A 51138-nucleotide genomic window follows, 5' to 3' on the forward strand; every position below is an offset into this window, starting at 1 on the left:
GGCGTCATACCAGTTTTTGCAAATATCTGTAACTCGACTAATTTACCGTATTTTCTAACCATATTAAATCACATCATACAAAATTACGAAACTTCTGAACTTGGGTTTTTAGAAGACCGATAATACAGCACCCTGATACTTTTGATTGATAAAGTCCTTGACTTTGGAGTCAGTAAGCAGTTTATTCAACTTTTGAATCCTGGGGTCGTTTTGTTTATCCTGCAAAGTGACAAGCCCCACAGCATAGCGCTTTTGGGCTATTGACTCCTGTTCTAAAGGTTGCAGCTGCAGTCCAGCTTGCAGACGCAGCCCTGCGGAGAACACAGCTAAGTCCACATCATCAAGCGATCGCACAATCGCTGGTCCTTCTAACTCTTTGATTTGGAGATTTTTTGGGTTAGCAGCAATGTCTTGGACAGTTGCGAGTTCCGCCACGTTTTCCTTAACTCACATCTTGCACCAATAAAAGTTGATGGAAAATAATCACTCAGTATTAACCCATAAGTCTTTATTTAACGAGAAAAGCCAATAAAAATTATGTAGCTTTATTGCACCTCTTTTTAGAGTGTACGGTATTCTACGGAGAGGTGCAAGATATGAGTTAAGCTTGATTAAACCTTTGTCTGCTAACAACTGGACTTTAGACTAAAAGAGAGCGATCACTAAATAATGGGACTGCAAAAAATAAAGGGATGCCTGTAAGAACAAGCAGCCGAGTAACGGAAGATGAAAGAAGTACTACCAACCTTCATCTGCCGTTATGGATGTTTTTGCACAATTGAGGGAATTCCGTCAAGTAGCATACGAGTGTTTATGTCGGGCAAAGGATGCAACATTTGAACTAATGGATGCAATATTACTGACACGCAATGCCTACAGCTTAGGGGATTTATCAATGTGTCCAGTGTTCCGTCGTCAATGGTCAAGTATTTATGAGACAATACAGGATACTAGACCAAAGCGCAACAAATTGATGACGCTGTACAGCGAAAAAATACCCAATTTTGGACGTATAATTTTGGCAGGAGACCATACAGTATGGTCAAGACCGGATGCACCCACGCTCAAGGAAAGAACCTACGAGCATTATACTGCTGGAGGCAGAGGGGGTCGTCCTGTTACTCTGGGATACGGATACAGTACCATCGCTTGGATACCGGAAACTGAAGGTAGTTGGGCATTACCACTTAGACATGAACGAATTACAAGTTGGGAAAATCCGATAGATAAAGCGACTTGGCAGCTAAAACAAGTATGTCAGCATTTACCATCACGACCAATCACATTATGGGACAACGAATACGGTTGTGCGCCATTTGTAATAAAAACTGCGGACATTAACGCCGATAAACTGATGCGGCTACGTTCCAACTTGTGTTTATGGGGAGAACCACCAGCATACTCAGGACGCGGCAAACCACGAGTACACGCAGACAAGTTTAAACTCAATGATGCCAGTACCTGGTCTAACCCAGAACAAACCATTGAACAACAAGATGCCAAACTGGGTAGAGTCAGAATTCGGCTTTGGACAAGAAAGCATTTTCGTCTTTCTCCACAGCATCCTATGTCCATTATACTGGTTGAAAGGCTGCAAGAAGACGGCTCCCCACGAGTCAGCAAACCGATGTGGTTGGCATTTGTGGGTCAAGAAATGCCACCTTTGTCTGAACTGTGGAAACTTTATTTACGACGCTTTGCTGTTGACCACTGGTATCGGTTTATTAAACAACGCTTGCATTGGACACTCCCTAAACTTGCTACTCCCCAACAATGTGACCGATGGAGTGACCTCATGCCACTCATGACTTGGGAATTATGGCTGGCTCGTGATCTTGTCACTGATAATCCGCTCCCTTGGCAAAAACAGATGACTCTATTTACACCAGGACGAGTTGCACAAGCGATGCCTGGGATTTTGGTCAGAGTTTCTACTCCTGCTAAACCGCCTAAACCACGAGGTAAATCCCCTGGTTGGAAGACTCGACAACCACGGGCTAGTAGGATTCGCTATCCTATAGTTAAAAAGCGTACTTCATCTTCACGTAAAGCCGACCAAAAAACCGCTTGATTTCTAATTTTTTGAATTTTCCTTTTTGCTTCTTCCAAACTCAGCTTCCCTGAGTCATTTTGTGCTTTTTAGTCTAAAGTCCAGTTTTTAACATTCATATTATATTTTAGTGAATGCTTTGGGTGCGCCTGCTCGGGCTAACATATCCAAAATGCTTTCTCCTGTTTCCTTCGCATCAAGAGTACATTTTACCTCCATCGGTAAATTCTTTCCTAGAAATCACCTAAGGCGATCGCATACAACTACCTTTGCGCCAAAATCAGCCAATAAAAGAGCCAAAACTTTTCCTAAGCCTCATGACTTACTCAATGGAGTTGCTAAACCATCAATGCTGACCAGATTTTTTTGCTGATGATATTCTTTAAGTCCAGCTTCACCTTTTTTCAAAGCCCATTTGGCTAAAGTCTCCCTCTGTCCTTTATATTGATAAACTGGTACGCCAAAACCACAGGAGGTTTGCACTCTTGAGATATCCGCTACAATAATTTGACGCGCTCCGGGAATCTCTGGAAACAAGGGATACAGAGTTTCCCATTCTGGCGAACTGGGAATAACTGTGTATCCTTTACCGTAGAGACGGAGAATACTTGGGGGTTCAGCAAAAGCGCAAAACATAAAAGTAATTCGCCCATTTTCTTGCAGATGGGCTGAGGTTTCGTTACCACTACCTGTCACGTCCAAGTAACCTACACGACGGGGAGAAAGAACGCGAAAACCTCCTAGACCTTTAGGAGAAAGGTTAACATGACCAGTGGGACTTAAGGGTGCAGAACCTACAAAGAAAAGGTGTTGAGCTTCAATAAATTCTTGTAGTTCTTCAGTGATGCATTCAAAAAGTTTAGCCATAGATTGAATAGAAAAAATCAGAATTTATGTGTTCAAATTACACAGATAAATAAATTAAATTTTATAATAACTACAGAGACGTTGAGTAGACAGAGACAGAGTAAAAATAAAATTTACTACTATATATGAGTCATTTTGATTTATCGTCTTCTGATTTGTCGCGCTAGTAAATCACCTAAAAACTGTATCAGTTGTACGAGAATAATAAGAATAATAATTGTGGCAAACATGACTCCAACATCAAATCGCTGATAGCCATATTGAATTGCTAAATTACCTAATCCACCACCACCAACTGCTCCAGCCATTGCAGATGAATTGAGCAAGCTGACGATGAGAATTGTGACGCCTAAAACTAACGATGGCAGAGCTTCAGGAATGAGTACTTTCAATACAATTTGCCAGTAGTTACAACCCATTGCTTCTGCTGCTTCTACCAAACCTTTATCTACTTCCAAAATGCTGGTTTCGGCGATGCGGGCAAAGAAAGGGATAGCAGCCAGAGTTAGGGGAACCAGCGCCGCCGTACTACCAATAGATGTGCCGACTATCAGACGGGTAAGGGGTGTTAAAACAACCAGGAGAATGATAAAGGGGAATGAGCGTCCAGTGTTAACGATCGCACTCAAAACTTGGTTAACTTTGGGTGCATCCAGAATATTACCAGGATTTGTCATCACCAGCAGTAAACCCAGAGGTAAACCCAAAAAGACAGCCACCAAAGCTGATATTCCAACCATGTAAAAAGTTTCAACTGTAGCTTGCCATAAGCTGTTAACTAATTCCCACCCTTGCATCAATGTACCTCTATTGCGTATTCTGACTTGTGTAAGTATTCCAGCGCTTGCGTCACCTTAGCTCCTTCCAGTTCGACTTGAAACTGACCAATATGTTGAGAGCCGACAGTTTCGACGCTACCGTTGAGGATATTGACATCGACATCGAAACGACGTGCCAAGGTAGAGAATATAGAATTTCGGGCGACTTCTCCGGCAAATGCTAAAGTAGCTACTACTGTTCCGGGACGAGGTGTATACCCCTTGCAACGAGGAAAGAACTCGCGTGCGAGTAAAGAGTCTGGTTGGGCAGCTAAATCACTGACTCGTCCTTGTTCAACAATCTTACCCGCATGGAGTATGGCTACACTATCACAAATTTGCTTGACTACACTCATTTCATGAGTGATGAGCAAAATAGTCAAATCCATACGCTTGTTGAGGTCACGCAGAAGTTCTAAAATTGAGCGGGTTGTCTGTGGATCGAGAGCTGAAGTCGCCTCGTCTGACAGCAAAACTTTTGGTTCTGCTGCTAAAGCTCTTGCAATACCGACGCGTTGCTTTTGCCCGCCAGATAACTGGGCTGGATAGGCATTTGCTTTCCCTTCTAATCCAACGAGTGTCAGCAATTCCTCTACCTTCGCCTTTCGCTTGAGTTTGGTGTAACCCATCACTTCCAACGGAAAAGCGATATTTTCAGCAACTGTTCTGGAACTCAGCAAATTGAAGTGTTGAAAAATCATCCCAATTTGCTGGCGTGCTTGACGCAACGCTGCACCAGAAAGCGCAGTCATTTCCTGATTATTTACCCAAACAGAACCGGAGGTGGGCTTTTCTAACTGATTGACGCAGCGAATAAGTGTGCTTTTCCCTGCACCACTTTGTCCTAAAACGCCGAATATTTCACCTGCTTTAATATGAAGACTAACATCATCTAGTGCTACTACTTTTTGATCACCTTGAGTGAAAATTTTTCGGACATTAATTAACTCAATCATGTAGTCATTTCTCCATTATGTATTTCAAGGAATCGGAAGGACGGCTCCTTGATACTTCTGTTGAATAAACTGCTTCACTCTTTCATCACGCAGTAATTTGTAGAGTTTTTGAACTTTTGGCTCGTTTTCTTTTCCTTGTAAAGTAACTAGCGTTACAGCGTAGAGAGGATCTCGCGCTGATTCTAGTGCCAAAGCATCTTTATCAGTTCGCATCCCTGATTGTACAACCCAGTTTCCTGTAATTCCAGCTAAGTCTACATCCGGTAAACTAGGAATTGCCTGCGCTCCTGGTATTTCTTTGATTTGCAAATTCTTGGGATTTTCAATGATGTCTTTGGGGCTTGCTTGTTTGACATTAGATTTGAGCTTGATTAATCCAGCTTCTTCCATCACCTTCAGCGAGCGATGAGCATTACTCACATCATCAGGAATTGTGACTAAAGCTTTGGTGGGAATTTCTGCAATCGACTTATGTTTTTTAGAAAAAAGTCCAACAGGGTTCAAATGAATTTGCGGAGTAAATGCGTACATTTGTAGATTTTTCTGCTTACTATAATCCTGCATGAAAGGGACGTGTTGAAAGTAATTGGCATCAATTTGTCCATCCCTTAAAGCTGAGTTATTCTGCACATAATCGTTGAAAGTAACAATCTCAATGTCTAATCCTGCATCAGTTGCCAAATTATCCTTGACAAATTTTAAAATCTCTCCTGCTGGTACAGGTGTAACTCCAACTTTAATTTTCTCTTTCGTACTTGTCGTTACGTTAGCGGCTGTGGTAGCAGTAGGACTAGAAGCTGTACCATTATTCTGAGGTGCAGTACAACTAGCAAATACCGTTGATGCGGTGAAGGACACAGCCGCCATCACAAAAAAGCGACGGTGAATTTTTCTGGTCATGCGATCCCTCCTTGAGCGGGTCCCCTTGGAACCATCGCCTCTGTTAATCTATTATTTTGCTGAAGTCCCAAATTTTCTCGTTATTAGGACTTACGCATTGACAAAGTACCCTAGATGTGAAATAGCGAAAAGCCATACTCTTCAATTAGGCGATCGCCAATCACCAGTGGCTTGGGAACATGGATAATATCTACTATGTTGCTCAATTTGGGGTTCAAACTATCAGAGCTACTACCAAGCCATCTACTGCCAAGTGTGACCTGAACACTTACAAAGCATCTTCAATTCTCCTACGTCTTATCATCCCATTAAATTTGGAACGCTTTTACATAACTAGACGGAACCATTTGCATATCGTTTTGCCAATGCTCGATACATTGCTCAGCAAAAGTTTTACCAGAAGAAACAACGTCTTCAACTGGTGTTAAGTAATTGAGGACAGAAGAAGGCTCCAGACCTGCTTTAACTCTGGCCATCAAACCAAGCTTTGCTAGTTTGACAAGCTCTATGGCTAGCTCATGTATTGAGTCTTGACCATGTTTTGCCTTTAGGCCATTGATAGCAACGTCCTGTCGAGCCTTTTTATGATCTGTCAAGATCCGTCCTTTCATTAAATCCCAGGCAGACTTACATGAAGGGGGGTGATACGTAAGCCCAACCCAAAATGCGAGGACTGCAGGTATATTCAGAAAAGATTGACCATCCATAATCCGCAATTCAATGGTGTTTCTCAGACGTACATCCGTCCAGATTTGAGAAAGATGAGCTACCCAATCAGAATAATTTGGAAAGGTTCCATCACCAAATCCATCATTCAAAAATGTTGAAAATGATTTTCGAGGAGCTAACTTAACCTGACCATTATGATTACGAAATATCATGGGTTTTTCAATCGCCCAATCCACAAAGTCAGTAATCTCCATCCTCGGATTCAAGGTGACCGGAATAAAACCACATCTTTCTGGATCAAATTTATCCCAATACTGCATTCGACGTGATAATACACCAGACACTTTACCTCCTTGTAAGGGAGAGTTAACAAAGAGAGCGGCTGCAACAGGAGAAATTGTCGTCAGCATTTTTAGTTTTCGGACGAGATCTTCTTCATCTAAATAATCAAGTGTCACTTGAGTAGATAGGGCAAACCCCATTACAGACTGACCCAAGGCCCCCATTTCACCGAGATTCATCAGATAATTTCGCATAATTGGCCCTCGAAGTAATGGCATCCAATTGACATCTTTGAAGGTACTAAATGGGAAATTACCGCCTGTAAGCAAAGCAATATCAAGACTTTTAGCAACATCAGCACATTGCTGAAGAATATATAGGGTTGTAATGACAGCTTCAGTAATACTAGTGAATGGTCGGGAGCTATATTCTAATGCTCCGTGATGTTCAAGACCAAGCTGTCCTCCATCACTTAAGGAGACACCCACAATATTACCGCCTTCTAGAATTGGCTCTCCATCAAATTCTTTTCTTAAAGCTTGGAGTAGCAGATTCACGCCATTTTCATAAGGAATGGAGAGCCCAGTGAATGGCCTAACTGTTCCAACCTCTACCTCAACCCCTATTTTTTCTTGGGGATTGTCATGCTTAGCAAAAACCGAAAATAAATCACGATATTGTAGTGGACTGACATCAAAATTATCCATAATCTAGAAACCAATCACATTATGACTGTATAGTTCAACTAATCAGGACAAGGGGCAGTTAAAACATTTATGACTGCTGACAAGCCTGTTTGAATAGCACCTTGCATCCAGGCATGTGCAATAGCTAGATGTTCACCTGCAAAGAAGAGACGAGGTCTTTCTACTGGATAAGGTCTACATAATACCTTCTGATATCTTTGATGTTCTCCGGGACTAAAGAAAGCAAATGCTCCACATCCTGGGCTAGAAAGTTGATCCCAAGATAAAGAAACTGTTTCATCCAAGTAATCTTCAATATTTGGATGAATATGCTTCACATTATGCAGAACAGAAGTAATTCGTTCAGACTCTGATAAGGCTGTAAAACGACGGGCATTTGCTTCCCAGAGATACGCTGCAGTGAGAACGCCAGGCCCGTGTGAAATATCTGGACTACGAACTTTCCAGTTCTTAGGAGCTTCAGAATTAGGGCGCGATTCATCACCCGTGAAACAGTTTACCTTAGCCCCCTCGACAGGTACACTATTATCTGAAGGATACCAACATTGCTGAATCGACAAATCGGTGAATGAGCCACCGCCAAAAATCTTATCGTCAATTTCCCAAGGGCGCTTGGTAGTATGAAAAAGCATTTTAGCGGAACTAGCATAAGAAACCCCACGCAATGCCTCCTTTTTATCTGGTAATAATTCCGGATAAAATTTTATTTTTAGTAAGGCAGGTAAAGGGACAGTACAAATAACGTAATCATATTTAGATGATTCTGGTAAATTATTATTTCTCTTCCAACTCAGATAGATACCATCTATTTTTGATTCAATTTCATGCACTGGTGAATTGTAATTGATAGAATCTTTAAGTTGACTCACAAAAGCATTTGAAATTTGACTCATTCCACCAATTATTTCATATTGGTCAACTCGAAACAAGCCAAAAAAGTCAATTAAAGTCTCCAAGAAAGAAGCTCGCTTATACTGTAGAATACTCGTTGTATGACCAACATATTCTATAGCTTCTTCAGAAAGGTTTTCACGAAGATATTGCCAAAGTGTTTTTTCCTCATAGTTTCGTAAGACTTCACTATGAAATTTTGAAGTAAAAATACACCATTTTTCTTCTTGAGAAAGCCTAGAAATTGCTTTTTGCATCATCTGCTCATAAAGTTTGCTTGGATTCTGACGTTCGTGCAATAATAAAGCAATTTTTTGGCTTAGATCTTTCCAGTTGTTTATACGAGATTTGAAATTACGAATGTAATAATAAGCAGAAGAATTATAGTTTACAAAAGGTCTGATCTTCAATCCAAATTTATCGATATAGTGTAAAACACAATGGTGATTTGCTGGTATACGCATGGCCCCAAGTTCGCCATAAGTGCCATCTTTGAAGTGATGTGTGTAAACACGTCCCCCACTTCGATTAGATGCCTCAAAGACTGTCACGTCATGTCCTATCTGTTTTAGCTCATAGGCAGCCGTTAAGCCAGCAAGCCCTGCCCCAATAATTCCAACTTTTTTTCTTTGTCCAGCTTCATCAAACTTTGAAAGATTACCAGGATAAGCAAACAAGCTATCGAATGAAAATGGCTCCCATTGCATAGTTGAAAAATAGTTCAATTGTGTTTACACCTTACTGTAATTTGGTTTGACGGAACTGCTGCATCACCTTTAGACGACGCTCATTTAAATAGCTCTTTAGAAAAGGATGATTGCGATTCCCCCCAAAGAATGGCGTGTTTTTCACAACATGACCTTCATCGAATTATCGCAAATTCTCAAACATCTGGCAGGTCTTGCCAAGCTGAGAGCTTTTCGTCGTCATGCGCGAGACCCAAAAAAACCTCAGCCAAAGAGGACTTACCTCAAGAATCGACCTCATGTCTCAACTTATAAGATTCTAAACCAGAAAAACAGGAGAATAACACACCTTGAAAGGGCTAGAGCTTAGAACTTGTGCATTGACAGGAAATACCAAATATGGAGTATAGGTTTCAGGCGTTCAAACCTGATTTTTCGATAATCTTTTAGCGATCGCCACCCATCTGGCGGTAGTCCTCAAAAATCTGGAACGACCAAATTACGTTAAGCACATGATACCCCTTTTGTACAGTGTGTAAGTCCTAGTTATTTCTACGCTACGAGTCAAGTCTCCTTGAATTTTCAAAAAGCCCCCCTAGAAAAGGGGGGAAGAAGAGGAGAACACGTTTTCTAAATTTTTCTACTCGCTAACGCTCACCAACTTGGGAAGTTCAGAAACCGGGATGTCCAAAAAGTAAGCAAGCACCTCTCGCCGCCATGCATCGTAAATCACTGGTAATCCTTCAATTTCTGCACCTGTGGCGCGGTGAATAATTCCCCAATACTCGTTGAGGTAACCATTGCGTCGCCGCTGTCCTTCTTCGTCCACCTCAAGGAGTTGTGCTGCGATTTCCTGCTTCTGTGTAGGTGATGCTTGCTCATACTTACCTTGCCACCAAGCTAAGACCCCCAAACGGTGGTATGCTTCATCAGGGAGAATTTTCTCAACACCAAATTTCCCTGTTTCTGGGTCATTGATTTTTGTTGTGCGGCTATTCAAAATCAACTGAGCAACGATATGCAGTTCATAGTGCAACTCAAACGCCATGAACCCTAACCAGTTACGATGAGGCAAGTCTCCCATAAAGTCCCAGTGCTTTTGCACCCTCTGCTGTATCTCGGCGATGGGATCGTGTCCTGTTAATTCCCACACTCGCTGACGGGTATGTTGAGCGTGTGCGCCATCATCGCCAATTTGGCGGCTCAAAAATAGTTGCAGTTCTGGATCAGGAATTTGGTCTATGACTTTACCACAAACTTGCACTATATACAAGTCGTGAGCTGCACCGCCAATACGGAAGTGGCAAAAATTCTCTATTTCTTCTTGGGTGATAGGTTGTCGCGGTGTTGCAGCCCGAGTTGTGGGAAAGTGAGGAGCATACCGAGCAATCAGTTTGTCGATAATTTCAATTTCCAACTCAGGTGTCCAAGTCGGACGAGTCAAGGTTGCAGTCATATAAACCTTCAGTAATGAGAATCAAAAATGCTACTGTTATTGGGTGTCAAGTTACAAGTTCTAGTGAGCGCACTCGCGGCATCACCTCTTGAGAGAAGCGTTTCATCTCCGTAGGAAAAGGTTGAAATTGCAGCATAAAAGTATCAATGCCTACTTCTCTAAAATTAGCTATCCGTGCAGCTACGGTGTCATAGCTACCAACAAAGCCTGCAGCTGTACCGCCGTTACTCCCCACACCAGGATATTTCGCCATGTTTTTGAACATCACCACTTCCGGTTCAACACCTTTTAAGAGTTCGCTTCTGTCGTCTTGTTTGGTGAGTTCTAGCAAATATTCATATTCTGCCTGTGCCTGCGCGTCAGTTGATCGGGCAATCACAAAAGCTGACAGCGCAAAGCGTAGCGGTTTGGGTTGTGTGCGTGTCCGGTTTCTCAGGGAGGCGATCGCTTCGCGCACGACATCCAAAGGACGACCATTCAGGAAAAATACATCTGCTTCGAGTGCTGCTAACTCTTTGGCTGCTTCTGACTCACCACCCAGATACACGCGGGGATGCGGTTGTGCTACTGAACGCGGACGCAAACACAAATCATTGATCGCAAAGTATTTTCCTTGAAAATTGACGCGTTCTCCACTCCACAACGCTTTTACCACCTTAATCCACTCTTGAGAATAGCGGTAGCGCTCATCGTGGGGTAGGAAAGGTATGCCGGACTTTTGTAGTTCCGGCATAAACCACGCGCTAACGACGTTAACGGCAAAACGCCCGCCGCTGATGGCATCAATACCTAATGCCATCTTGGCTAGGACGGCTGGATGAAACAGCAAAGGCTTTACAGCAGCGATGATTTCAATCGATTTAGTTGCTTCAGCCAGGGCTGCTGCTGTTGTCCAAGTCTCTAACTGCTCAAATTCTTGATTCCTTGGATTGATGATGTGTTCAGCGATGAGAGTAGTCGTAAACCCGCACTCTTCTGCTAGCTGGATGAGTGTCTTTGCTCTTAAGTAGCTTGCGTCACGAGGTTCAAGTGGATGGTTCATCGCGCCACAATTGCCGTAAACGGGAATCCAAATCCCGTAACGTGGTTGAGACATAACTTCTATGCTTGCTTGAAAACAAAGTTTTCCCAAGTCTGGGCGCTTAAACTACTGAATTTAATTTACTGTTATTTTATTAATTTACCGTAGTATTAGTATATAATTATTTCACAAATGAAGAGAAAAAGCAAGAGAATAGTTTCGCTTGTTCCCAGTCTCTGACTGAAAATTGCCTCGTTCCCAGCCTCAGGCTGGGAATGCCTACTGGGAGGCAGAGCCTCCCCTAAAGAGCGGCAGAGCCGCCCCAACCGCATTTCCTGCTTAGACCTGGAAACGAGATTTTAGAGGGGTGCTGTCTCCTAACGACTATATATTAACCTTTTCCACAGAGTGCAGCGGTCCTAGTCGGCGTAGTTCTGGTAACAGCAAGGCAATAACTAACACAACTAGAATCGTGCCAATTCCGCCGCCTACCACAGCAAGAGTAGGTCCAAATAATGCTGCTGCTAAACCAGATTCAAAGCTGCCTAACTCGTTTGATGTACCAATAAATACGCTGTTGACAGCAGAAACGCGACCGCGCAGTTCATCTGGAGTACGCACTTGCACCAGTGTATGACGGATGACGACGCTGATGTTGTCAAAAGCTCCACTTAATGCCAACATAACTAGGGATAACTCGAAGGAACGCGATAAGCCAAAAATAATCGTCACTGCACCAAAACCGATGACTGACCATATTAGCGCAATCCCTGCTCTTTTCATCGGTGGCAGATGCGCTAAGGTAACAGCCATCATTAATGCACCAATTGCTGGTGCAGCGCGTAACCATCCCAACCCGGTAGGACCGACTTGCAAAATGTCTTTAGCAAAGATGGGTAATAATGCCGTAGCACCACCTAACAACACCGCAAACATATCGAGAGCGATCGCAGCAAAAATGACTTTGTTGTGCCAAACAAAATTCATCCCTGCAACTAAGGTTTTTAAAGAAGGTGTTTGGGTTGACAAACGTACACTTTTGTTGTTCTGTATAGCGGCAATTAAGCCCGCACAGATCATGATCAGTGCCCCATCAATGATATAAACCCTAGTGGCACTTTTTTGTACCGCAATCATCCACCCACCTAATGCAGGACCAAGTACTGCGGCTAGTTGGAAAACGCTACTATTCCAAGTTGCTGCATTGCTGAATACTTCTAAGGGGATGAGTTGGGGTAGCAAAGCATCGCTGGCTGGGCTGTTAAAAGCTTTGGCAATACCACCTAAAAACAGACAGGTATAGATGAGGAAAATAGAGCCGTGGGTGTAGGATAGTACTGCTAAACCAAACGAACACAAAGCAACCATCAAGTCAGTTAAGAAGACGGTACGCTGGCGATTCCATCTATCAGCCACATGTCCCGCAGGTAATGTCAATAAAATGACTGGAATAACCTGTACCAAACCCACTCCACCTAAGATCAGGGCTGAACTTGTGCGTTCGTAGAGTTCCCATCCAATAGCGACACTTTGCATCTGGGAACCCAACATTAAAAGATTACGGGCAATGGCAAATAAAGTATAATTACGGTAGCGCCATGCAGCATAGGGATCGTGGCGTTGATCAGACATCAAGTTTGGTAAATTTGTAGATTTTAGTAGCCAGTTTAGTAGCCAGTATGTTTATCCACGATATTACGTAAAGGCAAGCCTTTACGATAGCGTGTTAAATTATCAAGAAATAACGCCACGATGCGATCGTAAAGTTGTGGTGTCAGTCCTGAACAGTGAGGGGTTATAAATACGTTAGGTAAAGACCAAAAAGGACTTTCCGGCGGTAGTGGTTCAACAGCAAAAGTGTCTAATCCAGCACCAGCAATCCAACCCTCACGTAGAGCAGTGAGTAAGGCATTTTCATCGACGATCGCACCACGAGCAATATTAATCAAGTAAGCACTCGGACGCATCAACCACAATGCCTCTGCATCAATTAAGCCTCTGGTTTGAGGTGTCAGAGGTGTGGCAATAACTACATAATCAGCCTCTGGAAGAAGCGATCGCCATTCATCCGCACCCACTATTTTGTCAAAATTTGGTAATGGTTCTGGGTGGCGACGACTACCAAAAACATTCATGCCAAAGGCTTGAGCACGAATGGCAATTTCTTGACCAATATTTCCCGTACCAATAATCAGTAAAGTCTTATTGTATAACTCTTCTAGCTCTAACCACTTGATCCAACGGTGATCAGCTTGTAAAGAGTGCAATTTATGGACATTTTTGGCATGATAAAGTAGGAAAGTAATTACAAATTCCGCGATGGGAATGGCATGAACTCCCGATCCGTTAGTCAGAAGTATATCGTGTTCTAAAAAAATGGGTGTGAGAATGTGATTCACACCAGAACTTGGTGTATGCTGCCAACGAATTTTAGGGGAAGCTGCTAATACTTTATGGAGAGTTGTATTTTTTAACTTAAAGCCGTTGAAGTAAACTTCAGCATCCTCTGGATCGCCTTCAAAATTACCTTCACTATCTACACGTACAAATGTAATATCTGGTGGTAAAAGCGGCTCGATTTTCGCAGCCAGTTCTACTGGTAGAATGAGTTTCATACTAGTTATGCAAGATATTTAAATAAAATTTAACAATAAACTTCTTGCAAAAGTCGAAAAAAAAGAATAATTAAATCAGTGAACAGTACCAGCCGCAGTGACGCTTTCTCGGGCTGGTGGGGGATTTAAACCCGCCCTCCGGGTTCTTCGGAGCGTTCGCGAACGCCACTTGCTCTACTTGGGAAACCCCAAGACCGCAGTGGCTCACCACCAACGCTTATGCCTACGGCACGTCTCTTGACGAACGGTGCACAGGAGTGTGGTGTTTCCCCCAGCGATAAAACTGATAACTGGTAACTGGTAACTGATAACTGATAACCACAGATGGAACTCACATTCCGCAAGAGCTTAATAACCAGCATTTATATCGACGACATTTTTTAGAGGCTTGCCATGACGGTAGCTTGTTAGATTGTTGAGAAATAGGGCTAGAGAACGCTCTTTTACCCTTGAGGAATGAGCAGAACAATGAGGTGTAATAAAAATGTTTGGTAACAACCACAATGGACTTTCTGACGGCAGCGGTTCTGTGAAGACTGTGTCTAAAGCAGCACCTGCAATCCAACCTTCTTGCAATGCCTTCACGAGTGCAGATTCATCCACAATTGCACCACGAGCAATATTGATTAGGTAAGCATTGGGACGCATTAGCCGTAGGACTTCTGCATCAATCATTCCCTTAGTTTCCTTTGTCAAAGGTGTGGCAATGACGACATAGTCTACTTCTGGAAGAAGCGATCGCCATTCATTTGCACCTACTACTTTGTCAAAATTTGGTAATGGTTCCGGGTGACGGCGACTTCCATAAATTTCCATTCCAAAGACTTTGGCGCGGGCTGCAATTTCTTGCCCAATACCGCCAGCACCAATAATTAACAGCTTTGCATCCCACAAATCTTGAATTGGAAAACCTCTTTGCCAGTGATGCTGTGCCGCAAAAGTGTACAGTTGACGTAATTTTTTAGCATGAGCCAGCATAAAAGCAATGACAAATTCAGCGATAGGAATACCATGTACTCCCGCGCTATTGGTAAGAATGAGATTACGTTCTAAATAAGTAGGTGTGAAAGTAGGTGTGAGGATATGATTGACCCCAGCATTGGGTGCATGATGCCAACGCAGTTGCGTCGCTGTTGTCAAGATTTTGTCTAAGGTAGTAGGTTTGAGAAAATACCAACTAAAGTACACTTCAGCATCACTAATATCCCCGTCTAGGTTGCCTTCACTATCCATACGTATAACTGTTGTATTACAAGGCAATTGCGGTAGTAGTTCGTCAGCAACTTCTATGGGTAATATAATTTTCATAAAAGCTAACGCCAGATTTATTTTTGTTTTTGCGCCACAATCCAATCAGTTAATTGAAAATCCGACTTTGCTAATTTCTGAGACACCAAAAACTGCTTCGTTCCTTGCAACAGTTGTAATCCTTTCGCCGGAATTGGTTCTTCTGGAAACTGTTGGAGAGGGAAAGAAGCTTTCACCACATTAACAGGATATCCTGACACTTCGGCGTGAAACTTATAATATGCTTCTGGCTTTGCTTTGATATCTTTAACAGCAGCTTGTTTAATCTCATTCCACTTTTGAGGCAAGTCGGGATGTTTTGCTAAGAAAGCTTCTGTGACGACAGTTACACTTGTTCCTGGTAAGTCTGGATGTTTGATAGCTTCATCAATGACAGGAAAACCTTTGGATTGTAAGAGTGGACCGGTACCTGTCGATGCTGCAATCGCTGCCACATCACCCCGTTCTAATGCGGCTTGGGCGTCATTCGGTAGCAGGTGAACTACCGTCACTTGATCCGCAATACCTGACTTTTGCAATAACCCTATCAAGTAGCGGTGCATATATGACCCTTTTGACGTCGCTACCTTTTGTCCTTTAAGTTCCGCTACAGAACGTGGTCCGTTTTTCTTTGCCAATAACCAAGCATTCATTCCTACTTGTTCTTGACTTATTAAGCGGGTGGGAATCCCGTTTGCCCTAGCAACTAGGGCGGGTGTATCCCCATAAATGCCCACATCTAGTTTGCCTGCTACTAAGGCTTCATTCAAGTTGGGACCGTTGCGAAACGAAACCGTTTGCACTTCTTTGATTCCCAGTTTTTGTAGTTCTGGCAGAAATTTGCCTTGATTCATTGCCCAACCAATCGGTCCTGTAGGGATTTTAGTACTTTTGACACTTATAATACCCAAACGCAGGGTGGAGGTGTTTAGTTGTTTTTGAGTGGCCGATCCTGCTTGGGAGACAGTTTGACCATCACTAGAACCAGTGCTGAACAGTAGGAGAAATGCGGTTAGCGTGGAGAAAAGAGGTTTTGAGTGGGTAGAATTAGTCATATGAACCGCATCAGCCAGGGGAGTACGTACCAGAAAGAGAGAACAAAAGGCAATACGGTTCGGTTAACTATGTTCATCTTCAGGAAGATCCCCCCTGCCCCGTTAAAAAGGGGGGGGTTTCGTGCCCCCCGAAGTTCGGGGGGTTGGGGGGATCAAGTCTTATCCGAACCGTATTGAAACAAAAGGGGTGATTGTTCTATTTGAAGTATTTGAGTAGTTGGTAAGTCGAATCTTCTTGGGCTGTGTTAGTTTGTCCACGTCCCCAACCTATATTTCTGCGATAGCTTCCTAAGAGTTTAGCTTCAGTCAGAGACTTTTCGTCTACTTCTGGTAGGGGTTCGACTTGTGGTGCTACGTACATAGCATCTACTGGACAGTACAATTCGCACATAAAGCAGGTTTGACAGTCATTTTGTCTGGAAATGGTGGGCGGTGCGTCTGGTACTTTATCAAAGACGTTTGTCGGGCAAACGTTAACGCAGATATTGCACTGAATACAGCGAGATTCACTGACTAGCTCAATCATATCAAGTTGTTTTGAACTGGGGATTGGGGATTAGGGATTAGCCCTTCGACTTGCGAGAGGGCTAACACCGAGCGAAGTCGAGGTGTTAGGGACTGGGAGGATTATAGACGTTAGATTACTTATCATTCCTGAAGAACCCCACCCCGCACTCATCTGCGCTTAGGCTCCCCTCCTCGCGCGCGGTGAGACCAGTGCTGCAGGAGGGTTTCCCGACAAGGCGGAGGGGATAAAGGGGAGCCTAAGCGCAGGAGGGAAACCCTCCGCAGGCGACTGGCGTGTGGGGTGCAGTCAACCTGGAAATCATAACTAATTAGCCGAACATGATATTAGAGCCTCGGCTTTGCGTGAGCTTTTCATTTTGAGATCATCATGCTGCCACTTCTACTTTGACTCTCGTCTGTTGTACAGGGGCAGTTTTTACCCAGACACGATCCAAACCACCAGTAATTAAATAATGTTGTTGATTAACATCCTCTTGCGGATAGTCCGTATGTTTGTGCATCCCTCGAGTTTCTTTACGTTCCAAGGCGCTGCTGTACATCCATCGAGCTGTGGCTACCATTGCGGCGGCTTCCCGCACACGAAGAATGTTGTTACCATCTGCTTGAGTTGTGCGAATTTCTTGCCAGAGGTGATTTAATCTCTGTAATGATTCGGTTAATCCTGTTTCGTTGCGGAAGTAATTGCGATCGTAGGGGAAAACTTCTGCCTGAGTGGCTTGAATGATTTCTATGGTGTTCCGCCCAGCAACGCTTACGGTTTGTGAACGTTGATGACTGGATGTAAATCCTGCCTCACCTACAGCTTCGACTCGTCGTTGGTTTGCTTGTGTGCCTAAATCACGAGCATAAACAGCCGCAGATTGTCCCGCCCAATAACCTGAAGACAACGCCCAAGCAGCATTGTGACTGCCTCCTCCCGTGAATCCACCACAGATAAGTTCTCGCGTCGCGGCATCGCCTGCAGCGTATAACCCTGGTACCGAAGTAGCACAAGTATCATCGACAATCCCGATGCCACCTGTACCGCGTACAGTTCCCTCTAAGCGGAGGGTGACGGGGAAACGTTGTGTAAAGGGGTCTATACCTGCACGATCAAAAGGTAAGAAGAAGTTGGGTTGTGCTTTTCGCATATGTGTCCGCATTTCTTCCGTAGCTTGATCCAAGATGGCGTAAACAGGCTGCGTTAATAAGGTTTTGGCAATGACAGAACGCCCTCTTTGTGAGCCAGCTCCAGGAATAGGTGTACCATCTTCGTAAGTGAAAGTTGCCCAGTTGTAAAACAGAGTTTTGGTTACAGAAGAAAAGGCGGGAGAGATGCCGTAAGCGTTGGAAAACTCCATCCCCGACATCTCAGCACCCGCTTCGGCTGCCATTAAGTAACCATCCCCTGTGAGGACATTGCAACCAAGTGCGTTGCTTAAGAAAGCACAGCCACCTGTTGCAATGATGACTGCGCCTGCACGCACAAGCCATTTGTTGCCAGTTTGGCGGTTGACTCCCGTCGCACCTGCAACTCTTCGGTCTCTATCCACTAGCAGTTGCAAAGCTGGACTATGGTCTAATATTTTTACCCCCACCCGTTTGACTTGCTTTCGCATCAAGTACATATAATCTGGACCTTGCAGACTACGCTTGTAAGGTTTACCCTCGTCGTCTGTTGGGAAAGGATAACCCCACTGAGCCAACAAATTAACATTGGCATAGGTTTGATTTAGAACCCGTTGCATCCAGTTGCGGTTGGCTAAAAATCCTCCTAAAGTCTCCCGAGAAGCCATTGCCGCTTCCCGCGCTTCCGCATCAGGTGGTACGTACCACACACCGTTACCCGATGCCGCTGCACAGCCACTCGTACCACAATATCCTTTATCAACAAGAACGACATTCGCACCTTTGGAAGCCGCACTCCAAGCCGCCCAAGTGCCTGCTGGTCCACCCCCTATAACCAGAACATCACAGAGCAAGTTTGGTTCAAATTCAGTGGTAGATACTTCCCCTGTCCACAATAGATTCTTACTCATGAGAAGCCCCGCTTCAACAGTTTAGAACTTATGTACAAACAAAGACACAAGATGAGCGACAACACAAAAATGCTAGTCGCTTGTCAAACGAAGTTAAGATAATGAAAAATTACGAGAACTGCGTCAAACTATACCTTGTGACTAAAGTTGTTTGATAAACTCTTATTTTTCAAATCTAAAGTACGGTAAACTGGTAGATTAAAAGTAGTATTGGAATATAGTAACATCGTTGCACAGTTGGTTAAAAAAATCAAGAACAAACTTTATGGGCAGAAAATAATCACCGAACAGAGGCACATTATAATCTTTCTCTGGGTAATCTTTCTTTGGATGCGATCGCTGTAAAGCGGGCGCTTTGCACCATTGCGCCTTGCGCGGCTCCCTATGCCTACGGCAGCCGAACGGGAGCATCGCGAACGCGAGTGCGTGTCCGGAGGACTCAGCGGGTACTCCGTGTCATCGCCCTTCCCTACAGTTCCTAAGTTATTTAGCCTCGATACAATGTTTCATAATTTTTATTATTTACTAAAAACCTATCGCCTTACCGGAGCTAATATTAACTTTACATTATTAGATATTTATTATATTAAGTAGACAATATAGTTAGATTAACAAAAATTATAGCAAAATGTAATCTAAAAGACTTTCTTGGTTACAGTTTTTGTGAAATGCTCCTATCTAGTAGAATCAAAATACTTAAAATTGACAGAATTGCCGTATTTTTTATCAAAATTCATTGTGTTCCTTCCAAATAAGTAGTTTTTGCTGTGAATTGCAGCGAGAAGTCTGTAGATGCGGAGCAGCTTTCCGTAGGGGTGCGGAGGTTTCCTCCTTTGCAGGAGGTAAAGGAGCAACGCTTGCCAGAACTTCCTTTGTTGCAGCCACTACAGTTTGTAGTAGTGATGAGCAGTAGCAACGCGAGTTGAGAATTTTTAGATAACTCACGCAATATTTGGTTAACACTGAAGACTTCCATTTTATCCGGCTGGTTCCTGTGGAGATACAGAGCATGATGTGCCAGACCGACTTAGGTGACAATAGCAAAATGAAAAAAACTTTGTGGGATTTATTACTGACTCTACCGATATTTATGGCGCTAGTTTTATTAGTAGCCAATGCAAAAGCTTTTGGACAAGAAACACCTTCAGAATTCCATCCTGATATTCGTGATCTAGAATTACTTAAGTCATTTGACCCTTCAATAAAAGAGTCAAAAATAGTACGAAAAAATCAGTTAATCTCGCAAAATTTACCACAGATAACACCTACTGCGCCTACACAACCATCATCAAAGCCATCAATCCCATCTGTTTCTGAGCTTTCTGATGTGCAACCCACAGATTGGGCATTTCAAGCACTCCAGTCCTTGGTTGAACGCTATGGTTGTATTGTAGGCTACCCTAACAGCACTTATCGCGGAAATCGTGCCTTAACACGCTATGAATTTGCGGCGGGTTTGAATGCGTGCTTAGACCAAATTAATACACTGATTGCGTCATCGACAGCAGATTTAGCAACTAAGGAAGATTTAGCTACGATACAGCGACTGAGGGAGGAATTTCGTCCAGAACTTTCTAAATTAGCAGGAAGAATAGATAACTTAGAAGCCAAGACAGCACAAGTCGAGGCAAATCAGTTTTCAACGACGACTAAACTGCTAGGTAATGCAATTTTCGTAGTGGCTGATACTTTTGGAGATCGCCCGAATAATACCCCCGCGAATGATACAAATGATCCTAGTAACACCTTATTTGCTTACCTTAGTAGGCTTTCGCTTCAAAGCAGCTTTACTGGTCAAGACCAACTAGTAGCTACATTACGAGCAAGCAATATTCCTAATTTGACATCTAGTACGGGAACCAGTATGACCCGCTTTGCCTTGGATGCATCAAGTTTTGGGGATAGTGACCTGTATGTGGAAAACTTATACTATCGTTTTCCAGTTGGTCAAAAACTCACTTTTTGGATAGGTCCAAGGACACTGAATTTCCCAGTTTATGTCCCGACGTTAAACTCGTTGAATGGTAATCCATATCAGGGTGGTTTTTCCCGGTTTGGACAGTTTAACCCGACTGTGTACCGACCAGGTTTTGATGGTGCGGGTGGAGCTATTGCATATAAATTTAGCGATCAATTACAAGCACACGTAGCTTACATAGCAGATGATCCTCAGGCTAATAGACCTGAGAGTGGGCTTTTCAAAAGTTCCTTTGCGGCGATCGCCCAAGTCACCTTTTCGCCCAGTAAAGAATTAGATATTGGTCTAACCTATACACGCAAATACCTGACTACAAATTCTGGTAATAATCTTACTGGCGGAACAGGTAGCGCTTTTGCGCGAAATCCTTTTGGGCAAAATGCTACTACATCCAATAATTTTGGACTGGAATTTAGCTGGAAAGTTAGCCAGCGCTTTACTTTAGGTGGATGGTTTGGTTACACCCTAGCGCATCAAGAAGTTGGTGGTGACAATGATGCGACTATTATCAATGGTGCGCTAGCTTTGTCCTTTCCAGATTTATTTAAGAAAGGGAATCTGGGTGGCATTAATATTGGTATTCCGCCGAAAGTTACCAGTAATGATTTCAGAGTAGCTGGACAACAACGAGAAGACCCTGACACATCTTTACACATCGAAACTTTCTATACTTTTCGGGTAAATAACAACATCAGAATTACGCCAATTGTTTACCTGATTACCAAGCCAGAACATAATGGCAACAATGATCCAATTTTGGTAGGTGTTCTCCGTACAAGTTTTACTTTCTAAATACCACCAATCACAACAAAGTTATTAAGGAGTCAAATGACATGCAGAATTTAGCAAAGTGGATATCATCACTAAAATCCCGGTTCTTCAACAGCCATAGTCATACAAAGCTCTTCTCTGTCATTCCTGTTTCTATTGCCGGAGCATTTCTTACTGGTGTGTGCCTCAGCTTGTTATTTGCAGCTTGCATTTCACCGATTTTTACAAATACTCATCTAGCCAATGCTTCTATTCCTACTAGTCAACTAATTGCACAAAAAGCCTCTGTTTTGAGATTTGGTTATCAAAAATCAGCAATTCTCATCAAAGCCAAAGGTGTTTTAGAAAAACGTTTAAAGCCAGAGGGAGTGGACGTTAAGTGGATAGAATTTCAAGCAGGACCCCAATTATTAGAAGCTATGAACGTAGGGAGTATTGACTTTGGTCATGCGGGGGAATCCCCACCAATTTTTGCCCAAGCAGCAGGAGCAAATATCACTTACATCGCAGGAATTGCACCTACTCCAGCCGGTTCAGCAGTTCTAGTCCCCAAGAATTCTCCCATCAAATCAGTTACTGACCTAAAAGGTAAAAAAATTGCTTTCCAAAAAGGTTCTAGTGCCCATTATTTACTCCTAAAAATTTTAGAAAAATCTGGATTGAAATACAGTGAGATTCAACCTGTGTATTTACCACCAGCAGACGCACGCGCTGCTTTTGTCAAAGGTAGTTTAGATGCGTGGGTCATTTGGGATCCCTTTTATGCAGCCGCAGAAAAATCTGCGAATGCTCGTGTTTTAATTGATGGGGCAAAAATTACTAACCAAGGAGGATATTATCTAGCTAGTCGGACATTTGCCACTAAGAATCCACAAACGATTAAGTCAGTACTAGAAGAAATTAAAAAGCTAGATGACTGGTCAAACAAGAATAAAGACCAAGTAGCAGCAACTCTAGCCCCAGTTTTAGGAATAGATTTAGATATTATGAAAAGGGCAACTCAGAGGAAAAACTTTGGTGTTATGCCGATTAATGAAAACTTGATTGCGGAACAACAAAAAGTTGCTGATACATTTTATCAGTTGAAACTTATACCCAAACAAATTAACGTGCGGGATGCCATGCTGACACCACAACAATATGCTGCTTTTTCCCCAAAAATATAAATTGTGAGTGGTGGGTTGTTATTTTAAAAAGGTACTTTGATTTCTACTCAATCACTTATGACGAATCCTACTGAGTTATTTAAACAGCGCTACAGAGTTGATGCTTTTGATCCAGAGATTCCTTGGAGTGAGTGTATCAGTACTTTACTCTCCCACCGTTCTGTGCGTGCTTATACAGACAAACCTTTACCTCCAGGAACTCTAGAAACTTTAGTGGCGGCGGCGCAGTCGGCGGCGACTTCTTCTAATTTACAAACTTGGAGTGTAGTAGCTGTTGAAGAACCACAACGCAAGGAAAAACTAGCACAACTGGCGAATAATCAAGTACACATTCGTCAGTGTCCTCTGTTTTTGGTATGGTTAGCTGATTTGGCGCGACTGAGCTATATTGCCGAAAGTCGCGGATTACCCCATGAAGGTTTGGATTATTTGGAAATGTTTTTGATGGCGGTGGTAGATGCAGCCTTAGCAGCACAAAACGCAGTGATTGCAGCTGAGTCTCTTGGTTTAGGAACGGTATATATTGGTGCGATGCGGAATCGTCCAGAGGAAGTAGCACAAGTACTTGGTTTACCTCCTCATGTTTTTGCCGTCTTTGGACTGTGCGTCGGATATCCTGATCCAACAGCAAATATTGTAGTCAAACCACGTTTACCACAATCAGTTGTTTTGCATCGAGAAACCTATCATTTGGCAGAACAAGAGAACGGAATTGCCTTTTATGACCAACTCATGCAAGACTTTTATAATTCACAGCAGATAAATGTTCCTAGTGAGAGTGACTGGTCAGAGCATTCTGTCAAACGAGTTGCTTCTGCGGGGTCCCTATCAGGACGGGATAGATTGCGCGAGGCGTTACAGAACCTTGGCTTTTTACTTCATTGACACTCCCATGGGCTAGGCTAAAAGCCGATGGGATTCTTTCTAAGCCCTATGCCCTTTGGACATAGGGCTTAGGTCATACTCGTGTACAAGTAAGCGGTGCTGTTGGCATAGGGCTACACGAGCTGTTCTTTGTATTTCAAGGGTAGGCGGTATGCCTACTCCACAAGAATTATTCCTTTATTATGCAATGCCAAAATATACAAGTTTATTTACAGTTTTTTGTAGTAAAAAATACGATTAATTTTGCCGTTATAGTAATTTTTGTTTACAAAATGTACTTGCTTTTTCCCTGCAACTATGTAAATATACAAAAGATAATTACTGTAAATCTATTAGTTTACCGTACTTTATTTTCAAGATTAGACAAAAGGAGATTAATCAAGTTTAAATCCTTGTATCTCTAAGTTTTTAAACAATTGATATCCCACTAGGGCGAAGTAGTATCTGTAGGTGCATAAAAAATTTAGTTTTAGAAATGTTGTTGCCCTGAAACCAGCAAGTTGTGTTTACTTAACTTTAACAGAAAATCATTCATATTATATCTGTTTTTTGACTCATAACTCAGTAGTAGTAATACTGACGTGATGATTCTAAACTCTTTGTTTTGGAGGTTTTTGACATGAAATCTGAACAGCGTGGAATGCATTTAAGACTCGAAGGGCTGACGAAGTCCTTCGGAAGAAAAACAGTCTTGGACAGTATTAATTTGGACGTATTGCCAGGAGAATTTGTAGCAGTCGTCGGTCGCAGTGGGTGCGGTAAAAGTACGATGTTACGCCTGATTGCTGGACTAGATGTGCCGAGTGGCGGCGGAGTGTTTTTGGATGGCGAGTCCCATAATCGGATTAATCCGGCGGTACGGATGATGTTTCAAGACGCACGTCTGTTACCTTGGCAGCGAGTCCTGGCAAATGTAGAGTTGGGTTTGGTAGGTTCCAACTCGAAAGTGTACACCAAGCAAACTGCTTTGCAAGTTTTGCGTGAAGTTGGTTTAGAAGACCGATCGCACGAATGGCCCGCCGTCCTTTCTGGCGGACAACGTCAACGCGTGGCGTTGGCAAGAGCCTTAGCGAGTAAGCCTTCTTTGTTGCTTCTAGATGAACCACTTGGAGCCTTGGACGCACTGACTCGAATTGAGATGCAGCAATTAGTTGAGCGTTTATGGCAGGAGCAGGGCTTTACTGCAATATTAATTACCCATGATGTGGAAGAAGCAGTAGTACTTGCAGATCGAGTGGTCTTGATTGAAGACGGTCAAATTGGTATGGATGTTGACATTTCTCTACCACGTCCACGACTGAGAGGAGATGCGGTATTTGCTCGGATTGTGGAAAGGATTTTACAAAGGGTAATGGGTAAACAGCAAAACAATCATGAATTGGTAGAGACTGTTCATCAGTTCTCTAGTTAGTAACTACTAACTTACAGAAAACATTATCACAGAAAGCGGAGCCTGAGCGCACGTGGAGACTAATGTATATACCCAGGAATTTCCCCCGTCTTCTTGGATAATCTAGACTCATTAGGTGCGACTGAGATTGTTGATCGCTTTCATTAGCAGGAAACCTTCTGTTCTTTCTTGGTCTGTGTTCTGGTGCACCTCTGGGCTTCGTTAATTTAAATAATCTGACAATTCCCTAGCATAAGTAAACATGGCAATAAATAGGCCAATTTATGCAAACTTTAAAAGCAAGATTTGAAATCTGGAAAAACCCACGCATCACTCGTCGTTACTTATTATTTGCTATTGGTTACAGCATTGTACTATTTACCTTGTTTGGTTGTAACAAACCAGCAAGTGAAATTCAGCAGCAAGAGCAAGCAGGCGCATCGAATACGAACCAAACGCAACCTGTCAAAAAAGTAGTACGAATTGTGCGTTCTAAACAATTAACTGCACTTGCAGTTTTAGAAAAGCAAGGTACTCTCGAAAAAAGATTAGAATCCCTTGGATATAGGCTAGAATGGCCCGAATTTGCGGCTGGACCACAACAGCTAGAAGCTCTAAATGCAGGTGGACTTGATATTGCATCTACAGCCGAATCACCTCCTATTTTTTCACAAGCAGCTGGATCACCCTTAGTTTATTTAGCAACGACTTCTACTAACGCTAGATCAATTTCGCTTTTAGTTTCCGTTAATTCTCCTATTAAGACTGTTAAAGATTTAAAGGGCAAAAAAGTTGCTTTTCAAAAGGCATCTATAGGTCATTACCTATTACTTAAAGCCTTAGAAAAGGAAGCTTTGAAACTGAGTGATGTTTCATCAGTTTACCTACCACCACCAGATGCCAATGTAGCCTTTAGTCAAGGAAAAGTAGATGCTTGGTTTATTTGGGAACCATTTGTAACCAGAACTGAACAGAAGAAAATAGGTCGTGTTTTGATAGATGGTGCGAATCTAAGAGATACTGGAAACTTCTACTCAACAACAAGGCAGTTTTATCAAGAGCACCCAGAAGTCATCAAACTTTTTTTAGAAGAACTCCAAAAAGCAGAAATATGGGGTAAGAATAACCCGAAGGAAATTGCACCATTACTTACTTCCGCTACACAAATAGATGCACCTACACTAGAAAAAATGCATAGTAAATACGATTGGAATTTACGACCGATTACTGATAAAGTTATTACTAAGCAACAAGAAGTGGCAGATAAATGGTACAGCTTGGGACTAATTCCCAAGAAAGTGAATGTGAGAGATGGGTTTTTGACTCCCTCACAATATGCCGAAATTACTCCTAAGGAAGTGCTTGCTAAAAAGTAATGGTTCATTGCATGAACTTTGATAGACTGCAAGATTCCCGACAAACAAAAGCGAAGTCGGGAATCTGACCAAGCTAAGCCCTTATCATTCATGCAAAAAACTAGTAGACATTTTGCTAAAACAAGGCAAAATAAAGAAAATTTCATGAATCCTGATTTTCCCACATACCATTTTTAACTAAAATCAAATTATGTCTACTTTAACTTTGACTGAATTTAAAATCACTCCTCTTAATGCACCTTTGGGAGCCGTAATTACGGGGCTTGATGCTAGCCAATTAGTTGCACCGCTCGTCATCTTACAGTTAAAGCAAGCACTACGCGACTACCACATCTTAATCTTTAAAAATCAAAAGCTTACTGAAGAGCAGTTATTGAATTTTGCCTTCTATTTTGGTTCTTTATTTGTCCCACCAGATGACATCCCAGTGCTAGCTTCTCAACCAGGAGTCACTCCGGTAGTCATTCCTATTTCTAATGTTGATGGTGGCTATACAGGAACTGGAGAACTGGGTTTCCATTCGGATCACAAGTGGACTCCCTACCCTTCTAGTGGTTCGCTACTTTACGCTTTAGAAGTCCCTACTCAAGGCGGAGATACTTATTGGTTGAATCTTAATTTGGCATACGAGGCGTTAGATGATGCAACTAAAGAGCGCATTGCTGATTTAGAGTTGATTACTTACAATCCGTTTTTGCGAGACAGAAACGCACCGCGCTCTAAGTATCGTTTGGATAAAAGTATTCCCCTTATTAGTCCTGTCTTCCCTCATCCTTTGGTACGGACGCATCCTGAAAGTGGCAAAAAGATTTTATACCTAGACTATGACACAGAAGTGGAAGTAGTGGGTTTAGAACCACAAGAAGGAGCAGAATTAATCGAACAGTTGCGTCAGCACCTCAATCAACCCCAATTCTATTACAAACACAAATGGTCTGTGGGTGACATTGTCTACTGGGATAATCAGGCGACATTACATTACCGGGAAGCATTTGATCCGAATGAGCGCCGAGTTATGAGGCGGGTGAGTTTAGCTGGAAGTCGTCCGTTTTGAGGTGGGAGCAAAATGATTGCAATTACAGGTTTACCTCGGGAACCCCAACACTCTTATCCTCTGTCGGGAAACTCTTCTATGTCCTGCGGACACGCACATGGTGCAGTACTGGATTCCTCACGCGCTGGCTCACAGTTACTCAAATTCAAGCGATCGCTCTCATCAATACCTTACTTACTGCTAATAGCAACGACTTTTACAAGTAGTGGATCAAAAGCAAACAGCACTCCAAATAATCCAAATATCCAAAACCAAAACACACAAAACACAAAAATTGAACAAGTTTCCAGTGATTCTAAACAGAATTCCAAACAACAAACAGAAGTTCGTATTGGTTACCAAAAAGGAACAGCTTTTTTAAACATAATTAAAGCTAGAGGTAGCCTAGAAAAAAAACTTGCTCCTACAGGGGTGAATGTAAGATGGATTGAATTTGCTCAAGGACCTCCTATGATGGAGGCAATGAATGCTAATGCAGTTGATATTGGGGTTGTAGGCGCACCTCCTCCTATCTTCGCCCAAGCAGCAGGTGTACCAGTTACTTATGTTGCTAGCAGTTTACCTAATGGGAAAGGACAGGTTATTTTAGTTAGAAAAAATTCTTCAATTCGGACGGTTGCTGATTTAAAAGGTAAAAAAGTAGCTGTCGGAAAAGGAACAGCAGGACATTATTTAATTGTCAAAGTGTTAGGTACAGCAAAGCTCACGCTTAACGTTATTCAGCCCGTTTACCTGCTACCAGCAGACGCTCGCGCTGCTTTTGAAGGAGGAAATGTTGATGCTTGGGTCACTTCCGATCCTCGTTATGCAGAAGTGGAACGGACAGGACAAGTACGTCTTCTTGCTAATGGAGCAAAAGTTGCAGAACAGCGTTCATACTTTATTGCCACTCGCTCTTTTGTTAGCAAAAAACCACAGTTGGTGAAAGCAATTATCGATGAGCAGAAAAAAGATGAAGAGTGGGCAAAACGTAATAGAAAAGAAAGTGCAAGAATTTTGGAAACAGCAACGGGTGTTAAAGCCGAAAACTGGGAATGGACATTTGAAAGACGGCCCAATTTTGGTGTGCTTTATATGAATAACCAAATTGTGAAAGAACAGCAGGAAATGGCAGACCTCTTTTTTCAACTCAAGTTGATTCCTAAAACTGTACAAATTAAAGATGCTGTTTGGACTCCATAACCTTAAAAACTTAAGAAAATGTGATTTGGAACTGACAAAATGACAACAATTCCTGCCTACGATCCAACATTATTTCAAGGTGCAGCTTGGCATTACGCTCGTTACAGACCTAAATACCCCCCTGTTTTATTTGATTTGCTGACACAGAAGTTTGAACTCAATGGTCAAGGGAGACTGCTAGACTTGGGCTGTGGTGCTGGTTTGATTGCGATTCCTTTACGCGATCGCGCGAAGCGCACTGCCCTTTGGGCAATCGCTTTACTGAAGTTATCGGTCTCGATCCCGATCCAGATATGCTTCAAGAAGCTCAACGACAAGCAGCAGCAGTAGGAGCAACAAATATCAGTTGGGTACAAGACACGGCAGAAAATATTTCTCTAGCTGTAGCTAAATTTCGTCTAGTAAGTATCGGACGTGCTTTTCATTGGATGCAGCGAGAGCTAGTCCTGGAACGCATATATAACTTACTCACTAACGACGGTGGTCTTGCAATTCTCAAAACCTACGAAGACCCTTGGAATAGTGATCATCCTTGGAAAAAAACAGCAATTTCCGTTGTCAAACGCTGGTTAGGTGAACAGCGACGCACAGGTCAAGCTGGCAAAGGTCTTTGGCAACCACTAGAAGTTTCGCATGAGGAAATCTTAGCTAACTCACCTTTCCTCCGTCAAGCCAAGTATGAAGTCAAATACCAACAATCTTGGACAATAGACACATATCTTGGCTATCTCTACTCTACGGCTTTCTGTCTACCATCTTTTCTAGGAGAAAACCGTGAGAAATTTGAGGCTGATTTAAGAGAGTCTCTTCTATCGGTCGAACCCTCTGGAAAGTTTAGCGAAGAGCTACCTATCACTGTACTTGCTGCTTGGAAACAGTTTTAAAATAGGTGTTGCACAATGAAATTTCATTTCAAATCAGCACTTCGTCAAGTTTTGCAAAAATTCGTCAAGTCTTCTGCACTGACGTATGTTATTTCTCTACTTAGAAGAAGGCGATCAAGTCGCTCAATTCATTTTCCCACGCTTACTGTTACAAAATATCCCAAATACATCGCCTCTTTTGAATCCTTTATCAGATTTTCATAGCAAATCCGAGTTGTCTTAACCACAACTAAGCATTTCATAAAAAAATAAGAATTTTTACAAAAAAATATGAAAAGTTTCCTTCTCTAATTCTAGCTCTTTTCGAGTAAAGCATACGATGAAAAAAAACGCATTCCTCTTGAAATTGTTTAAGAACCGTCAAGTTCAGTCACTGATTCCTTGGATAGTACCTGTATTAATAATCATCTTATGGCAGTTGTTCTCTTCTATTGGCTTAATTCCTACTAGAATCTTACCTGCACCTTTAGCTGTTCTTGGTGCTGCCATTCATCTAGCTCAAACAGGCGAACTATCTAGAAATATCGCTATCAGTGCAACACGAGCAGTAACTGGTTTTTTAGTCGGAGGGAGTATAGGGTTTAGTTTCGGGCTACTTAATGGCATTTCTCCCATAGCTGAAAAATTGTTAGATACGTCTTTACAAATGCTCCGTAATATTCCCAATTTAGCATTAATTCCCTTAGTAATTTTGTGGTTTGGAATTGGAGATGAAGCCAGATTATTTCTTGTTTCTTTAGGTGTCATGTTTCCCATTTATTTAAATACTTTTCACGGAATTCGTAGCGTAGATCCGGGATTGATTGAAATGGGAAAAATCTACGGTTTAAATGCTTGGGGTTTGTTTTGGCAGATTATTCTACCAGGAGCAATGTCTTCTATTTTGGTAGGTGTGCGTTTTTCGTTAGGGATTATGTGGCTAACACTCATCGTTGCTGAAACTATTGCAGCTGATTCTGGTATTGGTTATATGGCAATGAACGCCAGAGAATTTATGCAAACCGATGTGGTCGTTCTGAGCATCTTACTATATGCTCTATTTGGCAAGCTAGCAGATATCATTGCTAGAGCTTTAGAAAACTACTGGTTGCAGTGGAATCCTAGCTATTTGAAGAGTTAGGAAGTAAATCGTTTTGATGGATCAAAAAATTTTAGAAGGCAGAAGTACGTAAGGGAGTTGCAAGAAAATAAAATATAGGAGTCCTATTTGATTTTTGAAAAAACTCCGTACATAGCAAGAGTGTCAAAATCACTCGTTTGTGTGTCGGATAAACCACTCAAACATCCATTTCAAATGAGAAAATGAAGGAATCAAGGCACAAAAACGTCGAACCCATGTTTTGGCTTGCAGCCAAATATCCTCTATAGGATTTTGTTCTGGGCAATTAGGGGCACTCGCGTTCGCAGTGTATTTTCCATTGGTCGCTTAGCAGACCTTGATTAAGCTCGTCCAAAAAACCTCGAACTGCCTTGGAACGGTGGTAACTCGCACCATCCCAAAAAATCAGTAATCGCTGGTTGGGGGACTGAGTTAACTTATATCTTGCACCTGGAAATTTGAATGTCAAAACCGTGACTACGTGCAAGAGGAGCCAAACGTTCGATATCAAGTAAAAGTAGAGACACAAGTATTTGTGGGAAGATAAATTCAAGTGCAGTTTGAGCAGCTTCTCCCCAGTCGGGCAAATCAGGATCAGAAAATGATAAGTAAGCCCAATGTGCCAGGATGTAGGCAATCAATGATAATACTAACCAGCGGTACACACCAAGTAGAGTGCCTTGACCAAAGCGATGCAAACCGAAACGGTGTTTTGCAGTTTTAAACCACCCCTCTATCTGCCAACGCCGCTTACCCCACCAACTGATAGTGCTTGCCTTGAGGGGTTTAGTGGACAAAACAAAACGTTTTTCCAATTTGTCATCATCACGTTTGAGGTAGTACCAGGTAACAGATACAGGGAACTTTAAACCGACAAAGCGTACCTGTTGACCACGTTTATGTAAACGTGCAAAATGCGTCCATCAGTTAACTGACGGTCACAACGTACACCTGTGACGGCATGATATTTCAGCTTGCGAATCTCATAGAGAAATTCTGCACTTCCAAAAGCTGTATCCGCTAAAATCATCACAGGAAAGTGTTTGGTCAGATTTTGAGGCAGGCATTTAACTAGTTTTAGAGCTAACAGTGCAGGTGAAGTGGTATCTTTGCCTCGCCAAACGCGAAAACTCCAGGGTATACGCCACCGTCCAACGACCAAATACATTACTACGAGATGTAATCCTCGTTTACCGTTGTAAACCGAGATTAAATGCTCAAATTCCGGAAATTTTCCCCATTTTTCAAGAGCCGTGAGGTCAATAATCACCTGTAAACATGGTCTGCGCCCTTTGGGGCAAAAAGATAAGACTTGTTGAAGTATGCAGTGACGAACGGTGCGAATTACGTTCCGTGTTGACCAACGGTATTGGTTCAAAAATCGGCTTAAAGCGCTTGCAGACTTGGTTTGACTGTGGTGTGGTAGCGGATGTCCTTGAGCTTCTAAAAACAGCCCTAACATTGCTTCCAGGTTATCTTTTTCGTACTGTGTCGGCATTAACGACGATAGGTTATACACTAGCTCTTGGGCGTGGGCAAGAATTGTAAACATTGTTCTTGCTGAAGGATTATGCATTTCACGCCCTTTTCTCTCACGTTTTGGTGGCAGATTGCAAATGCAACCACTTTCCTAAAAAACAAAGGTTAGCGCTTTTAAAAACAATGATAATCGAGCAATGATAATCATTTTAATTTAAAGGGGTTGGTTGATAACTCTCTGAGGATTTATAGGAAATAACACTAATACTTTGAGATAATTTAATAACTAAAGACTACTTAAGCCTATTTCATTTCCCCTTGTTACACTTTTGCCTTTTGATTCGCTGATCTGTGGTTTCCCCCTACAGGTGCAAGATATAAGTAAACAAACAAGGCAGTGATTTTTTAATTACAGTGTAGGGCTGTATGTCTTCGCTCCTTGCACCCCTACTAAAAACTTTGGCAATCTAGCTTATAAAGTTTAGATAGAAAATATTGAAAGTTACTTCTTCCAATTATAAAAATTGTTTATTATTCAAATTTGAGACGATAGTTGATTTTTCAATATAAAAGTATAATATGTGACACTTTTGTACCCGAGTTAATGCAAAGTATATCCGTATATTGTTGTTAGCTTTATCTGACTTGCCACCGCAATATCTTGCGAAAAGCTGCTTTATGCAAGCGCTTGCCGGCGATGGTCGCTCTACCCCTGTGCAATGCCCACGCTCAACTTCATCCCATTTTCCCAACATTGCCAGCAAGCAAAAAGGGGGTGCTACTATTAGCCAAACTTATCAGACGATGGCGATGAACTCCCAGGTGGTCTTGTTAAATATGTTTCTCCAGCGCCCTGTAGCAGGCTATAGTATATTTTGCATTCGTTTTATGAAATTGGGCGTTAAGTAGGTTAATATCGATAGTCTTAACTGTCAAATCCTTTTTGAATTGATTAAAATAGCTTTGTATAGAATAAGAAAAGTTTGTCAAGATTCATAAGGTGGAAATTTCAACAGTGCGCTAACGTGTGATTAAGACCAGACTGGCTAGATCGAAAAGTTGCTTACCCATTTAGCTGATTCTGCTAAAGTCTTGACTCCTAAGTTAAGGGAATTGGTAGAACAAAGTTAAGTGAGAGCAAAAAACGACCGTTATTCAATTTGCATTCATGGTGCCTATGCTACGCCTAATGGAAGAAAGCACAAAGCCGCCCTAAACAAGTCTTTTGTGACTAGGTTTTCGTGATATGGCGAACGGAACTCCACTCAGTAACTTGTGAAGAAAGTGTAAAAATTGGTATACGCATTTTTTATCACTTGAAGGCAAAAGATATGCTGTTTCTAAGTAAAGATTGTTCTACGTAATACATTGAATGAGATGTCAGCAGGTGTACTTAACATTAATTGAAATGAGAATACCACTGCAATTCCAAAAAGTTTTGGAGAAAATACAAAAGGATAGGTGTCTTTTTCAATGTCTTAACTTTCGTAGAATACGCTTAAAGTTGCTTAATGAGTTCATAGTTAGCACACAAAGACAGTGCAATTTCTGTGAAACAGGCTACAATCGGAACAGTCTTTACAAAAGAATCTCCCAACAGTCATATTCATTTGTATGGAGTAGTAAATTTTTTTAGCAGTCCGGAGTCTTTTTTAGACCAGCTAGTTAAAACGGATGTTGCTCGGCAACATAGATGGCGTTGACTAAGAATAGGAATTTCCCTTCAAGGAGCCTGCCCTTACACGGTAAAACTCCATAAGGAAGGTGTCAAAATTCCAACAAAATCTTAGGCAAAATAACCAAAAACCCTGTTTTCTGTTGGTAAATAGCTCACTTTAAGAGCGGCAAACACATCTTAAGTAATTGATTCTGCAAGGAGCATGAGGAACGCGGCATGAACCAGGCTAACAACGTACTCGAAAACATATATCAGCCTGATGAGCTAGAAATAATGAATCAGCCTGAGATTGAGTTAGAAGAACTCTTGATTGATGACGAAGAGGACTTGCTGACAGGCGATGAGGGCGAACTCGATGAATTTTTAGAGCCTCAGTCTGATGAGGACGACGCAAAGTCTGGGAAAGCCGCTAAATCGCGTCGTCGGACTCAAACTAAGAAAAAGCATTACACCGAGGATTCGATTCGTCTTTACTTACAAGAAATAGGTCGAATTCGCCTGCTTCGTGCAGACGAAGAAATTGAATTGGCACGGAAGATTGCCGACTTACTGGAATTAGAGCGAGTACGCGAAAAACTTGCACAGCAGTTAGCTCGTGAACCTAAGGACAGTGAATGGGCAGAGGCAGTACAAATACCGTTGCCACAATTTCGCTATCGGCTGCATGTTGGTCGCAGAGCGAAAGACAAGATGGTGCAATCTAACCTGCGCCTTGTAGTTTCAATTGCTAAAAAGTATATGAATCGAGGCTTGTCTTTCCAAGACTTGATTCAAGAAGGCAGTCTCGGTTTGATTCGCGCCGCTGAAAAGTTTGACCACGAAAAAGGCTACAAGTTTTCTACATACGCAACATGGTGGATACGTCAGGCAATCACCCGTGCGATCGCTGATCAATCCCGGACTATTCGCCTTCCGGTTCACCTGTACGAAACCATTTCCCGAATTAAGAAAACGACTAAGCTGCTTTCTCAAGAAATGGGTCGCAAACCCACCGAGGAAGAAATTGCTACTCGTATGGAAATGACCATCGAGAAGCTGCGGTTTATTGCTAAATCCGCACAGTTGCCGATTTCACTAGAAACGCCTATTGGGAAAGAAGAAGACTCTCGACTGGGTGATTTTATTGAATCGGATGGGGAAACCCCAGAAGACCAAGTTTCCAAAAATCTCCTACGGGAAGACTTGGAAAAAGTCCTCGACAGCCTCAGTCCTCGCGAACGTGATGTTCTCAGACTGCGGTACGGTTTGGATGATGGTCGCATGAAGACCTTAGAAGAAATTGGACAAATTTTTAATGTGACTCGCGAACGAATTCGTCAAATTGAAGCGAAGGCACTTCGTAAGTTACGTCACCCGAATCGCAACAGCGTTCTCAAGGAGTATATCCGTTAATTATTAATCATTAATCATGAGTCATTTGTTATGAGTTTTAGACAAATGACTCATAAGCGCGAAAAAAAACAAAGACACTAAAAAACCTGGAGGTACTAGCGACTTCCAGGTTTTTTAGTTATTCATTTATCTATTAGTGCTAGGCAATCCGTAGTCTTACAACTTACAGAATACCCCAGAAGTGTAGGAAACCCTGACCAGTAAACAGTTCAATCAAAGCTGCTGCTGAAAAGCCAATCATTGCTAAGCGACCGTTCCAATTTTCTGCTTGAGGTGTGAAACCCCAACGCCAAGCATTGCGATCTTCGATCACGGGAGAAGTAACTTTTGTTGCGTTTGTCATGGTTGGCACTCCAAAGAGAATTCCCTAAGTTTTGTTACTTTTAGTTAGTTATTTACAAGCAATCCGTAGTCTTAAAACTTACAGAATGCCCCAGAAGTGTAGGAAACCTTGACCAGAGAACAGTTCAATCAGAGCGGCTGCTGAAAAGCCAATCATTGCCAAGCGACCGTTCCAAATTTCTGCTTGAGGTGTGAAACCCCAACGCCAAGCATTGCGATCTTCGATTACGGGAGCAGTAACTTTTGTTGCGTTTGTCATCGTCGGCACTCCAAACTGAATTGTTTAAGGTCTGTTACCTTATGTAAACAAATATAACAAACTTCTTTAAGAAGTGTCATCTTTTTTATAAGATTGTTAGATTTTTTTGACTTATAGTTTATTTTCCGCTAATTGAAGAAGGCATCTATGCTGAGGGCAGAGGCCAGCTATGACATGTTCGTTGGGGTTGGGCAAATCCCAACCAATTGTAAGCACCGCAAGTGACGGTGGGGTTTTAGACCCTTGTTCCCCAGTTTTGGCATACTTTTGATTTCCGACCCCTATTAATGAGGAGTTGTACTGAGCTCTACCCTTTTTTAAATAAGGTTTAAGCATTATGAAACCAGAAATAAAGTTCAAACAGACATGCTTCCTACTACTTCCGTTACTGATTGCACAGGTTGGTGTAGCTCAAATGCCACAACTGTTAGCTGCGCAAGGGGCGATCGCGCCGTTAGATGAAAGTATTAGTAGGGTGGGCATAGCCTCCGTCCACGCTTAGTCGTCAGCTCTTGCATTACGAGTGTAGTTCGACGACACAAATGATTTTTTCTTCGCGATTAAGTTGAAGGATACTTTCACCAATGGCATCTTTGCCAGGGGTGGGAACTGTTTCCACTCCAAGGCGTACCACGCGTTGATGATTTGTGACTAGCGCCACCTCAGCACCTGCAGTTGCTCGTACCATTCCTGCTAAAATATCAGTTTTGTTGGTGAATTTAAAGGTCTGAGTCCCGATATCGCCTCGATTCGCTGAGCGCAAAGCACTCACTGGCATACGTTTAGCATATCCCAATTGAGTCACCAGTAATAGGTTTTCCTTCGTGCTTGAGGCTACAAAACCAACCATCTCTTCTTGCTGACGCACACGTAAACCTTGCAGACCCATCGCAGTGCGACCCATAATGGGGAGTTGATGATCATTCACCTCAAATTTCAAAACTCTCCCACCTGAACTTGCTAAAATTAGATGCTCACCCGTCTTAGTGAACTGAGTTGATAACAATTCATCACCATCTTTGAGTTTCAAAATGGTAATTCCGCGCCGGGTGAGATGAGTGAATTCTGTCAGGGAAAAACGCTTGATTCTTCCTTGCTTCGTCAGGAGAACCATCTCGCCATCTTCTGGGTGTTCAGGCAGTACAAAGCGGTTAATAACAGCTTCTTGAGCGCCCTGAGCAGAGTTCGAGAGCAAGGTAATCAATGGTGTTCCCCGTGCAGAACGTCCATTGGTAGGAGGAATATCTGCCACATTCACTGGGTAAACCTTGCCACCACTGGTCAGTACCAGCAACTCTTTTGCCGTGTCGGTCAACACGGTTTGGATGACGGTGTCATTATCAGACGTACCGTTGTCAGCTCTTGCCTTCCGGGCTGAAGGCTGACGACGTACATATCCCCGGTGGGTAAATTCTAAAACCACTTCTTCTGAGGGCACTTCCAACAGGGGATTCTCGATTTTCAATTTTGGACTCTCAGTCTGCTCCTGTGCTCCTGTGCTTTTGGTCTCCCCTATGATTTTGGTACGACGGGCATCGTTGTATTTGCGCTTGAGCGATCGCAAATCTTTTTTCAGTGATTTCAGTAACTCGCGTCTATCGTTGAGTAATCTCTGCAACACCTGAATCTGCTCATTGAGCTGCTCATACTCTTTGTGTAAGTTTTGCTGTTCTAAATTGGTTAAACGACGCAATGGCATAGCCAAAATCGCATCCGCCTGCACCTCACTTAAATCGAGTCGGTTTTGCAGGCTCATTTTTGCCGTAGTGCCATCAGCCGCACTCCGTAATATTTCTACAACTTCATCTACGTGAGAAAGTGCTTTGAGTAAACCTTCAACTAGATGCAGCCGGTTTTGAACCTTAGCTAACTCATAAGAGTAGCGCCGGTTTAGTGTCTGCTCTCGGAAACTCAAAAACTCTTGTAACAATTGACGCAAGGTCAGTTGACGCGGTTGTCCATCCACCAAAGCTAAGAGAATCGCCCCAAAGTTACTTTGCAAAGCGGTTTGGTGATACAAATTCTGGAGAACTTCTTGGGGGTTGGTATCGCGTTTTAGTTCAATCACGACGCGCATTCCTTGGCGATCGCTTTCATCTCGCAGATCCGCAATTCCCTGAAGACGACCTTGATTCACCAAATCGGCGACTTTCTCAATCCAACCTGCCTTATTTACTTGATAAGGCAATTCTGTCACCACAATTGCTGTCCGCCGCTTGCTACCTCTACTACCTGCAACTTCCTCTATCTGGGCGACTCCCCGCAGCACAATACTCCCTTTACCTGTGGTGTATGCTTCTTTGATTCCAGAGTTACCGACAATTTCACCACCTGTGGGAAAGTCTGGTCCGGGAATAATCTCAAATAACTTTTCATCAGCTAAGTCGGGATTATCAATTAATGCAATCAGCCCATCTACCACTTCCCCTATATTGTGTGGTGGAATATTCGTCGCCATCCCCACAGCAATACCAGAACTCCCATTGAGCAAAAGAAATGGCAGCTGTGCTGGCAGTACAGTTGGCTCTTGCTGGGAATTATCGAAGTTACCGATAAAGTCCACCGTTTCTTCGCCAATTTCTGTCAGCATTCCCTCGTGGCTGATCGATGCAAGGCGCGTTTCTGTGTAGCGCATCGCCGCTGGCGGGTCATTATCCACGCTCCCGAAATTCCCATGTCCTGCCAGTAAGGGATAACGACTGGAAAACTCTTGTACCAGCCTGACCAAGGCATCATAAACCGCTTGGTCGCCGTGGGGGTGGTATTTACCTAACACGTCTCCCACCACACGGGCACACTTACGATAAGGTCGATCCGGCGTCAGACCCAGTTCGTGCATAGCATACAAAATGCGCCGGTGAACTGGCTTTAAGCCATCTCGCACGTCTGGTAACGCCCGCCCGACAATCACACTCATGGCATATTCTAAATAAGACCGTTGCATCTCGGTATGCAAGGCTGTGGTAATGACCTGTCCCTCACAGAGAAGGTTTAATTGTTTTGCCATGAGTTTTTTTTCCCTATATTTCCACTACACAAAATTTGCCGTTAATGAAGACTGCAGCTACCACAGCATAACGGATGAAATACTCTTCATTACAGAATCTTGATAGTCAAAGGATAGAAAGCAGTAGTATTATCCTTGTTGACCGAGATTTATATTGATTATTTCAAGCATAGGCACACTCATTGTTTTGATTAGGTGCTATTCCCCTTCTCGGACACGTGCGCCTTTAGTTAAGATGGGCTAACAAAAGTCAAATTCTCATGAAAACTGTTTTGATTGTCGAAGACGATCTGATTAATGCTCGTGTTTTTTCCAAGATTTTGACCAAGCGAGGTGGCTTGCAGGTGAAACATACTGAAAATGTGGAAGAGGTCATCGAAATTGCCCAATCGGGGGAAGTTGACATTATCTTGATGGATGTTTCTCTGTCAAGAAGTGTTTACCAAGGTAAGTCTGTTGATGGTATCAAAATTACACAAATGTTAAAATCCGATCCCCAAACAGCTTCCTTACCTATTATTTTGGTAACAGCACACGCTATGGAAGGCGATCGCGAGAACTTTCTCAAACAAAGCGGCGCTGATGGCTACATCTCCAAGCCAATCGTTGACCATCAACAGTTTGTTGACCAAATCATGGCAGTACTACCTAAACAGGATAATTAAACGCACAATTTGGAGTCCAAAATAATGTCCACCCCACGGTAAACTGCACCTAGCACATTTCCATAGTAGTGTCCTTTCATGAAGAACACATACCTGGAGTAGCCCAACCCCAATATGTTTGTTGGGCTACTGCTTCTTTTACAGAATAATATATATGTACTATTAGATGAGATTTTGAGCAAGTGGCTGCGTCAAATATCAGTTTCAGAAGGGAGCCAGACAACAACTATGTATTCCCCCTCATCTTCCTCATCTTCCTCATTCCTACAAGTTTCGTGTTCGCTATTGTGGTATAATACGCTGTCTCATTGTAGGAGATGATGGTTCTTCACGTTGTTGGAGAGCAGCTTGAATGCCCGGTAATTCTAAGAATTTTTTCGTATCAGACAGCAGCCGCGCGCCCCAGAGATTTTGTTTGAGAAAATCTACATTAGCGTAGCGTTCATCAATGCGGATTGCAGCTTGTCCCATTGCTAGAGCTTGTTGCTGGTCGCCTTTAGTATACAAAGCTACTGCCAATGCGAGTAAAGGCTCTGCCGCTTGTTTCTCAATAGCAACAGCACCTTGCCATTGCTTAATTGCGCCCTGGATATCGCCCTGTTCGTACAAAATTAACCCAACATTGTTGATGGCAGGCCAGAATTTTTTGTCAAAGGAGACTGCTTTTCTGTACTGAGCCACTGCGTCTGGAAGTTTACTCAGCATATAGTAAGCATTGCCCAAATTAAACAATCCCTCTGCATCGTTGGGTTTTAACTTCAAACCCTCTTGATAGTAGTTGGCAGCCTCTTGATACTTTTGCTGCTGAAAGTAAGCCGAACCCAAAGCGAACTGAACATCCCCATTTTTAGGGTTGAGAGATTGTGCCTTTTTCAGGGCTTTGATTCCCCCATCCAAATCTTTGGCTTGCAAATACAAACCACCTAAGAGAAACCAGACTTTATCGTTCTTAGGAGCGAGTTGTGATGCCAACCGCGCTCTTGGTAAAGCTAGTTCAAATTGTTGGAACTGCGCTAGTTGGGCTGCTTCCTTTGCCAAACCTAACCCTTGCTGTTCCAATTTTGCTGCATCAAGTTGCAGTGTATGAGGTACCAGTGCTTGTGCATTTGTCGGTTGAGGTAAACTACACAAACCACAGACAACCAAAAGAGAAATTAAACCAATCCGTTTAGGCACACTACCGCCTCTTTGCCAAGAATGAAAGAACCTTTCAGCTAGCTTAAACGATTTCCCTGGTTGACGACAGCAAAATTTTACAGACACAAGAACTCAGAATCCAGAACTCAGAATTCTGCAGCTAGCAACTTAGAATGCCCCTCTGGATTTTTCTAGTAGCTATTGAAGCTGAGTTTCGATGCGATCGCACAGTATTTTTATTGAATTTTAACTTTAAGCATTGACCTTGACATTCTTATAACATGGGAATAAATTAATAAGTAAGCACTTACTAATTTATGGCTCGTATACCTAAAATTACCAATGAGCAAATCTTGGAGGCAGCACGTGAAGTTTTTTTAGAAAAAGGCTTCAGCGGATCAACTTTAGAGATTGCAGCACGCTCTGGTGTTTCTGAAGCGTCAATTTTCAAGCGCTTCTCAACCAAAGAAGAATTGTTCTTCACTGCGATGGGAATTCCAGAAAAACTTGTATGGGTGAACGAGCTTGAAACTCTTGTTGGCAAGGGCAACCTCAAAGAGAACTTAATTCAAATCTGCTTACGGATTCTGGAATTCCACCGAGAGGTTATGCCTCGAGTCATGATGCTGCAATCACGAGGGAAAATCCCAACACCTGAAATACCAAAGCCAAAGCTTATTCAACATGTCAATGCACTAACTGCTTTTTTAGAGCGTGAGATAAAACAAGGCCGGCTTCGCCCTTGCGATCCCAAAACTATTGCTCACCTCTTACTAGGATCTCTGATGAATTATGTTTTGTCAGAGCATATAGGAATTCAAGTAAGTATGCCCACTACTGAGCAAGAGTTCGTGCAGTGTCTTGTAGAAATTCTTTGGCAAGGAATCGCACCAGTCAAACATGAATAGGGTGACACAGCCAAATCTTTTTTTTAGCCAATTAATAAGTAAGTACTTACTTTTAAAATAGGGAGTTGAATTCTATGATATTGCGTCGCACTGCTGTTCTAACAGTTCTGTTCTTCTGCCTGGGTAGCACTGTTGCTTGGGGTATACCATCTCAGCTTTTTAAGATATTCATTGCACAAATATCAAATCAACCGTTAGGTTTTGAACTTGGTCAAGTTGAACTGATTGCGGCACTTAATCTCACACCGGAACAACAAAAGCAACTTGACATTGCTTTCAACCAGAATAAAGAGCGAATCAAGCAAAATCAGCAAGCAGTGCAGCAAGGTGTTCTTGAGTTGGAAGCACTTATAGAAGGTACAGCCACACCAAACCAAATTCGCTTTAAACACAGCCAGGTTCAACAGTTGCGCCAACAGCTTGAAAATACATACTTTGAAAATATGTTGGCAATGCGAGCAGTGTTGACTCCAGAGCAACGTCGTAAACTGTCTAAATTTGTACACAACCAGAAAGCGAATTTACACAATCAGTCTGCTGAAAACCAAGATGATTTTCATCTTATACAGATTTAATGATTGTAATAGAAAGCTCTCAAGTTTCTTTAAGCAAAGCAAAAGATGATTCTCGGCAATTAAAAATTTTACAATACTGGAGCCATTTCGCGGTGCTTTCATTCTGGCTGTGTTTGTACAGAAATTTGCTACTTACGTAAGATTTACAGTGTTGATAATAACTGAAAAAGTCACCCATTCAGGTGAGGTCGTAAATTACCAAGAACCAATATTATAAAGGAAAGTTAAGTCAGTATAATTATACATATTCATATAGTTGTTGACTTATTAATAACTCTATTTTATTCATGCCTAGTAACTCCAAAAGTTGTAAAAACTCCAACTTCTTGGTTTCGCTCCACTAAAAGACACTCAAGTAAAGAAACTTTCATTACAAGCTATTCATGACTACATACTTAGAAATTCCTGTAATTGGTAAAAAAGTTAAACATCCACTACGGTGGCTGATTGGTTTGGTGGCAGCTGGTACGTTGGTTGTGGGTACAACGACAACCTACACACTTGTCAATCGTGGGACAAGCAAGCAAGATATCGCTGCACTGACTGTGCCAGTGGAAGCAAAAAATGTTACTGTGCGAATTTCTGCCAGTGGTAAGGTGCAGCCTGTTCAGAGCGTGAATATCAGCCCGAAAAACCCTGGAACTCTTACAGAGTTGTATGTTGAGCAAGGCGACAAGGTCAAGCAGGGACAAATTCTTGCCAAGATGGACAGCGCAGATATTCAAGCCAAACTCTCTCAGGCTCGTGCAAACTTAGCGCAGAACCAAGCACAGTTGGAGCAAGCCCAGGCTGGAAATCGTCCTCAAGAAATCGCCCAACAAAAAGCGCGTTTGGCACAAGCTGAGGCGCAACTTGCCGAAGCTCGTGCAGGTAATCGTCCTCAAGAAATTGCGCAAGCACAAGCTCAAGTGGACGCAGCTCAGGCAAAGGCGAACTATACAAGCGAACAAGTCAAGCGCTACCAATACCTCTACCAGCAGGGAGCAGAGAGAAAACAATTACTCGACCAAGCCATTAGCGAAGATAATGCTGCCAAAGCAAGTTTGCAAGAAGTTCAAAAACGGCTATCGCTGCAACAAATTGGCACTCGTTCTGAACAAATTGCCCAACGACAAGCGACGGTAGAAGAAGCACGAGCATCACTACAGCTTTTGGAAGCAGGTTCTCGTTCTGAGGAAATTGCCCAACGCAAAGCAGCTGTTGCTGCTGCGGCTGCTCAGCTAAAAGCGGAGGAAGTAAATCTGGAAGAGACTATCATCCGCGCTCCCTTTTCTGGAGTTGTGACGCAAAAGTATGCCAACATTGGCGCGTTTGTGACACCAACAACTTCTGCTTCTTCGAGTGCATCGGCAACTTCTAGTTCTATTGTCGCCGTAGCACGCGGTTTAGAAGTTTTGGCGAGTGTCCCGGAAGCTGATATCGGCAGAATTAAGCAGGGGCAGCAGGTAGAAATTGTTGCTGATGCCTATCCTGACCAAGTTTTTAAAGGTCATGTCCGGTTGATTGCTCCTGAAGCAGTTAAGGAAGAAGGCGTGACATTATTCCAAGTAAGAGTTGCAATTGATACTGGTTTAGATAAACTGCGTTCTGGGTTGAACGTGGATATGACGTTTTTAGGTGACAAGGTACAAGGTGCCTTACTTGTACCGACTGTGGCAATTGTTACTGAGAAGGGTGACACAGGTGTTTTGGTACCAGATGAAAAGAATAAACCTCTGTTTCGCCCCGTCACAATTGGAGCACAAATCCAAGACCAAACTCAAATTTTAGAGGGAGTCCAACAGGGCGATCGCATATTTCTCAACCCACCGGCAGATTACAAAATTCAGCAACGCCAACAACAGCAGAAGAAATGAACATCGTAGAAAGTATGCAGATGGCAGGGAAAACCCTGCTGTCAAATAAATTACGCAGCGCCCTTACCATGCTGGGTATTGTCATCGGGAACGCCTCGGTGATTACCATGATAGGCGTCGGTGAAGGGGGACAAAAATTTGTGAATAAGCAGTTGGAATCGTTAGGACCAAACGTCCTGTTTGTCATTCCTGGAAATCGCGAAACTCAGCGCATCTCAAATGATGTGCCAAAAAATTTGGTACTGGAAGATGCGGAGGCTATAGCCTCTCAAGTACCAACAATAGCAGGAGTGTCTCCAGAGTTAAACGGGAGATATGTAGTTAATTACCGTAACAGAAACACCAATGTCAACATCATTGGCACAACTCCCAGCTTTCCCAGGGTACGGGAGTTTGACACCGCCACAGGTCGGTTTTTTACCGACATAGATATGAAGCGCAATAATCAAGTGACAGTGCTGGGTGCTAACTTAGCAGAAAGATTGTTTGGTACTACTAACCCCGTAGGTAAGCAATTGCGGATTAAAAATGCTACCTTTCAAGTTATTGGTGTCCTAGAACCCAAAGGCTCAAGCTTGGGAGCAGATTATGACGAAGCAGCATTGGTACCACTTACAACCTCAGCAAATCGACTTGTCGGACGGAATTCTCCCTACGGCATTGCCTTAAATTACATTGTGGCTTCTGCTCGTGATAGCAATAGTGTCGATGCGGCAGAGTTTCAAATCACCAATTTACTCCGTCTAAGGCACAAAGTTATCAGCGAAGATGACTTTACCATCCGCACTCAAAAGGACGCTTTACAAACTCTTGGTCAAATCACGGGTGCTTTGACAATCATGTTGGCTGCGGTAGCAGGTATCTCTCTGTTTGTCGGCGGTATCGGCATTATGAATATTATGCTTGTCTCCGTTACCGAACGCACTCAAGAAATTGGTTTGCGTAAAGCTATTGGTGCAACTGAGCAAGATATTTTGTCACAGTTCATCATTGAAGCCATTATTCTTTCAGCCGCAGGTGGTTTAGTCGGTACAGCGGTTGGTGTCAGTGGTATTATGCTGGTATCAGCCTTGACTCCGTTACAAGCAGGAATTTCTCCTGTAGCGATCGCCCTTGCAGTTGGTGTTTCTGGCGGTATTGGTTTATTCTTTGGCGTTGTTCCTGCACGTCGTGCTGCTCAACTCGACCCGATTGTCGCTTTAAGAAGTGCTTAAAATGATTTTAACCGCAGATCCACACAGACGTACGCGGATATAACAGACAATTATCTGCCGTTATGGAGTAAGAAATTATTATGGCAAACACTTTATCGGTAACTGACTCCCGCGTTCCCAACCCAGTAAATCAACCAGTCATCATTCGCCTGGAAGATATTTTTAAAGTTTACGGCAGTGGCGAAACTGAAGTGCGAGCGCTCAACGGTGTTAATTTAACTGTAGAGCAGGGTGAATACTGTTCCATCATGGGACCATCTGGTTCTGGTAAATCCACAGCAATGAATATCATTGGCTGTTTAGATCGCCCCAGTTCGGGACATTACTACCTAGATAACCTCGATGTCGCCCAAATGGAAGATGCAGATCTGGCACGAATTCGCAACAAAAAACTGGGGTTTGTGTTCCAACAATTCCACCTCTTATCCCAACTGTCAGCGTTAGAAAATGTGATGCTACCCATGGTGTATGCTAGTGTGAATCCTGGCGAACGTCGCGACAGAGCAGCCGAAGCACTCAAGCGAGTCGGCTTAGAGAAGCGTCTCAACAATAAACCAACTCAACTTTCTGGAGGACAGCAGCAACGTGTGGCGATCGCCCGTGCCATTGTTAACCGTCCAGTTTTACTGTTAGCCGATGAACCGACAGGCGCACTCGACTCGCGCACAACTCAGGAAGTTTTAGATATCTTTACCGAGCTGAATGCCACTGGTATCACTGTTGTCATGGTAACCCATGAGCCAGATGTTGCTCGTCAAACAAAGCGTGTTGTTTGGTTTCGTGACGGTGAAGTCGTACACTCCAACCTCAGCCCATCTGATGTGGGTCATTTGGCAGCGTCTTAGCTTGCTAAGTACAGCCATTGCATAAGTTCGTAACTTTTTTAAACGCTGAGGAACGCTGAGGAACGCGCAGAGGGACGCAGAGTCTTGGTTTAAGTTTTCGCTATGAACTTATACAATCATGTACTAAGTACGCCTCATGATAAAAAAGGTATTGTTTCACTATCTGGTTTAGGGAACACCACGCGCTGCACACGATGAACCAAGGTTGAGGAAACAGAGAACAGCGTGAATCCGATGAGTGGGTGAAGTACTCCCAAAGGCAAAGGTGATTTCAGATGAATGGTCAGAAATTGCAGTGCCAACAGTACTGGCATACTTGCTGTCAGGCTTCGCACTCGTTGAGGAAACGGACTCAAGTACACCCATAAGAGCAGGAGCAGTGACAGTCCGCTATACCCCCGCACCAGCCAAACATGGATGTTCCACCACTGAGGGTTGTAAAAGTACGCGAGTCCAACCGTCAACACTTGGGCAGTGAGGCAGAGGTTGAAAACTACAGTAATGGCAAAAAAGCCAATCTGAATCCACCGTGCAGGTGGTTGTATACTATCAGTACCAAAATTTGTTGCCATAATCAGAATTTTTCAGAATGAATCTGTGGAGTATTGCTGGAGGAGCAACGCGAGAAAGTAGGGTTATCGACGAGCATCGCGCTACTCCCAGAATGAAACGCTAAGCGACTCCCTTTCCGGTACAAAATTACCTATCTTTTCCTTGGCGTTCTTGGCGACGCCAGTCGCCTACGGAGGGAAACCCTCCTGCAGCGCTGGCTCGTCTTGGCGGTTAGTTAATAGGTAATCTTCCAGCGTGACAGGAGTAATCGTCCTTTACAGCGCTTTTCACATGATTAGACCACAAATCGTAGGGTGGGCATTGCTCCTAAAAGCCCATGTGATGCACATTTAAGGTATTCGTGAGCAATGCCCACCTTACAGAAAACCGCTGTAAGTTGCATATTGTAATTTAAGAAAGCCTTTGTGGGATGGGCATCTTGCCCGTCCAGTTATCAGAGAATAAATGCACATTAGCTTACTAATGAGTCCCTAATTCTACTGCATCAAGCGCCTGGACTGGCATGTCAGGAAGGCTACCCCACTCATTCCAAGAACCGTCGTAATTGCGTACATTCTGATAGCCCAGTAAATACTTCAAGACAAACCAAGTATGGGCGGAGCGCGCCCCAATTGCACAGTACGTTATCACTTCCTTGTCAGGAGTGATGCCCTTACTGCTGTATAAAGCGTACAGTTCTTGAGCTGATTTGAACGTCTCATCTTCGTTCAGAGCTGATTCATAAAAAATGTGAACTGCACCTGGAATGTGCCCTGCACGCTGGCTTCCTTCTGGTGGTTTCATGGTGAACAATTCACCGCAATACTCTTGAGGTGTGCGTACATCGACCAAAATGCGGTCTAAGTTGCCAATAGCTTCTTGCACTTGCTCCCGCAGCGCCCGTATGCTTGAATCGGGTTCCTGTGCTGTATAAGTGGTTGTCTGGATGGTCGGGATTTCGCTCACCAGAGGGCGTCCTTCGCCAATCCATTTCTTGCGACCACCATTCATCACTCGCACATCCCTATGACCAAATACTTTCAGCAACCAAAAAATAAAAGGGGCACTAGCATTATGGTCGCCATAGACAATGACAGTTGTGTCTTTGGCGATACCTGACTGCGCAAGCAGTCCTGACAACGCCACTTTATCAAAATTGATACGGTAATCAGGCAGCAAGATGGTGAACCCGTTCCAAAAGACAGCACCTTTAATGTGACCATCATATGCCGTTGCGTCCATATCCACTTGGATAAGACGCACTTTGGGATCGCTCAAATGCTCAGCAACCCATTGAGTGTCTACAAGAACTTCAGGATGAGCGTAATTTACCAATGACATAGGGCGTGACTCCTTGCTCTGTAACTGTGATGAGGTTAGAGTAAGATTGATTTTCTGACGCGCCTAGTCCTCGAACGAGTACATTTTGTAGCAACGATGATGGCAAATTCTTTGCAGTCTTTATTTGGGGCGATCGCCTCCGCTCGTGACGAAGAAGAACTACGACAGCACGTTATGGTTAAAGTTGGTGAGTACTTTGTTGCCCATCGTTGGGGGCTTTTTTTCTTTGATAAACTTCCCCCTGTCGATTCCAATCTTCCAAGTATCGTTAAACGAGCTTTATCTGTAGAACACAATCCAGTCTTGCGGTACGTGGTTGAGCAGCATGCCCCAGTTCACGAAGAGTTGTTGTTACCTGCTGGGGTATGGAAGATAATTTGCCCGCGTTCTGATCATGGGCATGTAATGGCTGGACCTATTGTCAGCAATGGTGATCTTGTCGGCGGAATTGGGTTTACCCGGGTTCGAGGGACTGATCCTTTTAATACTCGGAATTTGGCTGACCTGTGTGCCCTCTGCCTTCATCTGTCCACTTGGCTAACAAAAATACAGTCGCAACCGGCTCTATTCAATTCTCCAAATATTAACCGTTTAACACCACGTGAAATTGAAATTGCCGAACTGGTGGCACAAGGGCTAACAAGTGCTGAAATTGGTGCAGCCCTTTGGATTACTGAAAATTCTGTTAAGCAAGCCCTAAAACGGATGTTCCGAAAGCTTGAAGTTTCCTCTCGTGCTGAGTTAGTAGGGCGGCTTTTCTCAAACACAAAGCTTTCCCCATCCAAGGAACACGCAGCTTATACTAAGTTGTCGTTTTGAACTCTATCAAATGCCTAAAAATTAGCAATCTTTGCTGACTGAAACTTTTGTAGAACCCTGTAGTATAATAAAAACTACATTTGTATTTTTTATTATAATGCTAACCTACAAACGCAATCTTAAAAATGTTGACTGGGAGGAGATGAAAACAACGCTCAGTCAAGATAAATTTGACAATGGTAGAAGCCCTGAACAGCTTAGAGCATCGTTTACCAACAGTTACGCGACTTGTATCGCTTATGCAGAGAATCGTATTATTGGCACCGCTCGCGTGCTATCTGATGGGGTTTGTAATGCTTACGTAGTTGATGTCTGGACATTTACGCCCTATCGGCGTCAAGGAGTTGCCAGCACAATGATGCGAATGCTATTGGACGAGTTACAGGGTCAGCATATTTGTTTATTTACAGATACAGCTTTAAACTTTTACAAAAAGCTTGGCTTTACCAAAGGAGAAATTTGTATGGAAAAGGTTATCGGTAAATGGTTAGTCAACACATTAGTAACAGAGAATTAATAATTTTCATATCATGGCTAATAACTAACTGCTCATGGTTATTAGCTATTAGCCATTAGCCACTAGTCTCTACTGATTAAAGGCTTGAGGTTTTGCCAGTTTGCGCTTGCGTTTCAATCGGCTTAACGTCGGTGTAGCCCATTTCACCGACAATTGTCCGCAGCACGGACATTTGCTCTTCAAAATCCAATCCTTCTATTTGGGAAAGCGCATTGTTAATTGCGTCAGTTGCTTTGTAGTTTTGTGGCATATCAACGACTTGATCGCCCATAGATACCGCCCAAACATACCAAACAAAGAGCTGGTTATTTTCTTTTATTGCACCATAGGCACGAGAATATTCCGTATCATCGCGGTTGACAATTTGCCGCATGATTGAAAGTTGTTCGTCGTCAGACAATTCATAATAGTTTCCTAACAGCTTTGGCGCTAGTTCTGGCTCGCCAGCAGCAGGAGCAGCTGGAGTAATTGAGTCCCCCATTTTCTTATAAACAAAATAGAGCCAAGCGAGTTTGGCATCAGTATCTAAGCTGTTAAATGCTTCTACAACTTTTTGAGTTTCATTGCTTAAAGCTTGAGGAACATTTTTATCGTAACTTGCAGTCATAATTTATCTCCAGAGCTATTTAATATGTCAATCTAGGGGTATCAGAGTTTGAGAATCAGTATCGACCCCCAAGAGAAAGAGTTTTAAAAATTGGAGAAATATGATTTTATATACCTTTTAATAGAGGTAAAAGTCTATCCAGCGATACCAAGGAAAGAAAAGCTTTTTTTGTTAAAATGCGGCATTGATAGAGAAATTTTTGGAGAAATGAATAATGCCGGAAGAAATAAAACCCAACCAATCACAAGCTCCTACTCATGACGCACAATTAGCGGCTGACAACATAGCGAGCGGTGAAGAAAAAACTCCAAGCGTCGATATGGAAGCAGATTATCAAGCTGCACAACGACTCAGCGTTAGTGAAATTGACCGCACTGGTGAAGGTGCAAAAGCAGCTCAAGAGGCGACTGCACCTAAGCAGGAGGTGAGCGAACCTCAACAAACAACCACACAAGCCCAGCCCACTGGTAATCCGAGTGATTACGTAGATATGGCGAAGGAAATTGGTGGTTCCCGAAATCAAGGTGGAACTAATGTTACTGACGATTTGGTAGAAAAAGCTAAGGAAAAGGGTCAATCGAAAAAGTAAATTTGTCTGTAGTTAGTAAAAAATCAATTTTAAAAAAGCTCGACCTATATTAGGTCGAGCTTTTAACAATTTTGTGAGATGTGTCTTTTGAAGTCTTAAGAACTACTTGATAGAATTACCTGCCTTAAGGAGCAGATCTCCAAGTTGCTTCACCTTAGTAGCAACATCACCTGTTGCATCAGCAGCTGCACCCTGTGTGTCCTCGCCCAAATCGACGAGAATCTTGGATATTGTTGCTTTGTCACCACTTTGGAGTGCCTGTTTGAGTTCACCCAGGTCTTCTGCAATATCATTTCCTTGGAGCTGTTGTTGCCAACTGTCGATCACAGCAATGGCTTGCTCAGCAGGTATGGAAGTTAGACCTCCTTGTAAAGCAGAGATCGTGGTATCGATGTCAGCCATAACTATTTTCCTCTGCTAAGTGTTTTTTCGTCAATGACTCAGAACCTTGGTATTGAAAACTACTTTCATACCAAGGTTTATTTTTCTTAATATAAACATAAAAGTCCTCATCCTACAGAGGTAGATATACTTGTATAACTTTTGCTCTATTTACAGATTGACAGGTAATGTGTAATCTTTGTAATAGTTATGGAATCTATTTAATTCTTATTTAATTTTGGTAGCAAACACTCCTGTTTCTGAGCTATATCAAACCTATTTAATTTGTAAAAATCACGCATATTTAGATTCCCGACTTCTTCAAGAAGTCGGGAATCTGATTGTTCACGGTGCCTGTAGGGCCTATGATTTACGATTGCTACA

At 42.8% G+C, this 51138-nt stretch carries 48 protein-coding genes and 2 pseudogenes; 24 read left to right on the plus strand and 26 right to left on the minus strand.

Going from position 1 to position 51138, the window contains the following annotated elements; all coding sequences use genetic code 11:
• Positions 1 to 108 precede the first annotated feature (108 nt).
• Complete coding sequence (locus V5G28_RS31245) at positions 109 to 435, minus strand: MetQ/NlpA family ABC transporter substrate-binding protein (protein ID WP_332995092.1); 327 nt, start codon at positions 433 to 435, stop codon at positions 109 to 111.
• A 325-nt stretch (positions 436 to 760) separates the two neighbouring features.
• Here V5G28_RS31245 and V5G28_RS31250 point away from each other — a divergent pair, with 325 nt between their 5' ends.
• Complete coding sequence (locus V5G28_RS31250) at positions 761 to 2071, plus strand: NF041680 family putative transposase (RefSeq protein WP_332995094.1); 1311 nt, start codon at positions 761 to 763, stop codon at positions 2069 to 2071.
• A gap of 294 nt (positions 2072 to 2365) precedes the next feature.
• Here V5G28_RS31250 and V5G28_RS31255 read toward each other — a convergent pair whose 3' ends face one another.
• From V5G28_RS31255 to V5G28_RS31325, 15 genes are all read right to left on the minus strand, one after another.
• On the minus strand, positions 2366 to 2917 hold the full coding sequence (locus V5G28_RS31255; RefSeq protein WP_332995095.1) for a pyridoxamine 5'-phosphate oxidase family protein: 552 nt from the start codon (positions 2915 to 2917) through the stop codon (positions 2366 to 2368).
• A 140-nt stretch (positions 2918 to 3057) separates the two neighbouring features.
• Complete coding sequence (locus V5G28_RS31260) at positions 3058 to 3714, minus strand: methionine ABC transporter permease (protein ID WP_332995096.1); 657 nt, start codon at positions 3712 to 3714, stop codon at positions 3058 to 3060.
• The gene (locus V5G28_RS31265) at positions 3714 to 4691 is read right to left on the minus strand and encodes a methionine ABC transporter ATP-binding protein (RefSeq protein WP_332995098.1); all 978 of its coding nucleotides are present in this window, start codon (positions 4689 to 4691) and stop codon (positions 3714 to 3716) included. The genes V5G28_RS31260 and V5G28_RS31265 overlap by 1 nt, the downstream gene beginning before the upstream one ends.
• Before the next feature lie 24 nt (positions 4692 to 4715).
• Positions 4716 to 5591: a MetQ/NlpA family ABC transporter substrate-binding protein gene (locus tag V5G28_RS31270; protein WP_332995101.1), complete on the minus strand. Its 876-nt coding sequence runs from the start codon at positions 5589 to 5591 to the stop codon at positions 4716 to 4718.
• 308 nt (positions 5592 to 5899) lie between these two features.
• A complete protein-coding gene (locus V5G28_RS31275) occupies positions 5900 to 7249 on the minus strand; it encodes a glutamate-cysteine ligase family protein (protein WP_332995103.1) in 1350 nt (449 codons plus the stop codon).
• Positions 7250 to 7287: 38 nt separating this feature from the next.
• The gene (locus tag V5G28_RS31280; RefSeq protein WP_332995105.1) at positions 7288 to 8847 is read right to left on the minus strand and encodes a flavin monoamine oxidase family protein; all 1560 of its coding nucleotides are present in this window, start codon (positions 8845 to 8847) and stop codon (positions 7288 to 7290) included.
• A gap of 619 nt (positions 8848 to 9466) precedes the next feature.
• The gene (locus V5G28_RS31285; RefSeq protein ID WP_332995108.1) at positions 9467 to 10282 is read right to left on the minus strand and encodes a hypothetical protein; all 816 of its coding nucleotides are present in this window, start codon (positions 10280 to 10282) and stop codon (positions 9467 to 9469) included.
• Positions 10283 to 10328: 46 nt separating this feature from the next.
• The gene (locus V5G28_RS31290; RefSeq protein WP_332995111.1) at positions 10329 to 11378 is read right to left on the minus strand and encodes an LLM class flavin-dependent oxidoreductase; all 1050 of its coding nucleotides are present in this window, start codon (positions 11376 to 11378) and stop codon (positions 10329 to 10331) included.
• 309 nt (positions 11379 to 11687) lie between these two features.
• Positions 11688 to 12935: an MFS transporter gene (locus V5G28_RS31295; RefSeq protein WP_332995114.1), complete on the minus strand. Its 1248-nt coding sequence runs from the start codon at positions 12933 to 12935 to the stop codon at positions 11688 to 11690.
• Positions 12936 to 12970: 35 nt separating this feature from the next.
• Positions 12971 to 13918 carry a D-2-hydroxyacid dehydrogenase gene (locus tag V5G28_RS31300; RefSeq protein WP_332995116.1) on the minus strand — a complete coding sequence of 316 codons (948 nt, stop codon included), beginning with the start codon at positions 13916 to 13918 and terminating at the stop codon, positions 12971 to 12973.
• Positions 13919 to 14043: 125 nt separating this feature from the next.
• Positions 14044 to 14280, minus strand: coding sequence for a hypothetical protein (locus V5G28_RS31305; protein WP_336231489.1), 237 nt, complete (start codon positions 14278 to 14280; stop codon positions 14044 to 14046).
• On the minus strand, positions 14267 to 15226 hold the full coding sequence (locus tag V5G28_RS31310) for a D-2-hydroxyacid dehydrogenase (RefSeq protein WP_332995121.1): 960 nt from the start codon (positions 15224 to 15226) through the stop codon (positions 14267 to 14269). Before V5G28_RS31310 ends, V5G28_RS31305 begins: the two co-directional genes overlap by 14 nt.
• 17 nt (positions 15227 to 15243) lie before the next feature.
• Positions 15244 to 16260: an ABC transporter substrate-binding protein gene (locus V5G28_RS31315; RefSeq protein WP_332995123.1), complete on the minus strand. Its 1017-nt coding sequence runs from the start codon at positions 16258 to 16260 to the stop codon at positions 15244 to 15246.
• A gap of 196 nt (positions 16261 to 16456) precedes the next feature.
• Positions 16457 to 16786, minus strand: a complete 330-nt coding sequence (locus V5G28_RS31320; protein WP_332995125.1) for a 4Fe-4S binding protein — start codon at positions 16784 to 16786, stop codon at positions 16457 to 16459.
• Positions 16787 to 17153: 367 nt separating this feature from the next.
• A complete protein-coding gene (locus V5G28_RS31325) occupies positions 17154 to 18806 on the minus strand; it encodes an FAD-binding protein (RefSeq protein WP_332995127.1) in 1653 nt (550 codons plus the stop codon).
• A gap of 767 nt (positions 18807 to 19573) precedes the next feature.
• Between V5G28_RS31325 and V5G28_RS31330 the strand changes: the two genes are divergently transcribed.
• The 11 genes from V5G28_RS31330 (at position 19574) to ssuC (ending at position 30612) form a co-directional block, all read left to right on the plus strand.
• Positions 19574 to 19732 carry a hypothetical protein gene (locus V5G28_RS31330; RefSeq protein WP_332995129.1) on the plus strand — a complete coding sequence of 53 codons (159 nt, stop codon included), beginning with the start codon at positions 19574 to 19576 and terminating at the stop codon, positions 19730 to 19732.
• Positions 19733 to 19851: 119 nt separating this feature from the next.
• Entirely contained in the window at positions 19852 to 21576 is a 1725-nt protein-coding gene (locus V5G28_RS31335; RefSeq protein WP_332995132.1) for an iron uptake porin, read from the plus strand.
• 41 nt (positions 21577 to 21617) lie between these two features.
• Positions 21618 to 22721: a sulfonate ABC transporter substrate-binding protein gene (locus V5G28_RS31340; protein ID WP_332995134.1), complete on the plus strand. Its 1104-nt coding sequence runs from the start codon at positions 21618 to 21620 to the stop codon at positions 22719 to 22721.
• A gap of 57 nt (positions 22722 to 22778) precedes the next feature.
• Positions 22779 to 23606: an NADPH-dependent oxidoreductase gene (locus tag V5G28_RS31345; protein ID WP_332995137.1), complete on the plus strand. Its 828-nt coding sequence runs from the start codon at positions 22779 to 22781 to the stop codon at positions 23604 to 23606.
• 619 nt (positions 23607 to 24225) lie between these two features.
• The gene (locus V5G28_RS31350; protein WP_332995140.1) at positions 24226 to 25017 is read left to right on the plus strand and encodes an ATP-binding cassette domain-containing protein; all 792 of its coding nucleotides are present in this window, start codon (positions 24226 to 24228) and stop codon (positions 25015 to 25017) included.
• Positions 25018 to 25280: 263 nt separating this feature from the next.
• On the plus strand, positions 25281 to 26372 hold the full coding sequence (locus tag V5G28_RS31355) for an aliphatic sulfonate ABC transporter substrate-binding protein (RefSeq protein WP_332995142.1): 1092 nt from the start codon (positions 25281 to 25283) through the stop codon (positions 26370 to 26372).
• Between the two features lie 190 nt (positions 26373 to 26562).
• Positions 26563 to 27426 carry a TauD/TfdA dioxygenase family protein gene (locus V5G28_RS31360; RefSeq protein WP_332995144.1) on the plus strand — a complete coding sequence of 288 codons (864 nt, stop codon included), beginning with the start codon at positions 26563 to 26565 and terminating at the stop codon, positions 27424 to 27426.
• Between the two features lie 12 nt (positions 27427 to 27438).
• Positions 27439 to 28608 (plus strand): sulfonate ABC transporter substrate-binding protein, encoded by a 1170-nt coding sequence (locus V5G28_RS31365; RefSeq protein WP_332995146.1) that lies wholly within the window; start codon positions 27439 to 27441, stop codon positions 28606 to 28608.
• Between the two features lie 39 nt (positions 28609 to 28647).
• Positions 28648 to 28938 carry a methyltransferase gene (locus V5G28_RS31370; protein WP_332995149.1) on the plus strand — a complete coding sequence of 97 codons (291 nt, stop codon included), beginning with the start codon at positions 28648 to 28650 and terminating at the stop codon, positions 28936 to 28938.
• On the plus strand, positions 28902 to 29492 hold the full coding sequence (locus tag V5G28_RS31375) for a class I SAM-dependent methyltransferase (protein WP_332995153.1): 591 nt from the start codon (positions 28902 to 28904) through the stop codon (positions 29490 to 29492). Before V5G28_RS31370 ends, V5G28_RS31375 begins: the two co-directional genes overlap by 37 nt.
• Before the next feature lie 319 nt (positions 29493 to 29811).
• Complete coding sequence (ssuC, locus tag V5G28_RS31380; RefSeq protein WP_332995155.1) at positions 29812 to 30612, plus strand: aliphatic sulfonate ABC transporter permease SsuC; 801 nt, start codon at positions 29812 to 29814, stop codon at positions 30610 to 30612.
• Between the two features lie 83 nt (positions 30613 to 30695).
• On the opposite strand, the pseudogene V5G28_RS31385 reads toward ssuC, so the two are convergent.
• Both V5G28_RS31385 and V5G28_RS31390 read right to left on the minus strand, forming a co-directional pair.
• Positions 30696 to 31033: pseudogene (locus V5G28_RS31385) on the minus strand (transposase); the annotation flags it as partial.
• A gap of 52 nt (positions 31034 to 31085) precedes the next feature.
• Positions 31086 to 32167, minus strand: a pseudogene (locus tag V5G28_RS31390) (transposase); the annotation flags it as partial.
• Between the two features lie 581 nt (positions 32168 to 32748).
• Between V5G28_RS31390 and V5G28_RS31395 the strand changes: the two are divergent.
• Both V5G28_RS31395 and rpoD read left to right on the plus strand, forming a co-directional pair.
• Complete coding sequence (locus tag V5G28_RS31395) at positions 32749 to 32979, plus strand: hypothetical protein (RefSeq protein ID WP_332995161.1); 231 nt, start codon at positions 32749 to 32751, stop codon at positions 32977 to 32979.
• Between the two features lie 985 nt (positions 32980 to 33964).
• A complete protein-coding gene (gene rpoD / locus V5G28_RS31400) occupies positions 33965 to 35140 on the plus strand; it encodes an RNA polymerase sigma factor RpoD (RefSeq protein ID WP_096566664.1) in 1176 nt (391 codons plus the stop codon).
• A gap of 163 nt (positions 35141 to 35303) precedes the next feature.
• On the opposite strand, the gene V5G28_RS31405 is transcribed toward rpoD, so the two are convergent.
• Complete coding sequence (locus V5G28_RS31405; protein ID WP_073626670.1) at positions 35304 to 35483, minus strand: high light inducible protein; 180 nt, start codon at positions 35481 to 35483, stop codon at positions 35304 to 35306.
• A 78-nt stretch (positions 35484 to 35561) separates the two neighbouring features.
• Positions 35562 to 35741, minus strand: coding sequence for a chlorophyll a/b-binding protein (locus V5G28_RS31410; RefSeq protein ID WP_073626669.1), 180 nt, complete (start codon positions 35739 to 35741; stop codon positions 35562 to 35564).
• Between the two features lie 337 nt (positions 35742 to 36078).
• On the opposite strand from V5G28_RS31410, the gene V5G28_RS31415 reads away from it, so the two are divergent.
• Complete coding sequence (locus V5G28_RS31415; protein ID WP_332995169.1) at positions 36079 to 36243, plus strand: hypothetical protein; 165 nt, start codon at positions 36079 to 36081, stop codon at positions 36241 to 36243.
• A 15-nt stretch (positions 36244 to 36258) separates the two neighbouring features.
• Here V5G28_RS31415 and gyrA read toward each other — a convergent pair whose 3' ends face one another.
• Positions 36259 to 38748, minus strand: a complete 2490-nt coding sequence (gene gyrA / locus V5G28_RS31420) for a DNA gyrase subunit A (protein WP_332995172.1) — start codon at positions 38746 to 38748, stop codon at positions 36259 to 36261.
• A gap of 260 nt (positions 38749 to 39008) precedes the next feature.
• On the opposite strand from gyrA, the gene V5G28_RS31425 reads away from it, so the two are divergent.
• Positions 39009 to 39413 (plus strand): response regulator, encoded by a 405-nt coding sequence (locus tag V5G28_RS31425; protein ID WP_332995174.1) that lies wholly within the window; start codon positions 39009 to 39011, stop codon positions 39411 to 39413.
• 282 nt (positions 39414 to 39695) lie between these two features.
• Here the strand turns inward: V5G28_RS31425 and V5G28_RS31430 are convergent, their stop codons facing one another.
• Positions 39696 to 40589, minus strand: a complete 894-nt coding sequence (locus V5G28_RS31430; protein ID WP_332995198.1) for a tetratricopeptide repeat protein — start codon at positions 40587 to 40589, stop codon at positions 39696 to 39698.
• A 278-nt stretch (positions 40590 to 40867) separates the two neighbouring features.
• Here V5G28_RS31430 and V5G28_RS31435 point away from each other — a divergent pair, with 278 nt between their 5' ends.
• The 5 genes from V5G28_RS31435 (at position 40868) to V5G28_RS31455 (ending at position 45948) form a co-directional block, all read left to right on the plus strand.
• Positions 40868 to 41458: a TetR/AcrR family transcriptional regulator gene (locus tag V5G28_RS31435; RefSeq protein WP_332995176.1), complete on the plus strand. Its 591-nt coding sequence runs from the start codon at positions 40868 to 40870 to the stop codon at positions 41456 to 41458.
• A gap of 74 nt (positions 41459 to 41532) precedes the next feature.
• Positions 41533 to 42033 carry a Spy/CpxP family protein refolding chaperone gene (locus V5G28_RS31440; RefSeq protein ID WP_332995178.1) on the plus strand — a complete coding sequence of 167 codons (501 nt, stop codon included), beginning with the start codon at positions 41533 to 41535 and terminating at the stop codon, positions 42031 to 42033.
• Between the two features lie 383 nt (positions 42034 to 42416).
• Positions 42417 to 43889, plus strand: coding sequence for an efflux RND transporter periplasmic adaptor subunit (locus V5G28_RS31445; protein ID WP_332995181.1), 1473 nt, complete (start codon positions 42417 to 42419; stop codon positions 43887 to 43889).
• Positions 43886 to 45103, plus strand: a complete 1218-nt coding sequence (locus tag V5G28_RS31450; protein WP_332995183.1) for an ABC transporter permease — start codon at positions 43886 to 43888, stop codon at positions 45101 to 45103. Before V5G28_RS31445 ends, V5G28_RS31450 begins: the two co-directional genes overlap by 4 nt.
• An 80-nt stretch (positions 45104 to 45183) precedes the next feature.
• Complete coding sequence (locus tag V5G28_RS31455; protein ID WP_332995185.1) at positions 45184 to 45948, plus strand: ABC transporter ATP-binding protein; 765 nt, start codon at positions 45184 to 45186, stop codon at positions 45946 to 45948.
• Between the two features lie 134 nt (positions 45949 to 46082).
• On the opposite strand, the gene V5G28_RS31460 is transcribed toward V5G28_RS31455, so the two are convergent.
• Together V5G28_RS31460 and V5G28_RS31465 are read right to left on the minus strand one after the other, a co-directional pair.
• A complete protein-coding gene (locus V5G28_RS31460; RefSeq protein ID WP_332995187.1) occupies positions 46083 to 46520 on the minus strand; it encodes a DUF6220 domain-containing protein in 438 nt (145 codons plus the stop codon).
• A gap of 460 nt (positions 46521 to 46980) precedes the next feature.
• Positions 46981 to 47841: a sulfurtransferase gene (locus V5G28_RS31465; protein ID WP_332995190.1), complete on the minus strand. Its 861-nt coding sequence runs from the start codon at positions 47839 to 47841 to the stop codon at positions 46981 to 46983.
• 99 nt (positions 47842 to 47940) lie between these two features.
• On the opposite strand from V5G28_RS31465, the gene V5G28_RS31470 reads away from it, so the two are divergent.
• Together V5G28_RS31470 and V5G28_RS31475 are read left to right on the plus strand one after the other, a co-directional pair.
• Positions 47941 to 48660 carry a helix-turn-helix transcriptional regulator gene (locus V5G28_RS31470; RefSeq protein ID WP_332995200.1) on the plus strand — a complete coding sequence of 240 codons (720 nt, stop codon included), beginning with the start codon at positions 47941 to 47943 and terminating at the stop codon, positions 48658 to 48660.
• A gap of 142 nt (positions 48661 to 48802) precedes the next feature.
• Positions 48803 to 49177 (plus strand): GNAT family N-acetyltransferase, encoded by a 375-nt coding sequence (locus tag V5G28_RS31475; RefSeq protein WP_336231490.1) that lies wholly within the window; start codon positions 48803 to 48805, stop codon positions 49175 to 49177.
• Positions 49178 to 49253: 76 nt separating this feature from the next.
• On the opposite strand, the gene V5G28_RS31480 is transcribed toward V5G28_RS31475, so the two are convergent.
• Complete coding sequence (locus tag V5G28_RS31480) at positions 49254 to 49784, minus strand: orange carotenoid protein N-terminal domain-containing protein (protein WP_096566688.1); 531 nt, start codon at positions 49782 to 49784, stop codon at positions 49254 to 49256.
• 214 nt (positions 49785 to 49998) lie between these two features.
• Between V5G28_RS31480 and V5G28_RS31485 the strand changes: the two genes are divergently transcribed.
• Positions 49999 to 50373 carry a hypothetical protein gene (locus V5G28_RS31485; protein ID WP_332995195.1) on the plus strand — a complete coding sequence of 125 codons (375 nt, stop codon included), beginning with the start codon at positions 49999 to 50001 and terminating at the stop codon, positions 50371 to 50373.
• Positions 50374 to 50475: 102 nt separating this feature from the next.
• On the opposite strand, the gene V5G28_RS31490 is transcribed toward V5G28_RS31485, so the two are convergent.
• Positions 50476 to 50775, minus strand: coding sequence for a hypothetical protein (locus V5G28_RS31490; protein WP_332995197.1), 300 nt, complete (start codon positions 50773 to 50775; stop codon positions 50476 to 50478).
• Between the last annotated feature and the right edge of the window lie 363 nt (positions 50776 to 51138).

The organism is Scytonema sp. PRP1, assembly GCF_036697665.2.
GTDB lineage: Bacteria > Cyanobacteriota > Cyanobacteriia > Cyanobacteriales > Nostocaceae > Kalymmatonema > Kalymmatonema gypsitolerans.

What these genes read in the sequence shown, in the direction of transcription:
- V5G28_RS31250 (WP_332995094.1), top strand. Translation starts at nt 761, where the DNA reads ATGGATGTTTTTGCACAATTGAGGGAATTCCGTCAAGTAGCATACGAG.
- V5G28_RS31255 (WP_332995095.1), bottom strand. Translation starts at nt 2,917, where the DNA reads ATGGCTAAACTTTTTGAATGCATCACTGAAGAACTACAAGAATTTATT.
- V5G28_RS31260 (WP_332995096.1), bottom strand. Translation starts at nt 3,714, where the DNA reads ATGCAAGGGTGGGAATTAGTTAACAGCTTATGGCAAGCTACAGTTGAA.
- V5G28_RS31265 (WP_332995098.1), bottom strand. Translation starts at nt 4,691, where the DNA reads ATGATTGAGTTAATTAATGTCCGAAAAATTTTCACTCAAGGTGATCAA.
- V5G28_RS31270 (WP_332995101.1), bottom strand. Translation starts at nt 5,591, where the DNA reads ATGACCAGAAAAATTCACCGTCGCTTTTTTGTGATGGCGGCTGTGTCC.
- V5G28_RS31275 (WP_332995103.1), bottom strand. Translation starts at nt 7,249, where the DNA reads ATGGATAATTTTGATGTCAGTCCACTACAATATCGTGATTTATTTTCG.
- V5G28_RS31280 (WP_332995105.1), bottom strand. Translation starts at nt 8,847, where the DNA reads ATGCAATGGGAGCCATTTTCATTCGATAGCTTGTTTGCTTATCCTGGT.
- V5G28_RS31285 (WP_332995108.1), bottom strand. Translation starts at nt 10,282, where the DNA reads ATGACTGCAACCTTGACTCGTCCGACTTGGACACCTGAGTTGGAAATT.
- V5G28_RS31290 (WP_332995111.1), bottom strand. Translation starts at nt 11,378, where the DNA reads ATGTCTCAACCACGTTACGGGATTTGGATTCCCGTTTACGGCAATTGT.
- V5G28_RS31295 (WP_332995114.1), bottom strand. Translation starts at nt 12,935, where the DNA reads ATGTCTGATCAACGCCACGATCCCTATGCTGCATGGCGCTACCGTAAT.
- V5G28_RS31300 (WP_332995116.1), bottom strand. Translation starts at nt 13,918, where the DNA reads ATGAAACTCATTCTACCAGTAGAACTGGCTGCGAAAATCGAGCCGCTT.
- V5G28_RS31305 (WP_336231489.1), bottom strand. Translation starts at nt 14,280, where the DNA reads ATGCTGGTTATTAAGCTCTTGCGGAATGTGAGTTCCATCTGTGGTTAT.
- V5G28_RS31310 (WP_332995121.1), bottom strand. Translation starts at nt 15,226, where the DNA reads ATGAAAATTATATTACCCATAGAAGTTGCTGACGAACTACTACCGCAA.
- V5G28_RS31315 (WP_332995123.1), bottom strand. Translation starts at nt 16,260, where the DNA reads ATGACTAATTCTACCCACTCAAAACCTCTTTTCTCCACGCTAACCGCA.
- V5G28_RS31320 (WP_332995125.1), bottom strand. Translation starts at nt 16,786, where the DNA reads ATGATTGAGCTAGTCAGTGAATCTCGCTGTATTCAGTGCAATATCTGC.
- V5G28_RS31325 (WP_332995127.1), bottom strand. Translation starts at nt 18,806, where the DNA reads ATGAGTAAGAATCTATTGTGGACAGGGGAAGTATCTACCACTGAATTT.
- V5G28_RS31335 (WP_332995132.1), top strand. Translation starts at nt 19,852, where the DNA reads ATGAAAAAAACTTTGTGGGATTTATTACTGACTCTACCGATATTTATG.
- V5G28_RS31340 (WP_332995134.1), top strand. Translation starts at nt 21,618, where the DNA reads ATGCAGAATTTAGCAAAGTGGATATCATCACTAAAATCCCGGTTCTTC.
- V5G28_RS31345 (WP_332995137.1), top strand. Translation starts at nt 22,779, where the DNA reads ATGACGAATCCTACTGAGTTATTTAAACAGCGCTACAGAGTTGATGCT.
- V5G28_RS31350 (WP_332995140.1), top strand. Translation starts at nt 24,226, where the DNA reads ATGAAATCTGAACAGCGTGGAATGCATTTAAGACTCGAAGGGCTGACG.
- V5G28_RS31355 (WP_332995142.1), top strand. Translation starts at nt 25,281, where the DNA reads ATGCAAACTTTAAAAGCAAGATTTGAAATCTGGAAAAACCCACGCATC.
- V5G28_RS31360 (WP_332995144.1), top strand. Translation starts at nt 26,563, where the DNA reads ATGTCTACTTTAACTTTGACTGAATTTAAAATCACTCCTCTTAATGCA.
- V5G28_RS31365 (WP_332995146.1), top strand. Translation starts at nt 27,439, where the DNA reads ATGATTGCAATTACAGGTTTACCTCGGGAACCCCAACACTCTTATCCT.
- V5G28_RS31370 (WP_332995149.1), top strand. Translation starts at nt 28,648, where the DNA reads ATGACAACAATTCCTGCCTACGATCCAACATTATTTCAAGGTGCAGCT.
- V5G28_RS31375 (WP_332995153.1), top strand. Translation starts at nt 28,902, where the DNA reads ATGCTTCAAGAAGCTCAACGACAAGCAGCAGCAGTAGGAGCAACAAAT.
- ssuC (WP_332995155.1), top strand. Translation starts at nt 29,812, where the DNA reads ATGAAAAAAAACGCATTCCTCTTGAAATTGTTTAAGAACCGTCAAGTT.
- V5G28_RS31395 (WP_332995161.1), top strand. Translation starts at nt 32,749, where the DNA reads ATGCAAGCGCTTGCCGGCGATGGTCGCTCTACCCCTGTGCAATGCCCA.
- rpoD (WP_096566664.1), top strand. Translation starts at nt 33,965, where the DNA reads ATGAACCAGGCTAACAACGTACTCGAAAACATATATCAGCCTGATGAG.
- V5G28_RS31405 (WP_073626670.1), bottom strand. Translation starts at nt 35,483, where the DNA reads ATGACAAACGCAACAAAAGTTACTTCTCCCGTGATCGAAGATCGCAAT.
- V5G28_RS31410 (WP_073626669.1), bottom strand. Translation starts at nt 35,741, where the DNA reads ATGACAAACGCAACAAAAGTTACTGCTCCCGTAATCGAAGATCGCAAT.
- V5G28_RS31415 (WP_332995169.1), top strand. Translation starts at nt 36,079, where the DNA reads ATGAAACCAGAAATAAAGTTCAAACAGACATGCTTCCTACTACTTCCG.
- gyrA (WP_332995172.1), bottom strand. Translation starts at nt 38,748, where the DNA reads ATGGCAAAACAATTAAACCTTCTCTGTGAGGGACAGGTCATTACCACA.
- V5G28_RS31425 (WP_332995174.1), top strand. Translation starts at nt 39,009, where the DNA reads ATGAAAACTGTTTTGATTGTCGAAGACGATCTGATTAATGCTCGTGTT.
- V5G28_RS31435 (WP_332995176.1), top strand. Translation starts at nt 40,868, where the DNA reads ATGGCTCGTATACCTAAAATTACCAATGAGCAAATCTTGGAGGCAGCA.
- V5G28_RS31440 (WP_332995178.1), top strand. Translation starts at nt 41,533, where the DNA reads ATGATATTGCGTCGCACTGCTGTTCTAACAGTTCTGTTCTTCTGCCTG.
- V5G28_RS31445 (WP_332995181.1), top strand. Translation starts at nt 42,417, where the DNA reads ATGACTACATACTTAGAAATTCCTGTAATTGGTAAAAAAGTTAAACAT.
- V5G28_RS31450 (WP_332995183.1), top strand. Translation starts at nt 43,886, where the DNA reads ATGAACATCGTAGAAAGTATGCAGATGGCAGGGAAAACCCTGCTGTCA.
- V5G28_RS31455 (WP_332995185.1), top strand. Translation starts at nt 45,184, where the DNA reads ATGGCAAACACTTTATCGGTAACTGACTCCCGCGTTCCCAACCCAGTA.
- V5G28_RS31460 (WP_332995187.1), bottom strand. Translation starts at nt 46,520, where the DNA reads ATGGCAACAAATTTTGGTACTGATAGTATACAACCACCTGCACGGTGG.
- V5G28_RS31465 (WP_332995190.1), bottom strand. Translation starts at nt 47,841, where the DNA reads ATGTCATTGGTAAATTACGCTCATCCTGAAGTTCTTGTAGACACTCAA.
- V5G28_RS31470 (WP_332995200.1), top strand. Translation starts at nt 47,941, where the DNA reads ATGGCAAATTCTTTGCAGTCTTTATTTGGGGCGATCGCCTCCGCTCGT.
- V5G28_RS31475 (WP_336231490.1), top strand. Translation starts at nt 48,803, where the DNA reads ATGAAAACAACGCTCAGTCAAGATAAATTTGACAATGGTAGAAGCCCT.
- V5G28_RS31480 (WP_096566688.1), bottom strand. Translation starts at nt 49,784, where the DNA reads ATGACTGCAAGTTACGATAAAAATGTTCCTCAAGCTTTAAGCAATGAA.
- V5G28_RS31485 (WP_332995195.1), top strand. Translation starts at nt 49,999, where the DNA reads ATGCCGGAAGAAATAAAACCCAACCAATCACAAGCTCCTACTCATGAC.
- V5G28_RS31490 (WP_332995197.1), bottom strand. Translation starts at nt 50,775, where the DNA reads ATGGCTGACATCGATACCACGATCTCTGCTTTACAAGGAGGTCTAACT.